51 protein-coding genes (2 of these 51 only partly in view) are annotated in these 57,671 nt (G+C 68.1%); 30 read left to right on the top strand and 21 right to left on the bottom strand.

Annotated elements, in window-relative coordinates:
- Together E0H75_RS20160 and E0H75_RS20155 are read left to right on the top strand one after the other, a co-directional pair.
- Nucleotides 1-1,490 carry the 3' portion of a LamG-like jellyroll fold domain-containing protein gene (locus E0H75_RS20160; protein ID WP_131515121.1) on the top strand. 475 nt of this gene lie to the left of the window's left edge, so the window shows 1,490 of its 1,965 coding nt (coding positions 476-1,965); its start codon lies off the left edge, out of view; the stop codon is at nt 1,488-1,490.
- A 51-nt stretch (nt 1,491-1,541) separates the two neighbouring features.
- Nucleotides 1,542-1,685: a hypothetical protein gene (locus E0H75_RS20155; RefSeq protein WP_165553868.1), complete on the top strand. Its 144-nt coding sequence runs from the start codon at nt 1,542-1,544 to the stop codon at nt 1,683-1,685.
- On the opposite strand, the gene E0H75_RS20150 is transcribed toward E0H75_RS20155, so the two are convergent.
- Nucleotides 1,675-3,732, bottom strand: coding sequence for a HelD family protein (locus E0H75_RS20150; protein ID WP_131515119.1), 2,058 nt, complete (start codon nt 3,730-3,732; stop codon nt 1,675-1,677). The two genes, E0H75_RS20155 and E0H75_RS20150, sit on opposite strands and share 11 nt — an antisense overlap.
- Before the next feature lie 311 nt (nt 3,733-4,043).
- Here E0H75_RS20150 and E0H75_RS20145 point away from each other — a divergent pair, with 311 nt between their 5' ends.
- From E0H75_RS20145 to E0H75_RS20125, 6 genes are all read left to right on the top strand, one after another.
- Nucleotides 4,044-4,976, top strand: a complete 933-nt coding sequence (locus E0H75_RS20145; RefSeq protein ID WP_131515118.1) for an ABC transporter ATP-binding protein — start codon at nt 4,044-4,046, stop codon at nt 4,974-4,976.
- Nucleotides 4,973-6,328 carry an ABC transporter permease gene (locus tag E0H75_RS20140; protein ID WP_131515117.1) on the top strand — a complete coding sequence of 452 codons (1,356 nt, stop codon included), beginning with the start codon at nt 4,973-4,975 and terminating at the stop codon, nt 6,326-6,328. The genes E0H75_RS20145 and E0H75_RS20140 overlap by 4 nt, the downstream gene beginning before the upstream one ends.
- Before the next feature lie 6 nt (nt 6,329-6,334).
- A complete protein-coding gene (locus E0H75_RS20135) occupies nt 6,335-9,100 on the top strand; it encodes a bifunctional YncE family protein/alkaline phosphatase family protein (RefSeq protein WP_131515116.1) in 2,766 nt (921 codons plus the stop codon).
- Nucleotides 9,101-9,304: 204 nt separating this feature from the next.
- Nucleotides 9,305-9,496 carry a hypothetical protein gene (locus tag E0H75_RS43620; protein WP_202873066.1) on the top strand — a complete coding sequence of 64 codons (192 nt, stop codon included), beginning with the start codon at nt 9,305-9,307 and terminating at the stop codon, nt 9,494-9,496.
- Nucleotides 9,493-10,413 (top strand): ABC transporter ATP-binding protein, encoded by a 921-nt coding sequence (locus E0H75_RS20130; protein ID WP_202873065.1) that lies wholly within the window; start codon nt 9,493-9,495, stop codon nt 10,411-10,413. The genes E0H75_RS43620 and E0H75_RS20130 overlap by 4 nt, the downstream gene beginning before the upstream one ends.
- A gap of 88 nt (nt 10,414-10,501) precedes the next feature.
- Nucleotides 10,502-11,197: an ABC transporter permease gene (locus tag E0H75_RS20125; RefSeq protein ID WP_165553866.1), complete on the top strand. Its 696-nt coding sequence runs from the start codon at nt 10,502-10,504 to the stop codon at nt 11,195-11,197.
- Here the strand turns inward: E0H75_RS20125 and E0H75_RS20120 are convergent.
- The 4 genes from E0H75_RS20120 to E0H75_RS20105 form a co-directional block, all read right to left on the bottom strand.
- Nucleotides 11,191-11,844: a response regulator gene (locus E0H75_RS20120; protein ID WP_131515113.1), complete on the bottom strand. Its 654-nt coding sequence runs from the start codon at nt 11,842-11,844 to the stop codon at nt 11,191-11,193. The two genes, E0H75_RS20125 and E0H75_RS20120, sit on opposite strands and share 7 nt — an antisense overlap.
- Entirely contained in the window at nt 11,841-13,010 is a 1,170-nt protein-coding gene (locus E0H75_RS20115) for a sensor histidine kinase (RefSeq protein ID WP_131515112.1), read from the bottom strand. The genes E0H75_RS20120 and E0H75_RS20115 overlap by 4 nt, the downstream gene beginning before the upstream one ends.
- Nucleotides 13,011-13,099: 89 nt before the next feature.
- Nucleotides 13,100-13,519, bottom strand: coding sequence for a hypothetical protein (locus E0H75_RS20110; RefSeq protein WP_131515111.1), 420 nt, complete (start codon nt 13,517-13,519; stop codon nt 13,100-13,102).
- A 26-nt stretch (nt 13,520-13,545) separates the two neighbouring features.
- Entirely contained in the window at nt 13,546-14,748 is a 1,203-nt protein-coding gene (locus E0H75_RS20105; protein ID WP_131515110.1) for an ROK family transcriptional regulator, read from the bottom strand.
- Between the two features lie 118 nt (nt 14,749-14,866).
- Between E0H75_RS20105 and E0H75_RS20100 the strand changes: the two genes are divergently transcribed.
- The 8 genes from E0H75_RS20100 (at nt 14,867) to E0H75_RS20065 (ending at nt 25,640) form a co-directional block, all read left to right on the top strand.
- Nucleotides 14,867-15,799: an ROK family protein gene (locus tag E0H75_RS20100; protein WP_131515109.1), complete on the top strand. Its 933-nt coding sequence runs from the start codon at nt 14,867-14,869 to the stop codon at nt 15,797-15,799.
- A gap of 31 nt (nt 15,800-15,830) precedes the next feature.
- On the top strand, nt 15,831-17,543 hold the full coding sequence (locus E0H75_RS20095) for an ABC transporter substrate-binding protein (RefSeq protein ID WP_202873064.1): 1,713 nt from the start codon (nt 15,831-15,833) through the stop codon (nt 17,541-17,543).
- Between the two features lie 61 nt (nt 17,544-17,604).
- A complete protein-coding gene (locus tag E0H75_RS20090) occupies nt 17,605-18,603 on the top strand; it encodes an ABC transporter permease (RefSeq protein ID WP_131515430.1) in 999 nt (332 codons plus the stop codon).
- Nucleotides 18,604-18,606: 3 nt separating this feature from the next.
- Entirely contained in the window at nt 18,607-19,545 is a 939-nt protein-coding gene (locus E0H75_RS20085) for an ABC transporter permease (RefSeq protein WP_131515108.1), read from the top strand.
- Nucleotides 19,520-20,518: an ABC transporter ATP-binding protein gene (locus tag E0H75_RS20080; RefSeq protein WP_238163149.1), complete on the top strand. Its 999-nt coding sequence runs from the start codon at nt 19,520-19,522 to the stop codon at nt 20,516-20,518. Before E0H75_RS20085 ends, E0H75_RS20080 begins: the two co-directional genes overlap by 26 nt.
- Nucleotides 20,515-21,549 (top strand): ABC transporter ATP-binding protein, encoded by a 1,035-nt coding sequence (locus E0H75_RS20075; protein WP_131515106.1) that lies wholly within the window; start codon nt 20,515-20,517, stop codon nt 21,547-21,549. Before E0H75_RS20080 ends, E0H75_RS20075 begins: the two co-directional genes overlap by 4 nt.
- A gap of 21 nt (nt 21,550-21,570) precedes the next feature.
- Nucleotides 21,571-25,122 (top strand): CHAT domain-containing protein, encoded by a 3,552-nt coding sequence (locus E0H75_RS20070; RefSeq protein WP_131515105.1) that lies wholly within the window; start codon nt 21,571-21,573, stop codon nt 25,120-25,122.
- On the top strand, nt 25,119-25,640 hold the full coding sequence (locus tag E0H75_RS20065) for a hypothetical protein (protein WP_131515104.1): 522 nt from the start codon (nt 25,119-25,121) through the stop codon (nt 25,638-25,640). The genes E0H75_RS20070 and E0H75_RS20065 overlap by 4 nt, the downstream gene beginning before the upstream one ends.
- Here the strand turns inward: E0H75_RS20065 and E0H75_RS20060 are convergent.
- Both E0H75_RS20060 and E0H75_RS20055 read right to left on the bottom strand, forming a co-directional pair.
- Nucleotides 25,631-27,412: an ABC transporter ATP-binding protein gene (locus E0H75_RS20060; protein ID WP_131515103.1), complete on the bottom strand. Its 1,782-nt coding sequence runs from the start codon at nt 27,410-27,412 to the stop codon at nt 25,631-25,633. The two genes, E0H75_RS20065 and E0H75_RS20060, sit on opposite strands and share 10 nt — an antisense overlap.
- Entirely contained in the window at nt 27,405-29,228 is a 1,824-nt protein-coding gene (locus E0H75_RS20055; RefSeq protein ID WP_238163148.1) for an ABC transporter ATP-binding protein, read from the bottom strand. The genes E0H75_RS20060 and E0H75_RS20055 overlap by 8 nt, the downstream gene beginning before the upstream one ends.
- Nucleotides 29,229-29,323: 95 nt before the next feature.
- On the opposite strand from E0H75_RS20055, the gene E0H75_RS20050 reads away from it, so the two are divergent.
- The 4 genes from E0H75_RS20050 to E0H75_RS20035 all read left to right on the top strand — a co-directional run bounded on the left by E0H75_RS20050 (nt 29,324) and on the right by E0H75_RS20035 (nt 33,918).
- Complete coding sequence (locus E0H75_RS20050) at nt 29,324-31,960, top strand: winged helix-turn-helix domain-containing protein (protein ID WP_131515101.1); 2,637 nt, start codon at nt 29,324-29,326, stop codon at nt 31,958-31,960.
- A 52-nt stretch (nt 31,961-32,012) separates the two neighbouring features.
- Nucleotides 32,013-32,264 (top strand): hypothetical protein, encoded by a 252-nt coding sequence (locus E0H75_RS20045; protein ID WP_131515100.1) that lies wholly within the window; start codon nt 32,013-32,015, stop codon nt 32,262-32,264.
- A complete protein-coding gene (locus E0H75_RS20040; RefSeq protein ID WP_131515099.1) occupies nt 32,261-32,959 on the top strand; it encodes a DUF4386 domain-containing protein in 699 nt (232 codons plus the stop codon). Before E0H75_RS20045 ends, E0H75_RS20040 begins: the two co-directional genes overlap by 4 nt.
- A gap of 95 nt (nt 32,960-33,054) precedes the next feature.
- The gene (locus E0H75_RS20035; RefSeq protein ID WP_202873063.1) at nt 33,055-33,918 is read left to right on the top strand and encodes an EamA family transporter; all 864 of its coding nucleotides are present in this window, start codon (nt 33,055-33,057) and stop codon (nt 33,916-33,918) included.
- Here E0H75_RS20035 and E0H75_RS20030 read toward each other — a convergent pair whose 3' ends face one another.
- From E0H75_RS20030 to E0H75_RS20020, 3 genes are all read right to left on the bottom strand, one after another.
- Entirely contained in the window at nt 33,919-34,287 is a 369-nt protein-coding gene (locus E0H75_RS20030) for an STAS domain-containing protein (RefSeq protein WP_131515098.1), read from the bottom strand. It lies immediately after the preceding gene.
- A 162-nt stretch (nt 34,288-34,449) separates the two neighbouring features.
- On the bottom strand, nt 34,450-35,148 hold the full coding sequence (locus tag E0H75_RS20025) for an NADPH-dependent F420 reductase (RefSeq protein WP_131515097.1): 699 nt from the start codon (nt 35,146-35,148) through the stop codon (nt 34,450-34,452).
- Between the two features lie 4 nt (nt 35,149-35,152).
- Complete coding sequence (locus E0H75_RS20020; protein ID WP_131515096.1) at nt 35,153-36,184, bottom strand: LLM class flavin-dependent oxidoreductase; 1,032 nt, start codon at nt 36,182-36,184, stop codon at nt 35,153-35,155.
- Between the two features lie 156 nt (nt 36,185-36,340).
- Between E0H75_RS20020 and E0H75_RS20015 the strand changes: the two genes are divergently transcribed.
- Nucleotides 36,341-37,531, top strand: a complete 1,191-nt coding sequence (locus E0H75_RS20015) for a mandelate racemase/muconate lactonizing enzyme family protein (RefSeq protein WP_131515095.1) — start codon at nt 36,341-36,343, stop codon at nt 37,529-37,531.
- Between the two features lie 3 nt (nt 37,532-37,534).
- On the opposite strand, the gene E0H75_RS20010 is transcribed toward E0H75_RS20015, so the two are convergent.
- Nucleotides 37,535-39,340, bottom strand: coding sequence for a sigma-54-dependent Fis family transcriptional regulator (locus tag E0H75_RS20010; RefSeq protein ID WP_165553864.1), 1,806 nt, complete (start codon nt 39,338-39,340; stop codon nt 37,535-37,537).
- Nucleotides 39,341-39,502: 162 nt separating this feature from the next.
- Here E0H75_RS20010 and E0H75_RS20005 point away from each other — a divergent pair, with 162 nt between their 5' ends.
- The 9 genes from E0H75_RS20005 (at nt 39,503) to groL (E0H75_RS19965) (ending at nt 48,778) form a co-directional block, all read left to right on the top strand.
- The gene (locus E0H75_RS20005; protein WP_131354052.1) at nt 39,503-39,748 is read left to right on the top strand and encodes a hypothetical protein; all 246 of its coding nucleotides are present in this window, start codon (nt 39,503-39,505) and stop codon (nt 39,746-39,748) included.
- Nucleotides 39,749-39,843: 95 nt separating this feature from the next.
- Nucleotides 39,844-41,493 (top strand): ferritin family protein, encoded by a 1,650-nt coding sequence (locus tag E0H75_RS20000; protein ID WP_131354050.1) that lies wholly within the window; start codon nt 39,844-39,846, stop codon nt 41,491-41,493.
- Between the two features lie 91 nt (nt 41,494-41,584).
- The gene (locus tag E0H75_RS19995; RefSeq protein ID WP_202873062.1) at nt 41,585-42,640 is read left to right on the top strand and encodes an FAD-binding oxidoreductase; all 1,056 of its coding nucleotides are present in this window, start codon (nt 41,585-41,587) and stop codon (nt 42,638-42,640) included.
- A gap of 54 nt (nt 42,641-42,694) precedes the next feature.
- The gene (locus tag E0H75_RS19990) at nt 42,695-43,882 is read left to right on the top strand and encodes a ferritin family protein (protein WP_131515092.1); all 1,188 of its coding nucleotides are present in this window, start codon (nt 42,695-42,697) and stop codon (nt 43,880-43,882) included.
- On the top strand, nt 43,879-44,253 hold the full coding sequence (gene mimD / locus E0H75_RS19985; protein ID WP_131515091.1) for a propane 2-monooxygenase effector subunit MimD: 375 nt from the start codon (nt 43,879-43,881) through the stop codon (nt 44,251-44,253). Before E0H75_RS19990 ends, mimD (E0H75_RS19985) begins: the two co-directional genes overlap by 4 nt.
- Before the next feature lie 14 nt (nt 44,254-44,267).
- Nucleotides 44,268-45,311 (top strand): amidohydrolase family protein, encoded by a 1,044-nt coding sequence (locus E0H75_RS19980; protein WP_131515090.1) that lies wholly within the window; start codon nt 44,268-44,270, stop codon nt 45,309-45,311.
- Entirely contained in the window at nt 45,311-46,018 is a 708-nt protein-coding gene (locus E0H75_RS19975; protein ID WP_131515089.1) for an iron-sulfur cluster assembly protein, read from the top strand. The genes E0H75_RS19980 and E0H75_RS19975 overlap by 1 nt, the downstream gene beginning before the upstream one ends.
- Nucleotides 46,019-46,020: 2 nt before the next feature.
- On the top strand, nt 46,021-47,046 hold the full coding sequence (locus tag E0H75_RS19970) for an NAD(P)-dependent alcohol dehydrogenase (RefSeq protein WP_131515088.1): 1,026 nt from the start codon (nt 46,021-46,023) through the stop codon (nt 47,044-47,046).
- Between the two features lie 37 nt (nt 47,047-47,083).
- Nucleotides 47,084-48,778, top strand: a complete 1,695-nt coding sequence (groL, locus tag E0H75_RS19965) for a chaperonin GroEL (RefSeq protein ID WP_238163183.1) — start codon at nt 47,084-47,086, stop codon at nt 48,776-48,778.
- 51 nt (nt 48,779-48,829) lie between these two features.
- On the opposite strand, the gene E0H75_RS19960 is transcribed toward groL (E0H75_RS19965), so the two are convergent.
- The 10 genes from E0H75_RS19960 to E0H75_RS19915 form a co-directional block, all read right to left on the bottom strand.
- On the bottom strand, nt 48,830-49,246 hold the full coding sequence (locus E0H75_RS19960) for an ester cyclase (RefSeq protein ID WP_131515086.1): 417 nt from the start codon (nt 49,244-49,246) through the stop codon (nt 48,830-48,832).
- Between the two features lie 98 nt (nt 49,247-49,344).
- The gene (locus tag E0H75_RS19955) at nt 49,345-49,677 is read right to left on the bottom strand and encodes an ArsR/SmtB family transcription factor (protein ID WP_131515085.1); all 333 of its coding nucleotides are present in this window, start codon (nt 49,675-49,677) and stop codon (nt 49,345-49,347) included.
- A 3-nt stretch (nt 49,678-49,680) separates the two neighbouring features.
- The gene (gene groL / locus E0H75_RS19950) at nt 49,681-51,330 is read right to left on the bottom strand and encodes a chaperonin GroEL (protein ID WP_131515084.1); all 1,650 of its coding nucleotides are present in this window, start codon (nt 51,328-51,330) and stop codon (nt 49,681-49,683) included.
- A 19-nt stretch (nt 51,331-51,349) separates the two neighbouring features.
- Nucleotides 51,350-52,375 carry an NAD(P)-dependent alcohol dehydrogenase gene (locus E0H75_RS19945; RefSeq protein ID WP_131515083.1) on the bottom strand — a complete coding sequence of 342 codons (1,026 nt, stop codon included), beginning with the start codon at nt 52,373-52,375 and terminating at the stop codon, nt 51,350-51,352.
- The gene (locus tag E0H75_RS19940; RefSeq protein WP_131515082.1) at nt 52,372-53,109 is read right to left on the bottom strand and encodes an iron-sulfur cluster assembly protein; all 738 of its coding nucleotides are present in this window, start codon (nt 53,107-53,109) and stop codon (nt 52,372-52,374) included. The genes E0H75_RS19945 and E0H75_RS19940 overlap by 4 nt, the downstream gene beginning before the upstream one ends.
- Entirely contained in the window at nt 53,106-54,137 is a 1,032-nt protein-coding gene (locus E0H75_RS19935) for an amidohydrolase family protein (protein WP_131515081.1), read from the bottom strand. The genes E0H75_RS19940 and E0H75_RS19935 overlap by 4 nt, the downstream gene beginning before the upstream one ends.
- A gap of 83 nt (nt 54,138-54,220) precedes the next feature.
- The gene (gene mimD, locus E0H75_RS19930; RefSeq protein WP_131515428.1) at nt 54,221-54,556 is read right to left on the bottom strand and encodes a propane 2-monooxygenase effector subunit MimD; all 336 of its coding nucleotides are present in this window, start codon (nt 54,554-54,556) and stop codon (nt 54,221-54,223) included.
- A gap of 2 nt (nt 54,557-54,558) precedes the next feature.
- Nucleotides 54,559-55,656, bottom strand: coding sequence for an aromatic/alkene monooxygenase hydroxylase subunit beta (locus E0H75_RS19925; RefSeq protein WP_131515080.1), 1,098 nt, complete (start codon nt 55,654-55,656; stop codon nt 54,559-54,561).
- Between the two features lies 1 nt (nt 55,657).
- Nucleotides 55,658-56,698 carry a 2Fe-2S iron-sulfur cluster-binding protein gene (locus E0H75_RS19920; RefSeq protein WP_131515079.1) on the bottom strand — a complete coding sequence of 347 codons (1,041 nt, stop codon included), beginning with the start codon at nt 56,696-56,698 and terminating at the stop codon, nt 55,658-55,660.
- A 79-nt stretch (nt 56,699-56,777) separates the two neighbouring features.
- On the bottom strand, nt 56,778-57,671 hold the 3' portion of the coding sequence (locus tag E0H75_RS19915) for a ferritin family protein (protein WP_131515078.1). Its footprint extends 744 nt past the window's final position; only the last 894 of its 1,638 coding nucleotides appear in the window; its start codon lies beyond the right edge, outside the window; the stop codon is at nt 56,778-56,780.

Raw genomic sequence — 57,671 nt, 5'->3', positions numbered from 1 at the left:
AGGTCCTGTCGGTCAACGCCACGGCCGCCTTCACCTACTCCGCGACCGAGGTCGTCATGGAGGCCGGGCGGAACACCCTCACCGGCACTGAGGCACTGAACGGGATCATCGACGATCTGCGCTGGTGGAACGACCCGGTCGAGGAGACGTACTGGCCGACGCTGATCGCCGCCGAGCAGGTCGACCACCAGTTGGCGATCTACCCGTTCGACCACGACACCGCCGACGACTTCGGCAGGTTCGGCCGGGATCTCACGGTCGCTCCATCGGCGAGTTTCACCACCGGCCTGTACGGACGGGCTCTGGTCTCGGCGGCGGCAGCAGCCGGTGCGACAGGGGCGATCAACTTCCCCGATTGCGACCGGCTCGCCCTCTCCGGCTGGCTGCGACTCGACACCGCACCGACCGGCACGGCTGCCCCGGTCCTGGCCATCAACGATGCCCTGGGCAACGGACGCGTCCGCGTCGTGGTGAACACCGCGCGCACCGTCACCGCCACCTGGACCACCATCGACGACGGCACCGTCTCGGTGACCAGTACGGCGACGTTGACGGTCGGCCAATGGACCCGGTTCCTGTTCGCGATCAACCCGACGTACGTGCAGGTCCGGCTCGAGGACGCCCAGGAGACCGTCAACATCGGCGACGGTGTCCCGCACGTGACGCCGGCGATCGACGGACTGGACACGCTGTACATCGGTGGCGACGCGACCGCCGGTGGTCAGGTGTCGTACGACTACCTGACCTTCACCAAGAACTTCCTCGCCGAAGTGACCTCGGGGTACTGGAGTGGCGCACCGGTCGCCACGCCGTACCGGCCGGAGAATGTTGCCCGCGGCATCTACCACTTCAACGAGAACGCCGGGACGCTGGTGGACGACAAGTCGCCGTCCGGCAACGATCTCACGCTCACCGGGGCCGGGTCCTGGATCACCGGCGTCCAGGGGTCCGCCCTCGGCTCGAACGGCACCGGTCCGGGTGCGTCGAGGACCACGCTCACCTGGCCGGCATCGCCGCCAGGCTGGGCGTTCTCGGCGTGGGTGAAGTGTCGTGCCAGCAGCAGCGGCGCCCGCTTCCTCGTCCTGCGGAACAGCAGTTCCGAAGTCGCGCACGCGGGCATCCTGGACGGGGTGTTCTGGGTGCGCCTGTTCGGCGCGAGCGGCACCACCGGGATCCTCAGTTCGGCGCGAGGACCGATCGCCGCCGAGACCTGGACGCAGGTGGCGGCATCGTGCGACCAGAAGGCGATCCGGTTCTTCCTGGATGGCAAGCCGTTCACGATCGAGCCCTACTCGGTGGGTGCGCTGCTGCAACCGACCGAACTGAATGTCGGCGGCGACAACCCGGACTCGTCCGTGGCCGACGTGGACGACCTCCGCCTGTTCGACTCCCCGATCAGCGCGGCCAACGTCCGATGGCTCCACCAGAACCCCGGCCAGTACTACGACGCGGCTCCCGCCACCTTCGCTGCCTGGGGCGTGCCGCTCTAGGGGTGGTTGCCCAACCAGGTCGAGCGCAAGCTGGCTAAGCGGCTGCTCCGCATGACCGCCACCCCGGCGCCCGCAGAAGCCATGCGCCGCGAGGCTCTGACGATCCGCGCCGCGGTCAGCACGCCCGACGCCAAGGAAGGAATCGAAGCCTTCCTCGACAAGCGCGGCCCGGCCTTCCCCAGCGCTACTGACTGAGAGCGGCCGGCAGAGGCTCGGTGTGAATGATGTGGAGACGGCTGACGGCTCGGGTCAGGACGACGTACAGGCGGTGAAGGCCGCGCGGTTCGGCCGCGACGATCCGGGCCGGCTCGGCGACCACGACCGCGTCGAACTCGAGCCCCTTCGCCAGGGAGGCCGGCACGCAGACCAGGCGCGTCGCGTCCATCTCCTCCTCCCCTGCGCCGAGAAGTGCAGGCTCGAGACCGGCAGCGACCAGCGCGTCCATCAGCTCCGAGACCTGGTCGTCGGCCGCGATCAGAGCGACCGAACCTTCGCCGCCGAGGTCGGTCTTGCAGGCGTCGACGAGCTTGTCCACGAAGGAGCGTTCGTCGGCCTCGATGACGCTCAGCGCAGCCTCGACAGTCCGGACACCGGTCGGTACGCCGAGCGTGGGCGCGATGTCCGGCAGCAACTTCGCGGCGAAGTCGATGATCTGCGCCGGGACCCGGAAGCCCCGGTCGAGCTCGGCCACCACGGCGTCGGACTTCTCCAGGTGACCGAGGACGCGATCCCAGGAGCCCGCGGCCCAGGCGGTTGTCGCCTGGGCGAGATCGCCGAGGACGGTGGCCGAGCCGGTGCGGCAGCGCCGGCCGAGCGCGCGCAGCTGCATGGCCGACAGGTCCTGCGCCTCATCCAGGACGAGGTGGCCGAGTGAGCCGCTGCTGCGTTCGATCGAGTCCTCGAGTTCGTCGAGCAACACGGTGTCGGCGGCCGACCACTTCGCGGACTTCCAGGACCGCGCAGGCTTGGTCCACAGCAGCGCGGCGCGTTCGTCCTCAGTGAGCTCGTCGCCGGCGGCCTGCGCGAGGAAGTCGGCATCGGAGAACAGTCGGTGCAGAACCTGCTGCGGAAACACTCGCGGCCAGACCGCATCCTGCACTTCGCGCACCGGCTTCGAGCGGGCCACGGCATTCTGCACGCGGTCGTCCGGCGACTCGGCGCGCTCCTCCATCCGGACCAGGACGACGTGCGCGATCCGCTGGGCGAGAGCGTTGCGGCCCGGCGCGTACCGCGTCGACTCGCGCAGCGACGACACGATCTCCCTGACCTCGTCCTCGTGCACGCGGTAGCGCCGGGATCCCTTGCTGTACAGGACTCCGGCGGTCGGCGTACCGACGTACGACCACAAGGCCCGGTGCAGCACGGTGGCCATCCGGGCATCGCCCTTGACCCGCGCGGCCTCCGGCTCGTCGGCCGCCACGGCGGCCTGGCTGATCCACTCGTCGATGGTGGTCTGCCGTACGTCGACCTCGCCGAGCGCGGGCAGGACCTTGCGGATGTAGGACAGGAACGAGCGGTTCGGCCCGACGATCACGACACCGCCGCGGCTGAGCCGTTCCCGCTCGGTGTAGAGAAGATAGGCCACGCGGTGCAGGCCGACGGCGGTCTTCCCGGTGCCGGGTGCGCCTTGCACGCAGACCGACGGATGCAGCGGTGCCCGGACCAGGTCGTCCTGTTCCGGCTGGATCGTGGCCACGATGTCGCGCATCGGCCCGGTGCGTGGGCGCTCGATCTCGGCGCGCAGGAACGCGTCGGCCTGGTCGGCCACGACTGTCCCGATCAGCGGCTCGTCCTCGAAGCCGGTCAGCTCGGCATGGTCGGAGAAGCCGTACCGGCGCCGCAGCAGGACTTGCTGCCGATCGCTGCGGGTGGCGCGGTAGAACGGCACCGACACGGGCGCGCGCCAGTCGATGACCAGTGGCGCCCCGGTGCCGTCGTGCACATGCCGGCGGCCGATGTAGATCCGGTCGAGTTCCTCGATCGCGCCGGCCTCATAGTCGAGCCGCCCGAAGAACAGCGGTACGTCGGGCAGGTCGATCAGCGCCCGGGTGCGCTGCTCGTACGCGCGCTGGTTGGCCTCGTTGGTGAAGCGCTCGTCGTTGTCCTCGCCCCCGATCACCGGGATCTCGCGCCCGAAGACGTCGCCGTACATGCGGGCCAGCGCGGCGCGCGCCTCGGTCAGGAAGGCCCGTTCGGCCTCGAGTTCATCGGTGCCGGCAAGGGTGTGTGCGGAATCGACCATCGAAAGAGCCTCGACTCTGTTGGCAGATGTACGAACAACGGACTGGCGGCGATCAACAGGGTCCCGCCCCGGAGAGCCATCCGGTTCGATTCGATCCTTCACGCAGTGCAGAGAAGCCACCCGAAAAGACAGGCCGAGGACGTTACCAGCGGGCCCGACGCGCCGCTACCCAATTACCTGGCCCCCGTCAGCCACTACATTTGACACCGATGGATATCGGTCGCCGCCCGTTCTTTGGCCGTTAACCTCAGAACCCCCGTGGGCGTCGTCTGCATTTCCTAAGTTCCTTGAGGTTATGAAGGAAGGGATGCATGGACGCACTCATCGCGGTCCGGTCGCGCGGGATCACCAAGGCATTCGGTGAGGTCGTCGCCCTCGACGGCATCGACCTGGATGTCGCGCAGGGACAGATCCACGGACTCGTCGGACCGAACGGCGCCGGCAAAACGACACTGCTCGGTCTCCTGCTCGGTCTGGCCGTCGCCGACAGCGGCAGCCTCGAGATCCTGGGTACGCCGGTCGGGCGCGCACTGGCCGCGCCCGAAGGAGTGGCCGGCTTCGTCGACGGACCCGGGCTCTACCCATCACTGACCGCCCGGCAGAACCTCGCCGCCTTGGCCGATCTCCGCGGCGGTACCGAGACGGCCGGAATCGACGCCGTCCTCGCCGAGGTCGGCCTCACCGATGTCGCCGACGACCGGACCCGTGGCTTCTCTCTCGGCATGCGGCAGCGACTCGGCCTCGCCGCCGCTCTGCTGACCAAGCCCCGGCTGATCGTGCTCGACGAGCCGTCCAACGGCCTCGACCCGGCAGGGAAGAGGCATGTCCATGGTGTCCTCAACCGGCTGGCGGCCGAGGGAACGACCGTCGTGCTCTCGAGTCACCGCATGGACGACGTCGAGGCCCTGTGTTCCGAGGTCACCATTCTCAACACCGGACGCATCGTCTTCACCGGACCGCTGAGCAAACTCGCGGCCGAGAACGGTGAACTCGACTACCGCCTGGTCACTTCCGATGCAGAAGCAGCCCGCAAGGTGGCTGCCGACACGGCCGGGATCACGGTCGACCAGGCCGTGTCCCCGAACGACGACCTCTTCGTTGTCCGTGGACTGGTGCCCGCGCTCGACGATCTCGTCGTACGGCTCGTGCAGGCCGGCATCGCGGTACGTGAGTTCGCGCCGGTGGTGTCGCCCCTCGAGGCAGCGTTCCTCGCCCTCACCGAGCAGCAGGAGGTCGGTCAGTGACCGCGACCGTCGCCGACGCCCGCCCGGCCGTCGCCCATCCCGTCTCGGTGGCCCGCGGCTACCGGTTCGAGTTGGTCAAGCTGACCTCGCAATGGCGGATCCGCCTGATCGTCGTCGCCTGCTGGATCGCACCCGCGCTCTTCGTCGCCGCCGTCAGCCAGCAGACCTCGCTTCCGGTCGACACCCTCTTCGGCCGCTGGATGCACGCGACCGGGTGGGCCGGACCGCTGGTGATCCTGGGCTTCTCCGGGAACTGGGCGCTCCCGCTGCTGACCTCGCTGGTCGCCGGAGACGTGTTCGCCTCCGAGGACCGGCTCGGGACCTGGCGCCACCTGCTGGTGGCGGTCCGTTCGCCGCAACGGATCTTCGTAGCGAAGGCGCTGGCCAGTCTGACGGTCATCATGCTGCTGATGGCTGGGCTGGCCGTGTCCAGCGCGGTCGGCGGACTCATCGCGGTCGGCAACCAGCCGCTCGTCGGCCTCGACGGCCACCTGTTGCCGGCCGGCAATGCCGCCGGGAACGTCCTGCTCGCCTGGGTCTGCGCGATCGCCCCGACCCTGGCGCTGGCCGCGATCGGCCTGCTCGGGTCCGTCGCACTGGGCCGGTCTCCGATGGGCCTGCTGCTTCCGGCGCTCGTGGCACTCGCGATGCAGTTGGCGCAGATGCTGCCGCTGCCGGTCGCCGTACGGCTGGCTCTGCCCGGATACGCGTTCACGGCCTGGAAGGGCCTGTTCACCAGTCCGGGCCAGCTCGCTCCGTTGCTGATCGGAGTGGTCGTCAGCCTGGTCTGGGCGGTCACCGCGACCGTGCTCGCGTACCTGCTCTTCCTGCGGCGCGACTTCACCAACCTGACCTCGGACGGTTCGGGCCGGCGGGCGATCACCGTCGGGCTGGTGCCGCTGGCCGGCCTGCTCGCCGTCACCATCGCGATCCTCGCCGCGGTGACGGCCTCGGCGACGGCCGGCATCCAGCAGACCAAGGTCGAGGCCGGCGTGTCGACCGCGTTCGCCCACCTCTACCGGGTGCAGACCAAGCAGCTCAACCGTCCCGACGTCACCGAAGCCCAACTGCAGGCTTCGACGGCGTGCACCAAGGGCGACGGCAAGGTCGACCCGGTAGGCCCCGGCAACGACTGGCGTTGCGTCGTCTCGTGGCACCTGCCCGGCGTCGCAGCGACCGGGCAAGCCATCTACCAACTGGACATCACCGCCGACGGGCGCTTCATGGCCGACGGCGACGGACCGAAGGAAGTCAACGGCTTCTTCCTGGTCCGTACGCCGATCGGTGACGCGCCCAACCCCCTGTGGCAGTTCGACGGCAACGTCGATCTGCTACCCACCCCGAAGGGATAACCCAAGATGCAAGTAACACGCCTCCGCCGGCGTGTCGAGAAGAAGCCTTCGGGCCTTCTCGGTCGACGCATCGGCCGCCGGGTACCACTCGTCACGGCAGGCGCCACCGTTGTCGCCGTCCTCGCCGCCGGTACCGGTTCGGCCCAGACCACGCAGTTCGGTACCTCGCACGTCGGTGACACCACCGACAAGGGTCTGGTCATCTCCAGCGACCAGTACCTGAAGCCGATCGGCGATCGTCTGCTCCTTCAACCCGGCAAGATCATGTCCTCTTCGGTCAGCCCCGACGGCACCCACGTCGCCGCCTCGATCACCGACGGCGGCATGGCGCTGGCGATCGTGAACCTGAAGGACTGGAAGGTGCAGCAGCTGATCGGCAACAACGCCGCGGCGAATCTGCGCATCCCGGGCAACGACATCGGCCAGGAAGGCCCGACGTACTCCCCGGACGGATCGCAGCTGTGGCTCGGGCAGACCGACGGCTACCGCAGGTTCGCGGTGAACCCGGACGGCAGCCTTGCCAACCCGACGTTCGTGTCGATCCCGGCCGACGGACCCAAGCACGCGCTGGTCGGCGAGGCCGTGTTCTCGTCCGACGGCTCGATCGTGTACTCCGCCGTCAACGGCCAGAACCGCGTGGTCGCGATCAACGCGGGCACCGGCGACATCATCCAGAGCTGGCCGGTGGGCATCGCCCCGCGTGACCTGATCATGGTCGGCGACAAGCTGTACGTCAGCAACGAGGGCGGCCGGACGGCGCGGCCGGGCGAGACCACGATCAACTCGTACAACACCCCGGTGCCGGCCAACCCGGTCACCGCGGCGACGACGACCGGCACCGTCAGCGTCATCAACCTGGCGAAGCCGGCCGCCGCCCCGACGAGCATCACCGTCGGTCTGCACCCGACCGCCCTGTACGCCAAGGGCAAGGCGCTGTTCGTCACCAACACCCAGACGAACGACGTGTCGATCATCGACACCGGCAAGAACAAGATCGTCCAGACCGTCGCCACCCAGCCATGGCCGGAGGCCTCGGTGGGCTACGAGCCCGACGGAGTGACGCTCACCGACGACGGTCACCTGCTGGTGACGCTCGGCCGCGCCAACGCGGTCGCCGTCTACAAGTACACGACTCCGCTGGAGCCGGTCAGCTACGTCGGCCTGCTGCCGACGGACTACTTCCCGGCTGAGATCACCACGGTCGGCGACGACGTACTGGTCTCCAACACCCGCGGCATCGACGCCCGGCGTACGACGACCGCCGCCGGTCGCGGCACTCACGACACCACGTCGAGCCTGCAGCGGTTCAAGCTGCCGACCGACAACGTGATCCGCGCCGACACGGCCAAGGTCTTCCAGCAGAACGGCTGGACCAAGGGCTCGGTCCAGGTGGCCAACGGCAAGGGCGAGGCGGCGAAGAAGAAGCCGGTGCCGGTCCCGCAGCGGCTCGGCGAGCCGTCGACGATCAAGCACGTCTTCCTGCTGGTCAAGGAGAACCGGACCTACGACCAGGTCTACGGCGACATACCCGAGGGCGACGGCGACCCGGCGCTGGCGCAGTTCGGTGAGAACGTGACGCCGAACCAGCACGCGCTGGCCCAGCAGTTCGGGCTCTACGACAACACCTACGACATCGGCACGAACTCGGCCGAGGGTCACAACTGGCTGATGCAGGCCGACAACCCGGAGTACACCGAGTCCTCGGCCGGCGAGTACCTGCGCAGCTACGACACCGAGGACGACGCGCTCGGCCACCAGCAGACCGGCTTCATCTGGAGCGGTGCGCAGGCGGCGGACAAGACCGTGCGCGACTTCGGTGAGTTCCAGCAGTTCCTGACCAAGCCGGCCGGCGCCAGCTGGCAGAACCTGTACTGCGACACCAAGAACATGATCGCCACCGGGGAGGACACGAAGTACCCGCTGGTCTCGTCCTCGCCGATCCCGTCGCTGAACGACGTGTCGGTGCACGGCTTCCCGAAGTTCGACACCAGTGTCCCGGACATCTACCGGGAGCAGATCTGGAAGCAGGACTTCGACAAGAACGGTCCGGCGAACCTGAACATGTTCTGGCTGTCCAGTGACCACACCGGTGGTCCGGCGAACGCGGCCGCCCAGGTCGCGGACAACGACCTCGCGGTCGGCAAGATCGTCGAGACGATCTCGCACAGCAAGTACTGGAAGGACTCGGCGATCTTCGTCGTCGAGGACGACTCGCAGGCCGGCCTGGACCACATCGACGGCCACCGGGCGCCGATCCAGATCATCAGCCCGTGGGCCCAGCGCGGCAAGGTCGACAACCACTACTACTCGCAGATCACGATGATCCGCACCATCGAGCAGATCCTCGGGATCCACCCGATGAACCAGAAGGACAGTGCGGCCACCCCGATGCGGGACGTGTTCACCCAGCGCCCCGACAACACGCCGTTCACCGCTCTGCCGAACCGGACCTCGCTGACCGGCGGTCTGAGCACCCCGCCGTCCTGCGGCCTGGACGTCCCGGCGGCGCAGAACCCGCTCGCGGCGCCCGCGCCGAAGGCGACGGTACCGGCGGACATGCAGGCCATGGCGGCCACGTGGAACGACTGGAAGTCGCAGCAGCGGCTCACCGGTCCGGACGCCAAGGCCGACTTCGCGAACCCGGCGCAGATGGACCACTTCACGTGGTACCAGGCGCACGACTGGGCCACGCCGTACCCCGGTGAGGACAGGATCGTCGCACCGCAGGACGTGCCAGGCTCGTACATCCCGGCCCCGGACTCCGACGGCTGAGGTAACACGTAAGTACGTAGCACCCGAGGCCCCTGGCCGGCATCACGCCGGTCAGGGGCTGCCGCGTTTCCTACCAGGGATGGATTCGCTTCCACCCTCCGACCGAGGCATGTCCTGCCCGGACTTCAACAGTCACGCCGATGACCGGGCCCCGTCGGTTCGCCGACGCTGGTTGCGGCAAGCAATCAAGGCAAGGGACTGGACATGCTTCGACTCCTGGGATTCAACCCGTACCTGCGCGCGCTGATCGGCATCGGCCTGCTGGTGTTCGGGATCGTCACGCACCGGCCGCTGCTGATCGCCGTCGGTGCCGCTGTCGGCATCTGGAGTGCGGCGAACGTCGTCATGGATGCCAAGGGCAACGGTCAGCGCGACCGTCCCGGGCGGGACCGGTGACCGGCGTCGTCTCCGTCCGCGACCTGACCAAGCGGTACGGCGACTTCGCCGCCGTCGACGGCGTCAGCTTCGATATCGACGAGGGCCAACTGGTCGCCGTACTGGGACCGAACGGTGCCGGCAAGACCACGACGCTCGAGATCCTGGAGGGGTTCGCCGAGCCGACCTCTGGTCAGGTGCGGGTCCTCGGTGAGGACCCGCCGCGCGGCGGCCGTGCGTGGCGCGCGCAGGTTGGCCTCGTCCTCCAGTCGACCAGCCTCGAGACCGAGCCGACTGTCGCGGATCTGCTGCGCGTGTTCGGACGGCTCTACCCGAACCCGCGGCCGGTCGCCGAAGTACTGGAACTGATCGACCTCGCCGACGACGCGAGAACGCGGGTGGGCGCGTTGTCCGGTGGACAGCAGCGCCGGGTCGATCTCGGGCTCGCGATCATCGGGAACCCCGACGTACTGTTCCTCGACGAGCCCACCACCGGCCTCGACCCGGAGGCGCGACGGCGTTGCTGGGCCAGCGTGGAGCGGCTGAACGACGCGGGTACGACGATCCTGCTGACCACGCACTACCTCGACGAGGCGGACCACCTCGCGGATCGGGTGATGGTGCTCTCCGCTGGGCGGCTGGTGGCCGACACCACGCCCGCAGCGATGCGAGCCAGCGGTGGTCTGAGTGTTGTCCGCTTCCCGTTGCCGGTCGGGGCTCCCGATCTCCCGCCGTCTCTGGCCGCCCACGTCACCGAACGCATGCTGAGCCTCCACACGGACCGAATCGAGCCCGTCCTCGCGGACCTCCTCGCGTGGGCCGATCACCACCGGCTCGAACTGACGACCCTCGAAGTCGGTCCACCGAGCCTCGAAGAGGCCTACCTGTCCATCACCCACTCGGAGCCTCACGATGCCCTCTTCGCAAGCCATGTCTGATCCGGGAACGCGACTGCCACCGGTCCTGCCACTCCTGCTGGGCCAGATCGCCCACCAGGTCCGCTTGCTCCTTCGCACTCCCAGAGCGATGAGCACCGGCCTCGTTCTCCCGATCCTGCTGCTCCTGCTGAACTCCTCGGACGGTCAGATCGCGCCGTCCCGGCTGGCGGGCTGCGCGGTTCTCGGTACGACGATGATCGCCTGGACGACCCATGGGATCGGGCTGGTCGCAGCCCGGGAGTCCGGGGTGATGAAGCGCTGGCGTGCGACACCGCTGCCCGCGTGGTGCTATCTCAGTGGTCAGATCGTCGCGTCGGTGCTCGTCGCGGTGCTCGCCGGTGCGGTCGCCGTACTCGCCGGTGTGGCCTTCTTCGGTACGGACCTGGACGTCTGGCATGCGATCGGCATGCTTGCCGCCGTCTTCCTCGGGGCGCTCGCCTGTGCGTCCGCGGCGACGGCCGTCACGGGTTTCATCTCGACCGTGGCCAGTGCGTTCCCGATTCTGGGCCTGACCTACCTGCCGGTGGTGTTGTTCTCCGGCACGGTGGGCGATCCGGTGAAGGCGTCGTGGGTTTCCACGATCGCGTCGTACCTGCCGGTGCGTCCGATCATCGACGCCGCGGGTCACGCGCTCGCCGGCACCGGGCTCCCGGTGCGAGACGTCCTCGTGCTGTGCGGCTGGTCTGTCGCCGGCTTGCTGGTGTCGCTGCCCGTCTTCCGCTGGGAGCCGACCCGGACCCGCCAGGGCCGGCCCATGCGTTCTTCAAGCGCCTCGAGCTACTGATGCCTGAGGAGACCGTGTTGGTAGGCGTAGCTGACGGCACGGGCACGATCCCGGGCGCCGATCTTGGCGAGGAGGTGGTTGACGTGACTCTTCACGGTCGCCTCGGTCACCACCAGCCGGGCCGCGATCTCGGCGTTCGACAGGCCTTCGGCGATGAGCGTCAGCACCTCGGTCTCGCGCCGGGTCAGCACGTCGTCGGACACCGCCGTGGGCTTCGGCGTACCGGGATCCGCCGCGATCGCCGCGACCAGGTGATGCTGCACGGCCGGGTCGATCGCGGCCTGGTCGTCCAGCACCCGATGCAGCGCCTCGTGGATCTGGGCCGACCTCGCGTCCTTCGTCAGGTAACCGCGCGCACCCGCTCGGAGGGCGGCGAGCACCGACTCGTCATCGGCGTACGTCGTCAGCGCGATCACCTTCACCTCCGGGTGCAGGTCACGCAACCGCCGGGTCGCCTCGACCCCGTCGCAGCGCGGCATCCGCAGATCCATCAGTACGACGTCAGGCTTCAACTCACCGACCATGCGCACCGCCTCCTCGCCCCCGGAGGCGGTGCCGACGACCTCGACATCGGGCAGCAGCCCGAGCACCAGTGCCAGTCCCTCCCGGACCACGCGCTGGTCGTCGACGCTCAGCACGCGGATCATGCCGGCACCTCCAGTTCCACCCGGAAACCTGTCGGCGTCGGGCCTGCATCAAGGCGCCCGCCGAGCAGCTCGGCGCGTTCACGCATACCGGTCAGGCCATAGCCGGAACAACCCGAGGTTGTTGCCGGATCGCCGTAATCCTCGACGATGAGCCTTGCCAGCCCCGGTTCGTAGGTGAGCTTCACGGTGACGCACCGTTGTCGCGTGGCGTGCTTCGCGATGTTCGTCAGGGACTCCTGGACAACCCGATAGACGGCCAGCCGGGCGTCTGCGTCGAGCGCGTGCTCGTTGCCGACGACGGTCAGTTCGCACCGGATGCCGGTGTCGTGCCCGAACCGAGCGGTCAACGCCGGCAGCTCCCCCGGCCCGGGCAGCGCCTGGTCGTCGCGGAGCATGCCGATGGCGTGCCTGGCCTCGTCGAGTCCTGAGCCGGCCAGATGCCGCGCGCGGTCGATGACTCCGGAGAGACGGTCGTCGCCGGCGGCCAGCACAGTCGCACCTTCGAGCTGGAGCACCAACCCTGACAGCGAGTGCGCGAGTACGTCGTGCATCTCGCGGGCCAGTCGCTGGCGCTCCGCGAGCGCGGCGGCACGAGCCTGCGCGTCGCGGGTCCGTTCCAGCTCGAGCAGCAGCCGTTCCGCCTCTTCGTTGGTCTCGCTCAGTCGCTCGGCCAGACGCATCACGGCGTAGAAACTTGCCATCGCGATGCTGGTCAACAGCGCCGGCAACGGCGACCGATCACCCCCGACGAGCAGAAGCGCCAGCCCCGCCCCGACAACCGCAGTGCCCGGGATCGGCGGAAGCCTGCGCCCGATCAGAGCCACGGCGACGAACACCCCGAGCACTCCCGGCCCGGACGGCTGCAGCCGCAGCAGTACGACGCTTGCCACGAACAGGACCGCGATCGAGAGCCATCGCACCCAGGTCGGCCCGCTCCGAGCGGCGAAGGTTCCGAACGCCCCGGCGGCGAACGCCGCAATCGCGACCGAGATCACCAGTCCCTCGCCGTGCCGACCTGGACCAGGCGCCGACTGGCTCAGCACGATGATCTGCAGCCCTATGATGAGCGGACCCACCAGCCGCAGCCACCGCCACGTCGTCTCGTGATGGGCCCGGGCGTGACGCAGCGCCACCAACGCGGGCACACTTCTGGCTCCGGCGATCACCGAACGACCATAGGCTCCGACCCCGCACAGATCACTGTCGTCAACGGAAGATCAACCCACAGATCAACCCAGGGTTGGAGAAACGCGGGTCAGTCGCTCTCGTCCAGCCGGAGCTGGAGAAGCTGCGCGAGCGGCATGGACTCACCGTCGCGAGCGCCCAGGCCGACCGTGATCGGTGGATCGGAGGGCAGGATGCGTACGCCGAAGAGCCGGGCGCTGAGGCTGGCCGGCGTACCGAGGATGTAGAAGTTGCCCTCGGCGTCGGTACCGAGAGAGCGGTTGCGGCGCAGGTACCAGCCGGTGATGCCGGTGCGGTAGCTGGCTCCCGATCCGGTGACCTGTGCCCGCAGCGGCTGTGGCTCGACGCCTCGTTCCTTCATCGTCCGGACGAAGTCGGTCAGCAGTGCGCGGGCCTGCGCGGTCTCGGCGGCCCTGCGACGTTCGAGCGCGGCGGCATGGACGGCGGCTGCCTCCCGCCGTTCCTCGCGCCAACTCGGCTGACTGTCCACCCCGCCAGCCTAGTTCGCCCCCTTCGTCAGGCTGTGGCCGGCTGAGCTATCCGGCCCAGCAGGTGTTGCCACGCACGGTCGAGCCCGGCGGCAACGCAGCCGGCCACGACCGTGTCGGCCGCGAGCACGCTCATCTTCACTTCCGGCATCACTGGCGAAAGCAGGCGCAACTGCTCGACGACCGCATCGAGGAAGCCCGGTGCCTGGCCGATGCCACCGCCCAGCACGATCAGCTCGGGGTCGACGACCGCGATGACGCTGCACACTGCCTTGGCCACGAGGAGTGCCTCTTCGGTCACCACCGCGGCTGCGATCACATCACCACGCGCCGCTGCCGCGAACACCTTCGCCGCCGACGTCGCACCTCGCACACCCGCACGCCGAGCAGCTCTGACCACGGCCGCGGCCGACGCCGACGCGTCGAAGCTCCCCCGCTTGCGTGCGTCCCGCGCATCGCTGCCGCTGCCTTCGGTGAACGGCAGGTAACTGATCTCGCCCGCCACACCGTGGAAGCCGTGCCGGAGCTTGCCGTCGAGCACCAAGCCCATACCGATACCCGTACCGACTGACACGAACGCGAAGCTGTCGACATCGCGACCATGACCGTGGACCCGCTCGGCCAGGGCGGCCGCGTCCACGTCGTTCTCGATCATCAACGTCGGACCGAACCGCTCGCGCAGCGCCGGCAACACCGCGGGCGAATCCCAACCCGACAGGCGCCCGGTCAACGTCAGAGTGTCGCGCTTCGGATCGTAGACACCCGGACTTCCGATCACCGTCTGGGTGAGCTGCGACGCGGTGATGCCTGCTTCGTCCAGCAGCGTCGCCGCGAGATCGGCAAGCTCCTGGACCCGAGCCATCTCGCGCACTGCTTTCGTACGCACGCTGAGTCGGCAACGCACAGTGCCCCGCAGATCCGCGATCGCTCCACGCAGGAACTCGCGTCCGACATCGAGACCAAGAACGAACCCTGCCTCCGGGCGTACGTCGTACAGCCGCGCGGCCGGACCGGGGACGCCGGTCCGCTGGCCGGACGCATGCACCAACCCGCCACGTTCTATGGTGGCCAGGGCCGCAGAGACCGTCGGCTTCGACAGACCGGTCAGCGTGGCCAGCTCCGTCCGGGACACCGGACCAGACCGCCGGATGTGCTCCAGCAGCACCTGCTCGTTGATCGCGCGAATCAGCTGCGGGCGGGCTGCGGCGGCACCTCCGGCGACAACCGTCACGTCGGTCTCCTTTGGGTCGCGAATTGGTCAAGCTGCAAAGTTGGGCCTTGTGCCCGCCAGGATTGTTAAGTTAGTTTCCTAACGATTCTATTGGACGGCACGGTGGAGTTGCCAGCCCATGATTCGTACCCCGGTTGTGCTCGGTCTCGACTTCGGCGGGACGAAGATCGCCGTCGCGGTCGGCGACCTGTCCGGCCGGCGTCTCGGCACGACCACCATCGACAGTCTGGCCGAGGCAGGAGCCGAGGCGGCAATGCGACGCGGTCTGACCGCGGCCCAGGAACTGTTGGCGGAGGTCGCTGCGGACGGGGAACTCGCGGCGGTCGGCGCGGCGACGCTCGGGATTCCGTACGACGACCACGTCGAGCTCGCGCCGACGTTTCCCGGCTGGGGTGAACTCCCCTTCGGCCGGATGGTGCGGGAGGCGTTCCCCGACGTACCTGTCCTGCTCGGGACCGATGTGAAGGCCGCGGCTGCCGCCGAGGTGCGGTGGGGTGCGTTGGCCGGTTGCGATCCGGGCATCTACCTCAACCTCGGCACCGGCCTCGCGGTAGCGATCGTTGCCGGAGGCACGGTCATCTCCGGTGCGCACCGCGCGTCCGGAGAGATCGCCTACAACCTGCGGACCGCCGCGGATGTTTGGATCGAGCCGGCGCAGCGCACGATCCTCGAGGATGTCGTCAGCGGCCAAGCACTCGAGGCAACCGGCAGCACCCGGCTCGGACAGCGGGTATCGGCGGCGGACGTCTTCACCCGGTCGGCGACCCAGCCGGATGCCGCCGTCCTCACCGACGAGTTCAACCGCGAGCTGGCGATGCACGTCGTCAACCTCGCCATCGCCCTCGACCCGGCCCGCATCGTTGTCGGTGGCGGCCTGGTCGGTTCCTGGGACCGGATCGGTCCCGAACTGCGCCGGGCACTCGACGCGGCCGTCCCGTTCCCACCGGAACTGGAGCTGGCCCGATTCCCTTCGGACGCGCCGCTGGTGGGCGCACTCGCCCTCGGAGTCGAGGCCGCGGGCGCGGTCCTCGGTGCGGAGGCATTCGCATGACCATGAGATCGAGGAGTGAAAGGCAGAGACGATGAGGGGCATCAAACGGATCGCCGTCGCCACCATGGCGGTCGGCATACTGGCCGCCGCGGGCTGTGGCGGCGGCGACAAGCCGATCGGGAGTGCGTCCAGCAACCCGTCGTCCTCGACGAGCAGCGGCGGCAGCACCGGGCAGTTCAAGAAGGGTGGCGTCGTCACGATCGCCAACGTCGGCGGTCAGACCTGGCCTTGCCAGTTCAACCCGTTCAACCCGTCGGTCAACGGCGTGGCGGGCGGCTTCGTCTACGAGCCCCTGGTCTTCGTCAACGTGCTCAAGAGCGGGGCCACCACGCCCATGCTGGCCTCGGCCTTCACCTGGTCGCCGACGAAGGACTCGATCGACTTCACCATCCGCGACGGCGTGAAGTGGAGTGACGGACAGCCGTTCAGCGCCGACGATGTGGTCTACACCTTCAACCTGATGAAGCAGCAGCCGGCTCTCGACCTGTACGCGCTGTGGACCGGCGCCGGACTGACCAGCGTCACCGCGGCCGGCAACAAGGTCACGATGAAGTTCAAGGCACCGGCGGAGCCGTACTTCTTCAACTTCGCCAACCAGGTCAACATCGTGCCCAAGCACATCTGGTCCACCGGTGAAGCGGCGTCCAAGCCGGCCACCTGGGCGGATCCGAAGCCGGTCGGCACCGGGCCGTTCACGGTCGAGTCCTGCTCCAGCAACAACATCACCTACGCCGCCAACGGCAGCTACTGGCAGCCGGGCAAGCCGTACCTGTCGAAGGTGCAGTACCCGGCCTACCTGGACAACAACCCGGCCAACCTCGACCTGGCCAGCGGCAAGGCGCAGTGGGGTGGCCAGTACATCCCGAACATCGACAAGTTCTACAAGTCGAAGTCGCCGGAGAACAACTACTGGTTCCCGCCGACCGCGAACGTCGCACTCGTCCCGAACCTCGATCCGTCGCACAAGGTGACCAGCAACCTGGCTGTCCGGCAGGCGATCGCCTACGCGCTCGACCGCGAGCAGATCTCGAAGATCGGTGAGAGCGGCTACCAGCCGGCCGCCAACCAGACCGGCGTCGTCACCCCGACCTTCGACAAGTACTTCGACAAGGACGCACTGACGGCGGCCGGCTACGACAAGCCGAACCCGGAGAAGGCCAAGCAGTTGCTGGCCAGCGCCGGCTACAGCTCGTCGAACCCGCTCAAGCTGAACGTCATCAGCGTCACCGGCTACACCGACTGGGACGCGTCCCTGGCGGTCGTCAAGCAGCAGCTCGCCGCCGTCGGGATCGAGCTGACCACCCAGGACCTGCAGCAGCAGTCGTACAACCAGAAGCTCTACACCGGTGACTACGACCTCGCGTACTCCAGCCTGTCCGGCGGACCCTCGCCGTACTACGAGCTGCGGCAGCTGCTGTACTCGAAGAACACCGCCCCGATCGGCAAGCAGGCCAACAGCAACTACTCGCGCTACATCAACCCCGACGTCGACAAGCTGTTCGACCAGTACGCGAGCGCCGACCCCGACACCCAGGTCAAGCTGATCAAGCAGATCTCCGGGTACATGATCAAGGACGTGCCGCTCATCCCGACCACCGAGTCGGTCGACTGGTACCAGTACAACACCAAGGACATCGAGGGCTGGCCGACGCAGGACAACCCGTACGCCCAGCCGGCGCCGTACAACATCCCGGACGCCGGGCAGGTGCTGGCGAACCTGTACTCGAAGTCGGCCCAGAACTAAGCAGGCCCAGAAGTAAGCAGGAAGGAAACGTGGCAAGAGTGAGCACGAGGAGCTGGTGGCTGTGCGATACCTGATCCGTCGTATCGGGTTCTTCGTGCTCACTCTCTGGGCGGCGATGACGCTGAACTTCTTCATCCCGCGGATGATGCCCGGCAGTCCCGAGGAGGCATTGCGGGAGCGGCTCAGCAAGGGGGGCTCGGTCGTCACGCCGGAGCAGTTGCGGACGGTGCTGGCCGAGTTCGGCTTCGATCCGGACAAGAACATCGTGTTGCAGTACGGCGAGTACCTGAAATCGATGGTCACCGGGCACTGGGGCGTGTCGGTCGGCAGCAGCCTCGGTGTCCCGGTGACGACCCTGATCGGCGACGCGCTGCCATGGACCCTCGGTCTGGTCGGCATCACCACCGTGCTGGCGTTCGCGATCGGCACCCTGATCGGCACGATCGCCGGCTGGCGGCGCGGTGGGCTCATCGACGGGGTCGTGCCGCCGGTCTTCATCGTCACCTCGGCGCTGCCGTACTTCTGGGTGGCGCTGCTACTGATCTCGATCTTTGCGATCGGCGACAACCCGATCCTGCCCAACGACTTCAACTACGACCAGGGGCTGACACCAGGCTTCAACGCGGAGTTCGCCGGCAGCGTGATCAAGCACGGCATCCTGCCGGCCGCCACGATCCTGATCACCGCGGTCGGCGGCTGGATCCTGACCATGCGCAACAACATGGTCACCACGCTGGCCGAGGACTACGTCCGGATGGCCCGCGCCAAGGGCATCCCGAGCCGGAAGATCATGTTCGGCTACGCCGGCCGGAACGCATTCCTGCCCAACCTGTCCGGTTTCGCGATGTCACTCGGTTTCGTCATCTCCGGCACGATCCTGGTCGAGTACGTCTTCAACTACCCCGGACTGGGTTACATGTTCTACAACGCCACGGTGAGCACGGACTACCCACTGCTGCAGGCCTTGTTCCTGCTGGTGACGCTCGCCGTCTTGATCTGTGTCCTGCTCTGCGACTTCGCGGTGTTCCTGCTCGACCCACGAGCCCGGACGAAGGGGTAACCGATGAGCGCGATCGTCGCCGGCACCGCTGCACCGGCACCCAGTGCGACCCGCCGCCCGCGGGGCGGCATCTTCCGGGCGATCCTGCACAACCGCAAGGCCATGCTGGGGGCGGCCTTGCTGGTGCTGTTCGTCCTGCTGGCCGCCGTCCCGAAGCTGTTCGTCCCGTGGCTCAAGGGCGACCCACAGGCGATCGGTGACCTGCCGTTGCAGGGACCTTCGTCCGCACACTGGCTCGGCACCACCGGCCTCGGCCAGGACGTGTACGCCGAGCTGATCTACAGCACCCGCGAGTCGCTGGTCATCGCGGTCATCGCCGGCCTCGGCGCCACGATCCTGTCCGTGATCATCGGGGTCTCGGCCGCCTACCTGGGCGGCGCCGCGGACAACGTGCTGTCGATGATGACCGACATCTTCCTGGTGCTGCCGACGTTCCCGCTGATCATCGTGCTGGCGACGTACGCCGGCAAGGGCAACCTGACCGTGATCATCATCGTGCTGATCCTCACCGGCTGGTCGTACGGCGCCAGACAGATGCGCGCGCAGGCGTTGTCGCTGCGCAACCGGGACTTCCTCGAGTCGGCCCGGGTCCGCGGCGAGCGCCGGTCGTACATCATCGTGGTCGAGGTGTTGCCGACGATGATCTCGCTGATCGTGGCGAACTTCCTCGGTGCCGCCTTGTACGCCGTACTGACCGCGGCCGGCCTGCAGTTCCTCGGGCTCGGCGATCCCAACTCACTCAGCTGGGGCACGATGCTCTACTGGGCGCAGAACCAGGGCGCCCTGGTGAACGGACTGCCGGCGTGGGCGCTGTCGCCAGGTCTGGCGGTCGCGCTGCTCGGTGTTTCCTTTGCCCTGCTCAACTATGCGTTCGACGAGATCAGCAACCCCGCACTGCGGCCGGTTCGGAGGCGACGTGCCAAGTCAGCAGCCAATTCTTGAGGTCCGCGATCTCACCGTCGAGTACGACACCGGCAGCAGCCCGGTCGTCGCGGTCGACTCGGTGGATCTCGACGTCCACGCCGGTGAGTTCGTCGGGGTGGTCGGCGAGTCGGGCTGCGGCAAGTCGACGCTGCTGTTCGCCATCGCCCAGTTGCTGAGCCCACCGGCCGCCATCACCGGCGGCAGCGTGCACTTCCAGGGCCAGGACCTCGTCGCGATGAACGAGAAGAAGCTGGCCGCGTTGCGCTGGCGGGACTACTCCGTGGTGATGCAGAGCGCGATGAACGCGCTCAACCCGGTGAAGAGCATCGGCAGCCAGTTCCGCGACGCGATCATGTCGCACGACGAGCGGGTCGACGACGACCGCCCGGCCGAGGTGATGCGGATGGTCGGCATCGACCCGATCCACCTCAGGAGCTATCCACACCAGCTCAGCGGTGGGATGCGGCAGCGGGCCATGATCGCGATGGCGCTGCTGTTCACCCCCGACATGATCATCATGGACGAGCCGACCTCGGCCCTCGACGTGGTCGCGCAACGATCCCTGATGGTGCAGATCAAGGAACTGCAGCAGCAACTCGGCTTCGCGGTCGTCTTCGTCACCCACGACATGTCGCTGGTCAGCCACTTCTCCGACCAGCTGATGGTGATGTACGCCGGTCAGGTCGTCGAGTTCGGCGCCACCCGCGCGGTCTTCGACCACCCGGCGCACCCGTACAGCAAGGGCCTGCTCGACGCGTTCCCGTCGATCCGGGGCCCGAAGCAACCACTGACCGGGATTCCCGGCACCCCGCCGAACCTGGCCCACCCACCGAGCGGCTGCCGGTTCCATCCGCGCTGCCCAGTGGCGTTCGAGGACTGTCCGAAGATCGAGCCTGAGCTCTACCAGGTCGGTCCGATCCAGGCGCGCTGCCTGCTGCACGCCCCGGGCCAGACCCAGCCGGCCGAGCCCGTCCAGGAGGTGACGTCATGACCGATGTCAGCGTGGACTCCAAGTCGTCGACCGGCCAGGACTCGGGCGCGTCGACGGCGCCGCTGCTCGAGACCAAGAAGCTCACCCGGCACTTCCGCGTCGGCCGTGGGCTGTCCCGCCAGATGCTGCACGCGGTCGACGACGTCGACCTCACCATCGACCGGCAGGAGATCGTCGCACTCGCTGGAGAGAGCGGCAGCGGCAAGAGCACCATCGCCCGGCTGCTCGCGGGGGTGTACCAACCGACGAGCGGCGAGATCTACTACCAGGGCCGGCCGACGTCGAGCATGCGGTCGCGCAAGGACCAGCTCGCGTACCGCGGCGACGTACCGATGGTGTTCCAGGATCCGTTCAGCTCGCTCAACCCCGCCTTCCGCGTGTCGCACGGCATCCTGCGCAGCCTGAAGCTGCACCGCCCGGAGCTCACCCGGGCACAGCGGCTCGAGGAAGCCGAACGCGTCGTCGAGGCTGTCGGCCTGTCCCCTGCCGGCGACATCATGCACCGCTACCCGTATGAGCTCAGCGGCGGTCAGCGGCAACGCGTCGGCTTCGCCCAAGCGCTGGCGCACAAACCCAAGCTGATCCTCGCCGACGAGCCGGTGTCGATGCTCGACGTGTCGATCCGCATCGGCCTGCTCAACCTGATGAGCGAGCTGCGCGAAACCGAGGGTGTGTCGTTCCTCTACATCACCCACGACATCGCGAGCGCGCGGTACGTCGCCGACCGTCTCGCCATCATGTACGCCGGGCACATCGTCGAGTCCGGTCCGGCCGAGTCCGTGCTGGCCAACCCCAAGCACCCGTACACCGACCTGTTGCTCGGCGCGGTCCCCGACCCGAGGGCCCCACTGACTGCCGCCGTCGAAGGCGACACCGGAGAGCCGCCGAAGGTCATCGACCCGACCCCGGGCTGCCGCTTCCGCTGGCGCTGCCCGCTCGTCGTCGACGAGTGCCACCAGACCACCCCGACCCTCCGCATCCTCGGCACCAACCACGAAGCCGCCTGCCACGTGGCCGAACCCGACGCCTGACGGCTTTCCAACGGCGCAGGGATGCCGTATCAAGAGGACGTGACACACCTGTGCCCGAACTGTGGCGCGCCGAGTGCTGCCTTCGAAGCCGGCGGCCTCGTCGAGGTCGTCCACGACGCGGGGATCGATGGGCTGCGCAAGCTCTTCAGCGGCGAACTGCTGGTGGCACGGTGTGAGGTCTGCGACGATCCGTTGGACGCCGAGGTCAGCGTGGTCTGCGTCTCGGATGAGCCGCGAGCGATAGACCTGCTCTGCGGCCGGATGGCCCAGGACTGGGACCCCGAAGCGGTGATCGCCCGCGGTGACTTGGCGGTCGACCGGCCGTACGTCGTCCACCCGTCGGCGGACAGCCTGACCCGAAGCGTTGCTGCCCGGATGAAGGGGCGTCTGGCCGCTGTCAACGCTGCCGGGACGGCCATCGCCGACCATCGCCTGATGGAGTACCTCGAGGATCACTGGCGGCAGTTTCCCGCCGAGACGTTCGCTGCGGCGATCGTGCCCGCGATCGCGCCGGTGCCGGGCACCACAGTCGCCGCGGTCCGTGACCCGAACGCCGGCCAGGCGGACCCCCCGATGTTCGAAGCGCTGTTGCGGTACTACGGGTCGATGCAGGCCCAGGTCTGGCTGGCACTGTGCTACTCGTGGATGCAGGACCAGGCGGGAGGTGAATCCCTCCAGCTCGACCTGGAGCGCTACGTCCTGCGCGGCTACGTTCTGCCGGGCGCGCTCGACGCCTTCGACGACTACGCCGACAGCCTGGAGACCGACGATCTCCCGTTCCACGGCCGCTACGTGCTCGAGGCAACCAGAGCCGCGGCGCATCTGCGCGCCGAGGTCCCGGTCGGTGATGGACGCGAATGGGCCATGGCTTTGGCGACGCTCGAGTTCGCGTGCCGGCGGGACAGCGACAAGGTTCCGGCCGGATTCGGCCCGCTGCGCGTGGCAGAACAGTTCGCCCGAGCCACGGTGACGAGACAGGACGCCTGGTGGGCAGCGCAGCTCCTCCTCGCCACTGTGATGGAGGACCGGGTCGCACAGGGCAGCGATGCCGGCGCTGGGCCAGGCCGGATCACGGGGCAGGAGATTCTCACGGTGCAGCAGGTGGTCGAGTTCCTGGGCTTCTCCGATCTGGACAGCGTCGTGAACGACGTCCTCGCCGGCTACGACGCTGAGCCCGGCTTCGAGCGACTCCTCGAAGCCGTGGACGCCTTCCACGAGCGCGGCGACGAGGTCGACTCGGCGCTGTCCTTCCTCAAGGACATGGACGCGCCGCTGCTCCGGGCCGGGCAGGCGGACGAACTCGAGCGTCTCGCCGATCGTCTGATCGAGCTCTATCCGTCCGCCGACGCACGTGCCGCGGTCGAGATCTGGCTGGGTTCGCGGCTCAAGCTGCTCCGGCAGCCGAAACGCTTCCTGGCGAGAGTTGGTTCGGAGCCTCGGCCCTGGGAGGCCGAGTTGGGCGACATGCGCCGAGCGGCGCTCCTGACCGAGCGATCGAACGCACTGCGGCTGGCCGGACAGCCGGACGCAGCACTGGAGGTCGCCAGGCAAGCTCGAGCCGCGCTGCCAGCTGACGCCGGCGATGCGAACAAGGCGGTCGGGGACCGCAACATCGGAATCCTCCTGCGCGAGACAGGCGCACCGGATGCCGCGCTCGCCATCTTCACCGAGTTGACCACCCGGGGCACCGCCGCGGAACGCCTGGAGGCGTTCCATTCGGTCGCTGTCACGCTCGCGATGCTGCACCGGGTGCCAGAGGCGATCAAGGCGCTCGAACGCGCACTCGCCCTCGCCGGCGGTCCACAGGCACACCGTGCTCTTTCGCTGCGGGCTGCGCTCGCCAACCTCCTGTCGCCCGTCGAGCCGGCCAGAGCGGCCGAGCTGGTGCGCGAGATCCTCGATCCGGCCAAGGTGGTCATCGATCCGGACGTCGTGCTGCCGACGGCCGCGGCACTGTTCATCCTGGCCGGGAAGGCGCCGGAGCTTGTCGATCGGGATCAGACCGATGCGATCGACCGCAGCCTGGCCGAGGTGCGCGATCGTGCGATCGCCGCCGGCGACGTACCGGTCGCCTGCACCGCCGCGAACGCGACGGCCGTCCTGCACGACGTCCTCGGTCTGGCCGACAACCAGGACCGATGGCTGGCCGCCGATCGACTCGCCGTCGAGCTCGGGCAGACTCCCGACGCCATCGTCTTGCTGCGGCTGGCCGCGTTCGCCTTCGAGTACGACGACTCCGACGGTGCCGGCGAACTCCTCGGCAAGGTGCCGACGGCCCTGCGCCGGATGTATCGCGATGTCCGGGACCTGGCTGCCGTGTCAACCGGCAGTGAGCCGCTCCGCTATGCGGCCGAACGGTTGGCGGCGGCAGCCCTGGACAGCGTGCTCGATCGCCAGAGCGCGCCCTGGAGTGCTCTTCGTCAGGTGGCAGACCTGGGCCGCAACGCGATCGGCCGTACGGTCGCCCGGAACAGCCGATCGTGGAGTAGCGACGCGCCTGTGCCGGACGACGATCGACTCGCGGCGCTCGCCGAACCGGACCGGACCATCGGTGTCGTGGAGTGGATCGAGACGGTCGACGTGTACGTGTGCGTGCTCACTGTGATCCTGCCGGATGGGCAGGTGCGGTCACGATTCCTCGAGGCGCCCGACGAAGACCCGGTCGCCCTCGCGCCAGTTCTGCCCAACCTCATCCGCGGCTGGCGGCGCGGACGCTCCGGTGACCCACTGGAGCACAAGCGGTGGCAGGCCCTTGTCGCCTGGTGGACGCGGGAACTGTCCGAGGAGCTGACCGATGGCGACCATGTGGTCGTCATCGAGCACCCTGACCTCGTCGGTCTGCCCTGGCATGCTGCCTGCGGTGGCGTCTGGACGTGTTCGTACGCAGCCGGATGGTTCGCACTCCTGCAACACACGCAGTCGAGACCCGTCCGACGGCTCGGGGTGGTGCGGGTGCCGAAGTACGGGGACGCGGAAGAGGTCCGTGACGCTCTTGTGACCTCGACAGCCCGGACCGAGGCGTTCGCGAACTCGTCCGGGCTGGAGTTCGAGGCCGCCGAGGACGCGCCGGCCGACGCCGCGGCCGTGATGTCGCTGTTGAGCACAGTCGACGTCGCCAAGCTTCTCTGCCACGGCTATCAGGATCCGCAGACGAACGAAGTCGGCATCGTCGTCGCCGACGCGGGAGCCCTGCCGTTGCGGAACTCGATCGCTGCTGCCACCGAGCACGGCCGGCGCCATCGGCTCGACTGGTCGGCGCTGCAGGCCCTGGCGCAGGCACCGATGGTGATCTTCTCGCTGGCCTGTTTGAGTGGCGTCGTCCATTGGTCGGGCCTGGGCGAACGTCTCGGCCTGTTCACCGCGTTCGGTCCGGCCGGCAGCCGCGCGCTGATCGCCCCGCGGTGGGAGGTGCCTCCCGCCGAGGTTGCCCCTATTCTCGACGCAACGCTCGAGATCTGGCTGTCAGGCGACCTGGATCTGGCCCGTGCGCTACACCAGGCCTGCACAGCCGCCGCGGAAACTCTTCCGCCGCGCTATGCCTGGGCCTTGATGCTGGAGGGGGACTGGAAATGAGCCAAACGTTCGAGGAACTGCTGGCCGAGTTGCGGCCCGATGCCGACGCGGTCGAGCAGGCCACGCGGTACTACGTCGCCGAGAAGACCGGAGACCTCGACCCGGCGAGGATGATCGAGGAGATGCGGCAGGCCGCCGGCGATCGCGGTCCTGAGCTCGACGCGGCACTGACCATGGTCGAGCAGGACAGTGCACAGATCGAGTCCGCCTGCCTGACGGTCCTGGCCGGTGCCTGGGAGGACCCGGCCGAGCGCGACGCCGTCCGCGGGGCTCTGCAGGACGCCAAGGCGCAACTGCCCGTCATCGAGGTAGCTCTCATCGCCATCACCGTTGCCTACGGCATGTACCTGAGAAAAACGGGCGGGGTCAAGCGCCAACTGAAGGCCAAGCGGCACAACCCGGACGGCTCCATCGACGAGGTCGAGGAGATCGAGTACCAGTCGCCGGACGCGCCGCTGCGGGCCATCACCAAACTCTTCTCCGGCGGACAGTCGTCGGACACCGGGGATCAGCGGTAGGCGCGGGCCTGGAGTTCGAAGAGTTCGGCGTAGCGGTGGCCCGCGTCGAGGAGGTCCTCGTGTGTGCCGACCTCCTCGACGCGGCCGTTGTGCATGACCACGATGAGGTCGGCCATGCGGACGGTCGAGAAGCGGTGCGAGACGAGCACGGTGATGCCGCCGGTCTCGGTGGCCGCGATCTTCGCGGCGGCGGCGTACTGCTCGTAGAGGCGGTGCTCGGCCTCCGGGTCGAGGGCTGCGGTCGGCTCGTCGAGGAGCAACAGCAGCGGGCGATCGCGCATGAACGCCCGGGCCAGCGCGAGTCGTTGCCATTGGCCACCGGACAGCTCGACGCCGTCGGTGAACTTCTTGCCCAGCTGCGTATCGAGACCGCGCGGCAGCCCACCGATGACGGACTCCGCATCGCCTCGCGCGACCGCGGCACGGATGGCCGCCTCGTCCGACGCACGGTCGACGTCGCCCAACCCCACGACGTCGCGGGCCACCAGCTCGAACTTGACGAAGTCCTGGAACCCCGCCGAGAGCTGCGACCGCCAGGCATCCGGTGAGATCGTCGACAGGTCCACGCCGTCGACCAGGACGCGCCCGGTCGTCGGGTCGTACATCCGCGCCAGCAGCTTGACCAAGGTCGTCTTGCCGGCGCCGTTCTCCCCCACCAACGCGACCGCCGACCCTGCGGGCAGACTGAGACTGACATCGGTGAGTACGGCGGAATCCGTGCCAGGGTAGGAGAATCCGACGTTCCGCAGCTCGATGCCGGACACGAGCCGGGCTGGCGCCGGGGTCGTGCTCGACGTCCAGGAGTTCTCCTTCGCGTACGTGCGCAGCCAGTCGTACCGGCTGAAGCTCCGCACGACCTCGCCCACCCAATACACGTTCCGCGCGATCCCGCCGGTCATCTGATCGACCTGCGGCGCCAGCAGCAGCACGAGTACGACGTCGCCGGCCGTCTGTTGCCCGTTGCGCGCTCGCGCGATGATCCACACCACGGCCGCGGCGTACGCGAGACCGAACACGAGCCGCACCGACCCGTCGACCTTCCCGCCCCACCGCGCCGCCGCGACCCGGCGCCGGAACCGCTCCGTCTGCAACGCGAAGATCCGATCCAGCAGCACCTGCCCGAGCCCGAACACCCGCACCTCGAGGCCCGTCCGCGGATCCTTCGCCACCTCGATCAGCCGGTCGATCAGGCGCTCCTGAGGCATCGAGTCCTCCCACGCCTTGTGCTGCCGCGTGCTGCTCAGGTACGCCGACCAGATCCGCGACGCGCCGAGCAGCGGAAGAATCAGCAGTAGCGGATTCACCGACCCCAGCAATCCGAGCACGGTCACCGTGTTGGCGATCGTCGCGAAGGCCCACAGCAGCACCTCGGCACCGACGCCCATCCGCCACGCACGCTCGCGCACCAGCTCCAGCCGGTCGGCGACGTCCGGCCGCTCGTGATGCGTCAGCCCTGGAATGCCCGTGGTCACGTCCAGCAGGTCGGCGTGCACGCGACCTGCCATCCGCTCCTGCGCGGTGTCCTGCAACGGCCAGCCCACGACGTCGGCAACGAACGAGACCGCCAGCGCACCGACGATGATGCCGATGCCGAGCGCGATCGTGCTCGACTCGTCCTGCGTGATCCCGTCGACGAGCCGGCTGACGCCGTACGTCTGCAGCGGGGCGGTGATCGCTCTGGCCGCGACCAGCACGGTCGAGATCGTCATCAGCAACGGCGCGGCCCGGAACGACGTGGACAGCCACAGCCAGCAGATCCGGAGGCTACGCATCGAGGACCTCGCTACCGGCCTTGTCCGAGGACGTCACGTAGCGCTCGGCCTGCAGGCGGAACATGGCCGCGTACGTCCCAGCTTTGTCGAGCAACTGGTCGTGCGTCCCGTCCTCGACGATGTGCCCATCGGCCAGCACGCAGATGCGGTCCGCGTTCCGGACGACCGAGAAGCGGTGCGAGATGATCAGCGACGCCACACCGGACGTCAGCTCCAGGTATCGCTCGACCAGCTCGGCCTCGGCGCGTACGTCGAGGGCCGCCGCCGGCTCGTCGAGCACCAGCACACCGGCGCCCGCGTGGACGGCGAACAGCGCCCGCGCCAGCGCGATCCGCTGCCACTCACCGCCGGACAGGTCGACACCGCCGTCGAACGTCTTGTCGAGCACGGTGTCCCAGCCGTCCGGCAACCGGCGTACGACGTTGTCGATGCCCGACTCGCGGGCGACCTTGGCCAGCCCGACCTCGTCGTCGACGCGCTCGACCGCGCCGAACGTGACGTTGTCGGTCACCGACAGGGGAAAGCGCAGGAAGTCCTGAACGATCGCGGCGATGCGCCGCTGCCAAGCGGTCAAGTCGATGTCCGCGAGGTCCACGCCGTCGACCAGGATCCGTCCGGTCGTCGGCCGGTAGGCGCCGCCCAGCAGCTTCACCAGCGTGGACTTGCCGGCGCCGTTGACACCCACGAGCGCGAGCGCCTCGTGCGAACGGATCGTGAGGTTGAGGTCGCGGAGTACGTCGACGTCGGAGCCTGGGTACCGGAAACTCACGTTCTCGAACCGGACCTCGCGGGCCGGCATCGTCTCGACGCGGTGCTTGGTGGCCGCGCGCGGCTCGGGATGACGCTCGGCGATCGTCCCCGGCAGCCCCTTCATCGCCCGGTACGCCGACAGCCCGCGCCGCACCTGCACGACGCCGTACCCGTTGCTCGACACCCCGATGGCCAGGATCGCCGGAATGGTGGTCGCGACCTCGGTCAACGGCAGATCGCCGTTCAGCGCGGCGCGGCCGGCCAGCAGGATCGCCAGGCCGTTCGCCGCCAGGTGCAGGCCGCCGGTCAGGATCGACCACTTCACGTTCCTGCGGCGGCGCTCCCAGACCGGGCGGAAACCAGCGGTCCACTCGCGGACATACCGCTGCACAAGCCAGTTGTGGAGGCCGAAGACGCGCAGTTCCTTCGGCGCGTCCCGCATGCCGAGGTCGAACAGATAGTTGGCCCGCCGCTGCTCCTCGGTGTTGCCCCACCACACGTCGATCTCGCGCTCGATCAGGCGGCCGCCGTACCACTCCAGCAGGAACGTCACCGCGACCAGCATCGCCGCGACCGGCCACGAGAACATCACGCCGACGATGACCGCCGAGCCGATCAGGGTGACCCGGCTCGCGAAAAGCCACGGCAGGTTCCCCAGGCCCTGGGCGAGATGGAAGCCGCCCTTGCCCTTGGCCCGCTCCTGCACATCCAGCACCTCGGTGTCCTCGAGATGCGCGATCCGGCGCGGACGAAGCAGCGGCTCGGTGATGCCGGTGCCGATCGCGCGGGTGAGCGCCGCGTCCATGATCAGCGTCGCCACCTGGTGGATCGCGGGCGTCAGACTCTCCAGGACGAACACCACCAGCAGTCCGCCGAGCAGCCAGCTGAACTCGGTCATCGACATCGCTCCGGGCGCATCGTCGATCACCCCGGGAACGGCGCCGACCACGCGGCCGGTGAGCAGCACGACGGCCATGCCCAGCAAGGAGCCGAGCACCGCCAGGCTCATCGTCAAGGCGGTGCTCCACGGTGCAACACGCAACGCGTACCGCAACAGAGTCAGCACTTGACCGACCGTAACGGGGACCACCGACAAAAACATCCGAGTTTCACAGGCCTGCCCTACGCTCGTTCCAACGACGCCGTCGAGGGGAGCTGGTGATGCACAGCCCTCTCCTCGAATCAAAGCTCTATCTGCCCCGGAACCGGCAGGCTCTCGTGCCACGGGCGCGGCTCGCCGAGCGCCTACGGCGCAGGGACGGCATCAGGCTGACGCTCGTGTCGGCACCGGCCGGTTTCGGAAAGACCACCCTCCTGTCGGCGTTGGTAACCGAGCGCCCGGGCCGGACCGCATGGGTCTCCCTGGAGGAGAGCGATCGTCACGCCACCACGTTCTGGACCTATCTGCTGACGGCGTTGGAGCGGGCCGCTCCGGGTGTGGGCGAGGGCGGGCTCGGGTTGCTCCAGTCGGGTCAGGCGCCGATCGAGTCGGTGCTGGCCGTCGTACTCAACGAGCTCAGCGTCCTTCCGGACGACGTGGATCTGGTGCTGGACGACTACCACCTCGCCGACGGTCCGGAGATCCAGCCGGGGATGGCGTTCCTGGTCGAGCATCTGCCGCCACAGGTGCAGCTGCTGATCAGCACCCGGGCCGACCCCGCGCTCCCGCTTGCGCGCTTGCGGGCGCGTGGCGAGCTGGTCGAGATCCGCGCCGCCGATCTCCGCTTCACCGCCGACGAGGCGACGGCGTACCTGAACGATCTGACCGGGCTGGACCTTGATGCGGCGGACATCGCGACGCTCGAAGGGCGGACCGAAGGGTGGATCGCCGCTCTTCGGCTGGCCGCACTCTCGCTACAAGGGCGTGACGACGCGACCGCGTTCATCGAAGGATTCGCCGGCGATGACAGGTACGTCGTGGACTATCTGCTCGACGAGGTCCTGGATCGGCAGGCGGACGACGTACGCCGGTTCCTGCTCGAGACGTCGATCGCGGACAGGCTGACTGGTCCGTTGTGTGATGCCGTGACCGGACGGTCGGGCGGCAAGGCGATGCTCGAGACGCTCGAGCGGCAGAACCTGTTCCTGGTCCCGCTCGACGACCATCGCCGGTGGTACCGCTATCACCACCTCTTCGGCGACGTACTGCGGACGCATCTGCGTGAGGAACGTGGTGACCTCGGGGAACTGCACCGACGGGCCAGTCGGTGGTACGAGGAGGCCGGAGAGACCGTCGCGGCCGTGCGGCACGCCCTTGCGGCCGGCGACGCGGATCATGCTGCGGACCTGGTCGAGCTGGCCGTGCCGGCCTTGCAGCGTGAGCGGCTGGAACCCACGCTGCGACGTTGGCTGGACGACATACCGAACGATGTCGTGCAGAAACGGCCGGTGCTCGCAGTCGGATTCATCGGGGCACTGATGTCCTGCAACGAGTTCGACGGTGTCGGGCAGCGGATCGACGACGTCGAGCGCGTGCTCGCCGGACCAGCAGATGTGCTGGCGGTCGTCGACCGTGGCGAACTCGCCAAGCTGCCCGGCGCGATCGAGACGTACCGTGCGGCTCTCGCGCTCGCCGGCGGCGATCCGGCGGCCACGATCGAGCATGCCGGCCGCGCGATCGATCGCGCTGTCGACGGCGACCACCTCACCAGCGCCGCTGCCTCGGCGCTGGCGGGTCTCGCAAACTGGGCCGCCGGGGACCTCGAAGCCGCGCACGCGGGCTACACCACGGCCGCACGGGATCTCCAACGGATCGGATACATCGCCGACGTCCTCGGCTGCTCGATCACGCTGGCCGACATCGAGACCACGCAAGGTCGCCTCCGGCAGGCACAGACCACCTTCGAACGAGCCCTCGACCTCGGCGAAGGTCTCCGCGGAACCGCGGACATGTACGTCGGGTTGAGCCGGCTCGCGCTGGAGCGCAACGATCTCGATGCCGCCAGCAACTATCTACGACGCGCCGAGGACCTCGGGCCGGCCGCCGGACTCCCGCAGAACCCCTATCGATGGCGGGTGGCGATGGCCCGCCTCCGGGAGGCCGAAGGCGATCTCGTCGGAGCCCGAGATCAGCTCGATGCGGCCGAACGCGTGTACGTCGGTGACTTCGCCCCGAACGTTCGCCCGATCGCAGCCCACCGGGCCCGCGTCATGGTTGCCCAGGGCCACTTGTCCGCCGCGCGCGACTGGGTTCGTCAGCAGGGACTGTCGGCGAACGACGGGCTGTCGTATCTGCGCGAGTTCGAGCACATGACGCTGGCCCGCATCCTCCTCGCCGAGCGAGCACGCGGTGAAGCCATCCGGCTGCTCGAACGGCTCCAAGCGGCGGCCTGGGCAGGCGGCCGCATCGGGACCGTCATCGAGATCCTCGTACTGCGTGCCCTCGCCCAGGATGACGTCGCTCCGCTGGAACGATCGCTGACGCTGGCCGAGCCCGAAGGCTACGTCCGGGTCTTCATCGCCGAAGGCCCACCGATGACGTCCATGCTGGCCTCCCTGGCGCAGCGTCGGCCCGACTGGCCCTACCCACGCAGGCTGCTGGACGCGGTACGCCGACCCACCTCCCAGGCTCCGAAGCCGACCGGAGAGCAGGTCCTGGTCGAACCGCTGAGCGACCGGGAGCTCGACGTACTGCGGTTGCTGGCCGGCGAACTCGACGGCCCCTCGATCGCACGCCAACTCGTCGTGTCGCTCAACACGGTCCGCACGCACACCAAGCACATCTACGCCAAGCTCGGCGTCACCAACCGGCGCAGCGCGGTCCGGCGAGCGCATCAGCTCAACCTGCTCACACGCTGAATCACCACATGATGTGATGCCCGGTCACCACAACCGCTCGTAGCTTCCAGGCATGTCGCACGATTCAGCCTGGTACGAGATCCGCTTGCAAGGGCAACTCCACCCGCGGTGGGCGTCCTGGTTCGACGGCCTGACTGTCACCAGCGCCGCCGACGGCACCACGGTCATCCATGGCCGCGTCGCCGACCAGGCCGCGCTGCACGGCGTACTGCAGAAGCTGCGCGACCTCGGCCTCCCACTGCTGTCGGTCGCCCGGATCGACTCCGATCCGGCGAAGCACTCAACACCTGGAGAACTGTCATGACCATCACCGCATCCACCGCATCCGCCGACCGTCGTACCGCGGACCCGACCAGGAACAACGCCCGGGCCGGCGGGATCTTCTACCTGATCACGTTCGCCGCCTCGCTGCCCGCGCTGCTCCTGATCGGGCCGGTGCTGAACGACGCCGGCTACATCACCAGCGCCGGCCAGGACACCCGCGTGCTGTGGGGCTGCCTCCTCGACTTCGTCAACGCCGTCACCTGTATCGGCAGCGCGGTCGCGGTGTATCCGGTGGTGAAGCGACGCAACGAGTCCATGGCGCTCGGCTTCGTCACCTCACGCATGCTCGAGGCGGCCGTCATCATGATCGGCGTCGTCAGCCTCCTCGCCGTCGTCACCCTGCGGCAGAACCAGGCCGGCGACGTCGCCACCGGTCAGGCGCTGGTCGCCGTCCGCGACTGGACGTTCCTGTTCGGCCCCGGCTTCATGGCCACCATCAACGCCGTACTCTTCGGCACCTTGCTCTATCGGTCCCGCCTGGTGCCCCGCATCATCCCCACGCTGGGCCTGATCGGTGCCCCACTCCTGCTCACCGCCGACATGTTCGTCTTCTTCGGCCACATCAGCCAGACGTCCGTTTGGTCCATGCTCGCTACGCTGCCCGTCGCCGCCTGGGAACTGTCCGTCGGCGTCTACATGACCACCAAGGGTTTCCGGCGGGTCCAAACCGGCTGAACACCCGCCGAACTTGCCGAATCGAAGGTATCGGGCACCATTCGCTGACCGGAACGCCATGGTCGGCGAAGGTGCCCGATACCTACGGTTGGGTGGTGCGAAGGACCAAGGACGCCGCGATCGTTGACGTCGTACCTGCGCAGACGTACTTCGTCGTCAGCGCGATCTTCCACTATCTAGGGCCGGCCCTGGCCGTGCTGCTCTTCGCGCGGATCGAGCCGCTCGGCGTCGCGTGGTTGCGAATCGCGGCCGCAGGCACGATTTTCTGGCTCTGGCGCCGCCCGCTCCGGGCCTGGCGAACGCTGGACCCGGCGACCCGCAAACTGCTGGCCGGATGGGGCGCCGTTCTCGCGGTGATGAACTGCAGCTTCTACCTGGCGATCGACCGGGTGCCGCTGGGAACGGTCGCCGCGGCCGAGTTCGCACCGGTCATCGTGCTGGCCGCGATCGCCGTACGGAGTCTGCGGAACCTGCTGGCGCTCGTCCTCGCGGTCGCCGGGGTCTACATCCTCACCGACATCAGACTGTCCCAGGACTGGATCGGCCTGCTCTGCACCGCGCTCAACGCACTCCTCTTCGCGGCGTACGTCGTACTCGGACACCGGGTGTCGCGCGTCGACGGACTGCGCAGGATCGACGGGCTGGCACTCGCGATGGGCATCGCGACTGTGATCGCGCTGCCGGTCGGGGTCGCCCAGGCCAAGCCGGCGTTCAGCGACCTCAAGTTGCTGGCGGCGGCGATCGGCGTCGGGGTCTGCTCGTCGGTGATCCCGTATGTCAGCGATCAACTCGCGATGGCCCGGCTCAAACGATCAACATTCGCCCTGATGCTGGCCCTGCTGCCCGCCACGGCGACGGCGATCGGAGCCGTCGTACTGCGTCAGATCCCGACCCTCCCCGAGATCGCGGCCGTCGCGATCATCGTTGCGGCGGTCGCACTGCACCACGAGAAGACGTGATCACGTGGACGGAGCCGGGCGGTACGACGGGAGTGCGTCGGCCAGGCTCGGATACTGACGGATCCGCTCGCCGAGGTCCGACAACAGCTCGGCCAACCAGCTTGCCGCGCCGGCGATCCGGAGCCATCCGTCGTGCTGGATCGCCAGCTCACCAGCGGTCCTCAGCACCTCGATACCAGCACGATCCATGTGACTCACCCGGCGCAGATCGACCACGAGCGTCGGCCGCTTGGTGGTGATCACGTGGTGTAACTCGGTCTCGAACGTCGGCGCGCTCACGTCGTCGATCCTGCCCGCGACGCGAACGACCGCGCAGTCTCCGACCGCCGACCAACCGCAGACGAACGGTCCACTCACGTCCGTCGGCATGTTGGCAGATCGGACCACGCGCGGTGTACTCACATGCCCGGCCCCCGAACACCTCACTGCTTTCACTGCGAACTCCTCGAACGTACTGCGGGCCGTCCCTTCGACATGCCACGTGCATACGTCCCGTACCCACCCGTATGCACCGCGACACCGAGGCGTGGGTCACGCCGAGAGTCGGGAGTCTTCCGGCCTGGCCTGAATGACCGCCCGGCCGCGCGGGGTGTCCGGAAAGCGGGTGAGCATGGCGTGAATCTCGTCAGCCGCGACGTTCGCACCGAAGAGCTCGGTCCCGGGTTCGAGTCGCATGCCTTCGGCGAGCGGGCCGGCGATCACCGGGTCGAAGCCGAGCGCGTCGACGATCTCCGCGACCGCGCTCGTGTCCGCGGGTTCGCCCGCGATCGCGATCGCCCTTCGGTCCGGGGATCCGTGCGCGCGGGCACCCTCGTCGAGATCGTGGTAGCCCATGTGGTTGAAGGCCTTCACCACGCGGGACTCAGGCAGGAAGTCCTGCACGAGCTCGCTGGACGACGTGCGCGGATCGGTCAGGTCGTCGCGAATGCCGTCGACCTCCCACCAGTAGTTCATCGCGTCGATCACGAGCTTGCCGCGCAGCGCGTCGACCGGAATAGTCCGGTACTTGCCCAGCGGCAACGCGAGGATGACGACATCGGCCTGCGCCGCCGCCTCCGCCGCCGTCGTCGCGACGGCGCCCGGCGTGACGACCTCGACGATCAGCGCGATCTTCGAGACGTCACCCGAGCCGGCGATCAGGACCCGGTAACCGGCCGCGACCGCGAGCCGGGCGAGCACGGTGCCGACCTTGCCGGCACCGAGGATGGCGATCGTGGTTTTGCCGTTCATGACGTCAGCCCGCCAGGATGTCGCGGACCATCGGAATGACCTTGGTGCCGTACAGCTCGACCGCCTTCATCCGGGCGCTGGCCGGCACCGGTCCGGCGCTGTAGATCAGGTCGAACCGGCCGACGGCCAGCTTCTGGACCGCACCGGCGATCCGGCGAGCGACAGTCTCCGGCGACCCGACGTACATCGAGCCGGTGGCGACCTCGGCGTCGAACTCCTCACGCTTGATCGGCGGCCAGCCACGCAGTGCGCCGATGCGGTCGCGCATGACCTTGTACCGCGGGTAGAACACTTCCTTGGCTTCCTCGTCGGTGTCGGCGACGAAGCCCGGCGAGTGCATCCCGACCGGGTGCGCGACGGTGCCGAACTGCTCGGCCGCCTTCTTGTAGAGATCGAGGTACGGCGCGAACCGGTCCGGGGCTCCACCGATGATCGCGAGCATCAGCGGCAGGCCGTAGTACGCCGTACGCACAACGGACTGCGGCGATCCACCGACGCCGACCCACGTGTTCAAGTGGCCGGACTCGGTCTTCGGGTAGACCTCGGCGTTGTCCAGCGCGGCCCGGGTGGTGCCTTCCCAGCTGACCGGCTTCTCGTCGAGCAGCCGCACGAACAGCTGCAGCTTCTCCTCGAACAGAACGTCGTAGTCCTTCAGGTCGTAACCGAACAGCGGGAAGGACTCGGTGAACGAACCGCGGCCCAGGATCACCTCGGCGCGTCCGTTCGACAGCGCGTCCACGGTCGAGAACCGCTGGAACACCCGGACCGGGTCGTCCGAGCTCAGCACGGTCACGCCGGATCCGAGCTTGATCCGCTCGGTCTTCGACGCGATCCCGGCCAGCACCGTCTCCGGTGTCGAGATCGAGTACTCCGGCCGGTGGTGCTCCCCCAGCGCGATCGCATCAACGCCGAGCTGGTCGGCCAGCACGGCCTCCTCGACCACCTGCCGGATCGCCGCCGCGGCCGGCACGAGCTCGCCGTTGTCACCCTCCGGGATGTCCCCGAAGGTGTCGAGCCCGAACAAGAGGTCGCTCATCCGTCCACTTCCCATCTGCTGTCCACGTCAGCCTGAACAATTCTAGGTTGACGTGTCAACACCCGTCGCGCCACGTTCATTCCGGACCGCCGCCAGGATGGTCCGGACAATCCCCGAAGCCTGAGGCAGGTGCGAGCCGCTGTGAGAATCACCGCCGTGGAGACGATCCGACCCCGGATCCAGCCGAATCTGATGTTCCTGCGCCTGCACACCGACGACGGGCGGATCGGGCTCGGGGAGTCGTTCTTCGGCGCCCGGGCCGTGGAGGCGTACATCCACGAGTCCGCCGCCGAGGTGGTGCTGCAGGCCGAGGACCCCACCCCGGAAGCGATGGCGCTGGCGCTCACGCCGTACCTCGGTTTCCAGGGTGCCGGCGCGGAGGTGCGCGGCAACGCTGCCGTCGACCTCGCGTTGTGGGATCTGCTCGGGCAGTACGCCGGTCTGCCGCTGGCCGCACTCCTCGGCGGGCCGGTGCGGACGTCGGTGCCGATCTACAACACCTGCGCCGGGCCTGGGTACATCGGCTCGAGCACGCGGCAGCGGTCGGACAACTGGGGTATCCCGGATGCGGCTGACGAGCAACGTCCGTACGAGGATCTCGAGGCGTTCATGACCAGGCCCGCGGCTCTCGCGCGGGAACTGTTCGACGAGGGCATCGGTGGTCTCAAGGTCTGGCCGTTCGACCAGGCCGCGGAGGCGACCGGTGGGCTGACCATCGGCCCTGACGACCTGCAGCGAGGTCTTGCGGTCATCGAGGCCATCCGGTCCGAGGTCGGGATGGACATGAACCTGATGGTCGAGTTGCACGGCCTGTGGAGCCGCCGCGCCGCGACCACGATCATGGAGGCCCTCACGCCGTACCGCCCGTACTGGGTCGAGGATCCGATGCGCTCCGACGCGGTCGACGCCCTCCAGGTGCTGGCGTCCTCCGTCGACGTACCGATCGCCTGTGGCGAGACGGCGGTCGGACGGCGCGGGTTCGCCACTCTCGTGCAGTCCGGCGCGATCGACGTAGCCACCCTCGACGTCCAATGGACCGGCGGCCTCACCGAAGCCCGCAAGGTCGCCTCACTCGCCGACACCTACGGCATCCCCATAGCCCCTCACGACTGCACCGGCCCCGCCTCCCTGGCCGCCTGCACCCACCTGACCCTCGCCTCCCCCAACGGCCTCATCCAGGAAACAGTCCGAGCCTTCCTCCGCACCTGGTACACCGACCTGGTCGAAGGCCTCCCCGAGATCGCCGACGGCCGAATCACCATCTCCGACGCGCCCGGCCACGGCGTGCGGCTGCGGCCCGGTCTGGCCGAAAGCGACACGGTGGAACGGATCATCACCAGGCGGTGAGCCTTACGGCGGTTGGATGCCGTAGTCGTGGATTTTTCGGTAGATGGTGGCTCGGGACATGCCGAGGGACTTGGCGGCTCGGCCTTTGTGGCCGTCGTTGGCTACGAGGCTGCGGATGATGGCGTCACGTTCGAGGGCCTCGAGTTGGCTGAGGCTGCGGCGGCTGATGGCTTGGACGCGGGCCGGGAGGTCGGCCGGCATGATCACGCCGGTACGCCGGCGTCGTAGGACGACCTGCTTCAGGACCTGGCACAGCTCCCCGGTGTTGCCGGGCCACGAGGAGCGCATCAGCTGGTGCATCGCCTCCGGTGAGCAGGTCAGGTCGCCGTGGCTCACCTGGTTGAGGACGTACGGGACGAGTTCGCGGACATCCTCGATGTGGTGCCGCAACGGTGGCACCTCGACGGTCAGCGGGAACAGCGCCAGCAACTCCCCCAGATCGGGCAGGTCTGTGCCGTCGGACGTCATCGTGAGCGCGATCCACGGCGGCTCGGACGGCCGGCGCTCGAGTACGTCGTACAGAGCCTCGATCGTCGCCTCGACATCGCGCGGGCCGAGGCGGTCGGCGTGCCGGATCACCAGCGCCTGAACCATGTCGTCGGCCAGCTCGGCCTCCAGCTCCGCGCCGAATCCGCCGTTCGAGCCGACGGCGTCGACGATGTGGAACAGACCGGCCGGGTTGTTCTGGTGGTGCGCGGCGCGGGCGAGTGCGACCTTGCCGACGCCACGCTCGCCGGTCAGTACAACCCATTGCCCGGCGCGGCACGCGTTGTCGACCTCACGGCTGCTGCCCAACCACGGCGCACTGCGGCCGACCAGGCCTGGAAGGACCGGCCGCGGCGGGGGACGATGCGTGGCGGTCGGCATCCGGCTCTCCGTGCCCGAGTTGTGCGGGCTGACCTGGATGATGCCGGCCTCATCCCGCGCGCCGACTGCGATCGGGCGGCAGCTGATCCTGACCCAACCCCCAGTGGGAAGCTCGACAACGACCGGCTCCGTGCCACCGCGCGCCAGCAGCTCGCCGGCGTACCCGAGCACTGCTCGCTGGTCGGTGGCGTCGAGACACTGCCGGGCCTTGGCGTTCATCAGCAGCAGGTCGTCATCGACCGCGAGAATCATGTCGCCGAGCCGGCGTGCACTCTGCCGGTACGCCTGCAGCAGCGCGAGCTCGCGCGTCGAACTGTCGGTCAGCATCGCCGCTCTGATGTTGTCGGCCGTCGTCTTGGCGAGCGCGATCAGCAAGGTCCCGGCGTCCTTGCGCCAGCAGGTCAAGTCGATCGCGCCGACCGTCTTGCCGGTGACCGGATGCTTGATCGGTACGCCGGCGCACGCCAGGTCCTCGAGGTCCTCGGCGTAGTGCTCGTGCCCGAAGACATGCATCGGTCCGCCGCCTTCGAGGGCGGTCCCGATCCCGTTCGTCCCGGCGAACTCCTCGGCATAGCTGAAGCCGGGCGCCAGATGGACCTTGTCCAGGTGCCGGGCCAGCTCGGTGTCGGCGGTCAGACGCTGCAGCACCAGGCCGGTCCGGTCGGTCAGGATGACGCTGATCGGTTGACCGGCAAGGTGTTCGTGCAACTGCTGCAGGACTGGTCTCGCGCTCCTGGACAACGGAAGTTCGAGGTCGGGATCCGCGACGTAGGGCAGCGAGATCCGGTCGGCCGGCAGATTCCACCGCCGCGACCTGACCCAGGAGGCAAGGATCGACGGCCGGACGTCCTTCGGCCCGACCGGGTCGAGCGTGAGGAAGTTCAGCCGTGCCTTTGCGGCCCGCCCGCTGTCGTCTTCCGTCGGGAGCACGAGTTCTTCCACGGGGCCTCCTGACGCCCGGCGGGGACGGGTGCGGAAGTGCCACCGCCCCACCGGTCGCTCGCATGTCGAGCCTAATGCAGTCCGGCGCCGTCGGCGTCTCAGATTGAGACACCCATCGGAGCCCGGCGGGATTGTGATCGAAGCAGCGATCAGGAGGTTGCGATGGACAGCGCTGTCCCGAGCCGCGAGACCTACAACCCGTGGACTGTCGTGAACGTCGTCTTCGAGCACCTGGCCGACGCCGGGCTCCATCCGGTCCTCGGTACGACCGGGAACCCGGGTGAGCCGGCCGCCGCTCTCCTGCAGGCGTTCGGGATTCAGCCCGACCCGCAGGGTGACGAGCAGATCGCGCTGGCCAAGGATGCGCGGCTGGCGGAGCTCAGACAGGCGATGTTCGGCAACCCCTGAGCCGGTGACCGTCCGTCATCTCAATTTGAGACCTCCACGGCGGTCACAGCGGCGATGTACTGCAAGTGCAGTCGGCCACGAGTGTGAGGAGTGCCATGAGTCGCCAAAGTGTGGCGAAGGCCCACCAGAAGATCCAGGAATTGTCCTGGGAACCTGCGTATCACGAGCCGGTCTCGCACTACGGGACCGACTACACGTTCCAGAAGGCGCAGAAGAAGGACCCCCTCAAGCAGGTCCTGCGGTCGTACTTCCCGATGCAGGAGGAGAAGGACCACCGCGTGTACGGCGCCTCCGACGGAGCCATCCGCGGAAACATGTTCCGCCAGGTGCAGGAACGCTGGCTGGAATGGCAGAAGCTGTTCCTGAGCATCATCCCGCTGCCGGAGATCTCGGCCGCCCGGGCGATGCCGCTGCTGTTCCGGACGGTGCCGAACCCGGAACTGCACAACGGCCAGGCGATCCAGATGATCGACGAGGTACGGCACTCGACGATCCAGCAGAACCTCAAGCGCCTGTACATGAACAACTACATCGACCCCGCCGGCTTCAACTCCAGCCTGCGGAACTTCCAGAGCGACTACTGCGGCACCATCGGCCGTCAGTTCGCCGAGGGGTTCATCACCGGTGATGCCATCACGGCGGCCAGTATCTACCTGACCATCGTGGCGGAGACGGCATTCACCAACACGCTGTTCGTCGCCATGCCGGCCGAGGCGGCCGCGAACGGCGACTACCTGCTGCCGACCGTGTTCCACTCGGTCCAGTCCGACGAGTCCCGGCACATCAGCAACGGTTACGCGACGCTGCTGATGGCACTCGCCGACGAAGGCAACCACCAGCTGCTCGCCCGCGACCTGCGCTACGCGTGGTGGAACAACCACCGTGTCGTCGACGCCGCGATCGGCACCTTCATCGAGTACGGCACCAAGGACCGCCGCAAGGACCGCGAGAGCTACGCGGAGATGTGGCGGCGCTGGATCTACGACGACTACTACCGCAGCTACCTGGTGCCGCTGGAGAAGTACGGCCTCGAGATCCCGCACGACCTGATCGAGGAGTCCTGGAACCAGATCTGGAACAAGGGCTACGTGCACGAGGTGGCGCAGTTCTTCGCCACCGGCTGGCTGGCCAACTACTGGCGGATCGACCCGATGACCGACAAGGACTTCGAGTGGTTCGAGTACAAGTACCCCGGCTGGTACGACAAGTACGGCGCCTGGTGGGAGAACTACAACCGCCTGTCGATGCCGAACGGGCACAAGCCGATCGTCTTCGAGGACGTCGACTACGAGTACCCGCACCGGTGCTGGACCTGCATGGTCCCGTGCCTGGTCCGCGAGGACATGGTGATGGCCAAGGTCGACGGCCAGTGGCGGACCTACTGCCACGACATGTGCCGCTGGACCGATGAGGTCGCCTTCCGGCCGACGTACCAGGGCCGGCAGACGCCGAACATGGGCAAGCTGATCGGCCACCGCGAGTGGGAGACGCTGTACCACGGCTGGAACTGGGCCGACGTGGTCTCCGACATGGGCTTCGTCAGGGACGACGGCAAGACCATGGTCGCGCAGCCGCACCTCGACCTGAACCCGGACAAGATGTGGACGCTCGATCACCTGCGCAAGTGCCCGCCGCTGGCAAGCCCGAACGTGTTGCTGAACGAGATGAGCGACGACGAGCGGACCGCGTTCGCCGCCCGCTACGTGCGTGGTGGCCCCGCCGGCCGCGCACCCGCCGACGCGTGATCCCCTCCCCGGGGCGGGCGGGCACCCCCGTGTCCGCCCGCCCCGGTCCGTCCCCGCAGAGACGTCAGGAACCATGGGCGATAAGCATGTCGTGAGGTTCGAGCCGGTCGGCATCGAGATCGAGGTCGACGAGGATCAGACGATCCTGCGCGCCGCGGCCGAGCAGGGCGTGATGCTCATGCACGGCTGCAAGGAGGGCCAGTGCTCGTCCTGCAAGTCGTTCGTCCTGGACGGCGAGGACATCGAGCTGGACCGCTACTCGACGTTCGCGCTGCCCGAGTACGAACTGGACGAGGGCTACACGCTGCTGTGCCGGGCCCATCCGTACGAGGACCTGACCATCGAGCTGCTCAACTACGACGAGGACATGATCCGGTCCGGGCTGCCGATCCAGGATCGAGTCGCGGAAGTCGTCGCGATCACGCCCGTCACCCACGACCTGCGTCATCTCGTCCTACGCCTGACCGACCCCGGCGAGCTCAAGTTCTTCCCCGGCCAGTACGTCGACATCCTGGTCCCCGACAGCGAGGCGAGCCGATCGTTCTCGATGGCGAACACGACCAGCCGCGACAGCGGGCAACTGGAGTTCGTGATCAAGGTCTATCCCGGCGGAGTCTTCTCGGAGTTCCTCGACACCCGGCTCAACGTCGGCGACCGGCTGCAGCTCAGCGGGCCGTTCGGGGTCTTCACGCTGCGGGACAATCCGGGCGCCCGGATCGTCTTCGTCGGCGGTGGCGCCGGGATGGCACCGATCCTGTCGCTGCTGCGGTCGATGGCCGAGCGCGGGATCGACCGGCCGGCGACCTACTACTACGGAGCCCGGACCCACCTGGATCTGTGCTTCGACGAGGAGCTCCGGGCGCTGCAGGACGTGCTGCCGGGGTTCAAGTACGTACCGGCGCTGTCCGAGCCGGCCGAGGACGCCGAGTGGGACGGCGAGGTCGGTCTGATCACCGACGTCGTCCGCCGGCACGAACCGGATCTGGCCGGAGCCGACGCCTATGTCTGCGGTCCGCCACCGATGGTGGAGGCCGCGATCCCGTTGCTCGAAGGGCTGGGCGTCGTCACGAAGCACATCTACTACGACAAGTTCACCACGACCGGCGACGCCGGTGACTCGAAGGTGCTGGAGGCCCCGACGCGATGAGCTGTCACAAGATTGGCCCGACGCGATGAGCTGTCACAAAAATGGGGAGAGCCGATGACCACCACACAGGATGCACCCAAGTTCGAACGCAGTGTACCCAAGCCGGTCTTCACCGATGCCGAGGCGGGCGCCCGGGAGTTCCCGGACTCGAACTCGCGGCGGTACAACTACTACACGCCGCAGAAGCGCAAGCAGAGCCACTACGAGGACGTCACGGTCGACGTACAGCCCGATCCGCGGCACTACCTGACCCAGGGCTGGCTCTACGGGTTCGCCGACGGGCGTGGCGGCTACCCGCTGGACTGGACCGTGCTGAAGGCCTGGGGTTCGGACCAGCCCTCACCCGAGCGCGGCCCGGGCAGCGGCGGCATGATCGTCAAGGACTGGCCGGCCACCGGCTGGCACGAGTTCCGTGACCCGAACGAGGAGTGGGAGCTCACGCTCTACCGCTACAACTCCAACGTCGTCCGCCAGGTCACCCAGAACGTCGAGGCCGCCAAGGCGTCCAAGGCCTTCGAGCAGTGGAACGCCAACTGGGTCCGCTTCGTCGAGCAGCACATTGGCGCCTGGATGCACGTCGACCACGGCCTCGGTCTGTACCTGTACGCGAACGCGAACCGGCGCGCACCGACGAACATGCACAACAACGCGATCTCGGTGAACAGCATGCACCGGATCCGGGCCGCCCAGGACCTCGCGCTGTACAACCTCACGTTGTCCGAGGAGATCGAGGGGTTCGACGGCAGCGCCCACCTGGAGACGTGGAACAACGACCCGGCCTGGCAGGGTGTCCGCGACCTGGCCGAGCAGCTGACCGCGATCGACGACTGGTGCGAGGCGATCTTCGCCGCGAACATCGTGTTCGAGCCGCTGGTCGGCGAACTGTTCCGCAGCCAGCTGGTCCAGCAGGCGGCACCGCGCAACGGCGACTTCGTCACCCCGACGGTCATCGGCGCGGCGGAGTACGACTTCGCCGAGCGCGACCTGCGCTACACCACGGCGATGTTCGAGCTGCTCACCAACGACCGGGAGTTCGCCGGCCACAACAAGGCGATCATGTCCGACTGGGCGAGCACCTGGACCGCCAAGTCACTCGCCGCGGCCCGGGCGCTGCAGCCGCTGTGGTCGCAGCCGGACGCCAAACCGCCGCGGTTCGAGGACGGGCTCGACCGCGTGAAGAGCAGGTTCAGCGGCATCGTCGTCTCGCTGGGCCTCGAGGAACCGAAGGAGTTGGCACAGTGACCACGCTCAAGGCAGTCGTCGAGAGCCCGTTCAAGTCCGACAACACCGCGTCCAACCGGTGTGGCGTCACGCTGATGAACAACCAGGTCGGGGCGGTCGTCGCCGACGTGATGCGCGGCCTGGACAACGTCACGGTGACACCGCTGCCGTCGATGATCCGGGTCGACGCGGTCGGCCGGATGGACTTCGTCTACGACGACATCTCCGAGGCCCTGGGCGAGGAGCCCGGGTACTTCGACCAGGCCGAGTTCGAGGAGAACATGTCGACCCACTACGGCCGCATGGTCCACCTCGACGACCGGACCATCATGTTCGCCAACCCCGAGGACGCCGCCGAGTACATCGGCTTCGACCTGACCGCATCCAGCTGACAAGGGGGTCTTCCGTGTACGAGAAGAACGGTGAGAAGTACTTCGTGGTCGACAGCCACATGCACTTCTGGAAGGCAGGACCGGACAACTGGGTCCCGGGTGCGGAGCAGTACGCGAAGGGCTGGATCGAGTGCTTCCACGCGTACATGAGCCTGGCGCCGAAGGAGACCCACTGGCCGATCGAGAAGTTCATGAGCTACACCGAGGACGACCTGATGAAGGACGTCTTCGAGGACGGCTACGTGGACGTGGCGATCTTCCAGCCGACGTACCTGAAGGAGTGGTACACCGAGGGCTTCAACACGACCGAGCAGAACGCCAACCTGGGCGAGAAGCACCCGGGCATGTTCGTGCTCAACACCCGGTTCGACCCGCGCGACGGCGACGCCGGGATCGAGGAACTGAAGGCCAACGTCGAGCGGTACGGGTCGCGCGGCGTCAAGCTCTACACCGCCGAGTGGAACGCCGGCTCCCGGGGTTACAAGCTGACCGACCCCGCGGCGTACCGCTATCTGGAGAAGGCGCAGGAGTTCGGGATCAAGAACATCCATGTCCACAAGGGCCCCACGATCTGGCCGCTGGACAAGGACGCGTTCGACGTCTCCGACGTGGACCACGCCGCGACCGACTTCCCCGAGCTCAACTTCATCGTCGAGCACGTGGGACTGCCGCGGATCGAGGACTTCTGCTTCATGGCGACCCAGGAACCCAACGTGTACGCCGGCCTGTCGGTGGTCATCGGCGGCCTGATGCACGCACGGCCGCGGTTCTTCGCCAAGGTGATGGGCGAGCTGCTGTTCTGGGTCGGCGAGGACAAGATGACCTTCGGCAGCGACTACGGCATCTGGGAACCGAAGTGGCAGATCGAGGGTCTCGTCGACTGGGACTTCCCCGAAGGCGACGAGTTCGCCGACTACCCACGACTCGGAGTGGAGGGCAAGAAGAAGATCCTGGGCCTGAACGCTGCGAAGCTGTACGACCTCAAGGTCCCCGACGAGCTCCAGCTCAAGGAGGCGGAGCCGGCCGCGCAGGACGACGCCAAGCTGGTCACCCAGTAATGACGGCGGTGGCTGGGGAGAAGTCCCGGGTCCTGACCGCGCTGGACGCGGTCCGGGACCCGGAGCTGGACGAGCCGATCACGACGCTGGGTTTCGTGTCCACCTGCGTCGTGTCGGCCGCCGGTGACGTCGTGGTGCGGTTGCGGCTGCCGACGTACTTCTGTGCGCCCAACTTCGCGTTCCTGATGGTCGCCGACGCCTACGACGTGGTCGCCGCCCTGCCCGGCGTCCGCGGTGTCGACGTCGCGCTCGTGGACCATTTCGCGGCCGACCAGATCAACGCCGGCGTGGCTGCGCGGGCCGGATTCGCCGCCTCATTCACGGGCGAGGCGGCCGGCGAGCTGGACGAGCTGCGCCGGACCTTCGTGACCAAGGCGATGCTGGCCGGGACGGACCAGGTGTGCCGGCCGCTGCGGGCCGCCGGCGCCGATCCGGCCCGGCTCGCCACGATGACCCTCGGCGACGTCCCCGCGTCTGCCGAATTGGAGCGGCTGCTGCGGCGGCGGGCCGAACTCGGGCTGCGCACCGACCCGTCCGCTCCGCTCCTCGTCGACCCCGGCACCGGCTCCCCCATCACCGGTGCCGAGGCGACGAGGCATCTCGGGTTGGCCCGCGTCACCCGGACCGGGATCGAGGCCAACACCGGCATCTGCAGGGGAATGCTGCGCCACCGGTACGCCGAAGCCGGCGTCGGCGAGGAGGAGTAGGGATGAAGGCCGTTCGACTGCACGGATACCACCAGCAGCCGGTCATCGACGACGTACCGGAACCGGTCGTCAGGGGCCCGCTGGACGTCATCGTCAAGATCGGCGGCGCCGGGGTGTGCCGCACCGACCTGCACATCATCGAGGGCCAGTGGGCCGAAGCGATGCACCCGACCCTGCCGTACACGATCGGCCACGAGAACGCCGGCTGGGTGCACGAGATCGGCTCCGCGGTGACCAACGTCCAGGTCGGTGACACGGTCATCCTGCACCCGACCCCGACCTGCGGGCTCTGCGCCGCCTGCAGAGCGGGCAACGACATGCACTGCGCACAGAGCTCGTTCCCGGGACTCGACAGCGACGGCGGGATGGCAGAGTACCTGCTCACGTCGGCGCGCGCGTGCGTGAAGCTCGACCCGAGCACCCGGCCGCAGGACGTCGCGGCATTGGCCGATGCCGGCATCACGGCGTACCACGCGGTCCGCAAGGCCATCTCGCTGCTCCCGCCCGGCACGACCTGCGTCGTGATCGGTGCCGGCGGTCTCGGGCACATCGGCATCCAGTGCCTGGCCGCGCTGACCGCGACCAGGATCATCGTCGTCGACCGCAACCCCGACGCCCTGAAGCTGGCAGAGCAGCTCGGTGCCGACCAGACAGTGGTTGCCGACGGCAAACAGGTGGAAGCGGTCCTCGACCTGACCGGCGGCGTCGGCGCGCACGTCGTCCTCGACTTCGTCGCCGAGCAGGGCGCGGAGCAGGACGGCTTCGCGATGACCGCACCGGCCGGTTCGTACTTCGTCATCGGGTACGGCGGCCAGGTCCAGATCCCGACCCTCGACATCATCTCGACCGAGCGCAACATCATCGGCAACATCGTCGGCACCTTCAACGAACTGGCCGAGCTGATGGCGCTCACCCAGGCCGGGAAGGTCACCCTGCACACCCGGACCTACCCGCTGGACGCGGCCGTCGATGCGGTCGCCGATCTCGACGCCGGCCGGGTCCGCGGCCGCGCGATCCTCGTTCCGTAAGTGCACATTAGTCACGGCACGACCGACCGGGAGGGCTCTGATGGCCAAGGAACTGCGATTCGGTGAGCAGGCCCGCGACCTGCTGCTGTCCGGAGTGGACCAGCTGGCGGACGCGGTGAAATCGACCCTGGGCCCGAAGGGCCGCAACGTGATCCTGGAGAAGATCACCGGCTCGCCGGTGGTCACCAACGACGGCGTGACCATCGCCCGGGAGATCCATCTGAAGAATCAGTTCGAGAACATGGGCGCCCAGCTGGTCAAGGAAGCCGCGATCAAGACCAACGACATCGTCGGCGACGGCACCACCACGGCGACCGTGATCGCCCAGGCGATCATCCGTGAGGGCATGGCCGCGATCAGCTCGGGTGGCAACCCGGTACTGGTGAAGCGCGGCATCGACCTGGCCGTGGCCCGCTTGGTGGAGCGGCTCCGTGAGGTGGCGCACCCGGTCGCCACCGAGCACGACTTCGCCCGGGTCGCGGCCATCTCGGCCAACGACGACGACATGGTCGGCGCCGTGATCGCGAACGCCCTGCACACCGTCGGCGACGGCGGCATCGTCACCGTCGAGGAGTCGGCCGCGCACGGCATGCGGGTCGACTTCGTCGAGGGGTTCGAGTTCGACAACGGCTACCTGTCGCCGTACATGGTGACCGATCCCGGCAGCCTGCAGGCGGTGCTGGACGATCCGTACATCCTGTTGTGCAGCGAGAAGATCACCAAGGTGCAGGAGGTCATGCCGCTGCTCGACAAGATCATGCGGGAGCCCAAGCCGCTGGTCATCATCGCGGAGAACCTCGAGGGCACCGCGCTCAGCATGCTGGTGCACAACCACGTGAACGGTCTCTTCCAGTGCGTCGCGGTCAAGGCGCCGGGCTTCGGTGACCGGCGGCTGCACAAGCTGGAGGACATCGCGGCGATCACCGGCGGCGCGGTCTACAGCCGGCACTCCGGTTTCACCCTCGAGACGATGCGGCTCGAGCAGCTCGGCCGGGCGGACCAGGTCCGGGTGAACGCGGACCGGACCGCGATCGTGGCCGAGACCGGGCACGAGAAGGACATCGAGTTCCGGCTCACGCAGTTGCGCGCCGAGTTGGAGCGGGCGACGTTCGGGGTCGACGAGGACGTGCTCACCGAGCGGATCGGTGCGCTGTCCGGCAAGGTCGCGGTGATCCGGGTCGGCGCACCGACGCCGGCAGAGTTGAAGGAACTGCAACACCGGGTCGAGGACGCGTTGTCCGCGACCCGCGCCGCGATGGCCGAGGGCATCGTCGCCGGTGGTGGCATGGCCTTGCTGCACGCCGAGTCGGCGCTCGACAGTCTCGACGTCAAGGACGACTACGCCACGGGTGTGAAGATCGTCCGGCGGGCGTTGCGCGAACCGGCGTACCTGATCGCCGCGAACGCCGGCTACAACGGCGCGGAGGTGCTGGAACGGACCTCGCAGCTCGGAGTCGACGAAGGCTTCGACGCACTCGAAGGCAAGTACGGCAACATGCTCGACATGGGGATCGTCGATCCCCTGCGCGTTGCCCGCTCGGCACTGCAGAACGGCGCCTCGGTCGCCGGTCTCCTGCTCACCACCAACACCCTGATCGCCGAGGAACAGACACCGTGGGGCGGCAGCCCCGCCCTGATGACCGAGTACGGCGCTCTGGACGAAGGGCTGCACCAGCCCTCCCCCGACTCCAGCACACCTCAGTCCCTGGGTCTCGGCCCGTCGGTCGGCTGACCCTCCACCGCCCGCCGGCTCGAGCGTTCTGCTCGAGCCGGCGGTGCCATCTCAGCTTCCAGGTGGCGTGACGTGACCGAGTTGGACCAGCACGGTCATGGTGTCGTAGTAGAACGCGCCCTCCACCGACTTGCCGTCCTGCCAGCGGATCAGCTCGCAGCACGGAAAGTCGACCTCTCGTCCCGTCGCGGGCAGACCCGCGAACTCTCCGTCGTTGTGCCCCCTGGCCTGGAACCGCGCGATTGTCCAGTCCCCCGCGTCCAGGTAGGTACCCTCCGTGACGGCCGCGTCCGAGAACGCCGTCTTCCACACGGCCAGCCAGCCGGTGGTCTCCTCCTTGCCCTTCATCGTCACGCCCTGCGCGTGGTCGGTGAAGACGATGTCCGGCGCGAAGAACGTCGCGGTCTGCTCGGCCCCCTCCTCGGTCATCGCCCTGTGTGCCTGCTTGTGCAGCTCCACGTTCGACATGATCTTTTCCCCCTTCCTGGTCGCCACGCTCCTCCCGAGCGCAGGCGCTGGCAAGGCGCGCCGACCCGCTTTGACGCTGCGGAACCGGGTCACTGCGGTCAGGCGCGGAGACGCGCCGGTGGGTCGGGGGCGAGGGTGCCGTCGGGGGCTATGTGGGCGAGGATCTGGTCGACCAGGGCCACGATGTGGGGGTCGTCGACGGTGTAGATGTGGCGGCGGCCGTCCCGACGCAGCGAGATGAGACCGGCGAGGCGGAGTTTGGCGAGGTGCTGGCTGGCCGTGGTGATGCTGACGCCGGCGCGATCGGCCAGCGTGCCCACGTCGTACTCGCCGTTGGTGGCGAGCCAGACCAGGTGCAGCCGCACGGGCGCGACGAGCAGCCCGAGGGTGCGGACCGCGGCGTGCAGCTGCAGACTGGTCGGCTCGGTCATGACTCAGTAGATGTTGGACGGACGGACCATGCCTTCGGCCAGATCGCCGAAACCGGGGGCCATGATCGCACCGGGGTTGCCGAGGATCTCCTCGACGACCGCGGTCTCGGTGGTGATCAGCAGCGCCGCGATCGACGCCGCGCTCTCCAGGGCTGCCCTGGTCACCTTCAGCGGGTCCATCACGCCTTCGTCGAACATGTCGGCGTACTGGCCGGTGAGCGCGTTGAAGCCGGTGCCGAGCGGCTGGCTGGCGACCTTGGCGACGACCTCGTCACCGTCGTACCCCGCGTTGATCGCGATCCACCGCAGCGGCTCGGGCAACGCCCGACGGACGACCTCGCGGCCGACCGCGGCGTCTCCGGTCAGCTCGACCCGTGACACCGCCTCCTGTGCCTGGACGAGCGCCGTACCGCCGCCGGCCACCACGCCCTCCTCGACCGCGGCGCGGGTCGCGGCCAGCGAGTCCTCGACGCGCAGCATCCGCTCCTTGCGCTCGACGCTGGTCGCGCCGCCCACCTGGATGACGGCCACCCGGCCGGACAGCCGGGCCATCCGCAGCTGCAGGTTGTCCCGGTCGGCGTCGATCCTGGCCCGCTCGAACTGCGTGTCCAGCTGGGTCAGGCGAGCGTCCACCAGGTTCGCGTCGCCGTGACCGCCGACGATCGTCGTCCGGTCCTCGGTGATGGTGATCCGGTCACACGACCCGAGGTGGTTCAGCGCGACCTCGGCCAGGTCCAGCCCGGTGTCGGTCGCGATGACCTGACCGCCCAGTGCCACCGCGAGGTCCTCGAGCTCGGCCACGCGGCGGTGCCCGAAGCCGGGAGCCCGGACGACGACCGACTGCATGGTGTTGTGCATGTTGCCGCCGACAAGCAGTTGCAACGCGGGACCGTCGACATCCTCGGCAAGTACGACGAGCGGCCGGTCCGCGCGCTTGGCCGCCTCGACGGTCGGCATGATGTCCTGGACCTGGGAGATCTTCTTGTTGGTGAGCAGGATGACCGGGTTCTCGTAGACGGCCTCCATCCGCTCCTTGTCGGTGACCATGTACAGCGACACGTAGCCGTGGTCGAACTCGATCCCGTCCACGACCTCGACCGACAGACCGCCGGCATCGGACTCTTCCGTGGTGACGACGCCGTTGCGGCCGACCCGGGTGACCGCCTCCGCGATCACCTCGCCGATCGTCTCGTCGTCACTGGCCGCCAGCGTCGCGATGTGCCGCAGGTCGTCCGGGCCGCCGACGTCGGCCGCCCACGAGCGCAGCGTCTCCACCACGACCGGCACCGTCTGCTCGATGCCACGACGTACCCGCATCGGGTTCGCGCCGGCGTCGACCGCGCGCAGCCCCTCGCGGACCATCGCCTGAGCCAGCACGGTCGCCGTCGTGGTGCCGTCGCCGACGGCACCGTTGGTGTTCATCGCGACCTCCTTCACCAACTGGGCGCCCATGTTCGCGAACGGCTCGCGCAGCTGGATCTCCTTCGCGATCGTCACGCCGTCGTTGGTGATGGTCGGCGGGCCGGTCAGCTTCTCCAGGACGGCGTTGCGTCCCTTCGGGCCGAGCGTCACCTTGATCGCGTCGGCGAGCGAGTTCACGCCGGACTCGAGCAGCCGGCGCGCCTCCTCGTTGAACCGCAGTTCCTTTGCCATGGTCAGACCACCTTTCGGGTCACGGGATGAGAATCGCCCGGCCGCGGACCTTGCCCGCGTCGAGGTCATCGAGAGCCTGCTGGAAGTCGGCGAGTGGGTATTTCGTGGTGTGCAGGGCGACCTTGCCCTGCGCCGCCAGCACCATCAGTTCCTGCAGATCGGTGTAGGAGCCGACCAGGTTGCCGACGAAGTTGATCTCGGTCGAGATGATGTCGATCGTCGGTACGACGAGGTCCTCGCCGTACCCGACGACGTAGTAGTTGCCGGCCCGGCGGAGCATCCGGACGCCCTCGGAGGTGGCGCCGCCTTCGCCGACGAAGTCGACGACCGCCTCCGCGCCCTTCCCGCCGGTCAGTTCGAGCACGTCGTCCACCTGGGTGCCGTTGGCAACGATGCCGTGGTCGGCGCCGATCGCGACGGCCAGTTTCACCGCCGCCGGGTTGCGGTCGACCACGACCAGGGTCGCGGCCGAGATCGCCTTCAGCACCTGGATGCCGATGTGGCCGAGGCCGCCGGCACCGATCAGCACGCAGACGTCGCCGGGCCGAGTCGCCCGGGCCACCTTGGCCGCCGCGTGGTACGCCGTGAGTCCGGCGTCCGCCAGTGCTGCGACGTCGGCCGGCTCGAGGCTGTCGTCGATCCGGACCACGCTGCGGGCAGTGGTTCGCAGGTAGTCGGCGTACCCGCCGTCGGTGTCGATCCCCGGGAACCGGCTGTTCTCGCAGTGCACGTCGTCGCCGAACCGGCAGGCACGGCACAGGCCACACGTCATCAGTGGATGCAGGATCACCTTGTCGCCCGGCTGGACGTTGGTGACCGCGTCGCCGACGGCGTGCACCCAGCCCGCGTTCTCGTGGCCGATCGTGTACGGCAGCGCGACGCCGCTCTTCTCGGCCCACTGCCCCTCGAGGATGTGCAGGTCGGTCCGGCACACCCCAGCGCCGCCGATCCTGACGATGACGTCGAGCGGTCCCTGGATCTCGGGTTCGGGTATGTCGGTGAGCTGCAACTTGGTGTGGTAGCCGACTACCTGGACCGCCCTCATGACGTGCTCCTTGCGTTCGTGACTCGGATGGAACTTCCGTCGGGCTCCACGTCGGCGTACCGGGTCGCGAGCAGGCCGCGGCAGAAGTGGGAGTTCCCCTCGATCGAGATCCGCACGGCCTTGGCGAACCGGAGCCGCAGCGGGACCGCGTCGGCGGCGAGTGGCGCGCCGTCCTCGTCCACCAGCACCGGATCGTCGGGATGTACGCCGAGACCGATGGCGACCCGTCGGCGCAGCAACGCCTCCTTGTGCGGACCTTCCCGCAGATCGGCGAGGGTGACCTGGTGGAGATCGTCGACGGTCATCGCGCTGTCCTTCAGGAGGGCCTCGGCGCACCGCTCCATCGCGGCCGTGTGCGCCTTGTGCCGGAAGATCCGCCGCAGTTCGTCCAGGCTCGTCTCCGCCTCGACACCGAACGTGCCGACGTACCCGGCGTCGGCGGCCAGGCCGGCGTTGATCTTGTCCGAGTCGTGGTGATCGTCGAGCAGCACCACGACCCGTCCCAGGCCGCCGACCCTCCGGAGCGCATCGACGGAGTCGGACGCCATCAGGTAGGCGAAGTTCGGCGAGCAGAACGACGTCGGCAGCCGCAGGTGGACCACGACCTTGGTGTCGTCGACCCGGATCGACCGGACGAACCCCAGTGTCGTGATGGGTTCGTCCAGTTCCGGATCCGTCACCGTCGACAGTGCGGCGACGATCTCGTCGACCACCGAGGTCGCGACGGCCGTCATGCGCGTGCGCCGGCCGCCACCTCGACAGAGGTGTCACCGGCGTCGGTCGGCAGCCGCAGCTCCTGCGGTACGTCGAGGTCGTACAGGGCGGCCGCGTTCAGGCCGAGGATCTTCTTCTTCTGCGCGGTCGTGATCGGCGCGTACTCCGGCAGGTCCGCGGGGATCTGGAAGTCGACGAACTTCTCCACCAGCCACTGCGGCGTCCAGAGCGCGTAGTCACTGGCGAACAGGATCTTGTCCTCGCCGAGCCAGTAGAGCAGTTCGCCGATGATCTGGGCGAAGTACTTCGGCCGGGCGTGTACGAACGGCATCGCGACCGCGAGACCGCCGTACACGTTGGACTCCTGGGTGGCGATCCAGCAGAAGTCCTCCAGCCGGGGCAGGCCGACGTGCTCGACGACGAAGTTCAGGTCCAGGTAGTCGGTCGCGACCTTGTCGATGTCGGCGACGTCGAACGCGTCCCGGTCGAGCGGGCGGATGGTGGGGCCCTTGTGCACATGGATGTTCTTGATGCCGAGCTTCAGGCACTCCTCCAGGTACCGGCGCGACCACGGCTCGTCGAGCTTGTAGCCGCGCGAGTCGCCGTGCCATTCGGCGGTGTAGAGCTTCACGCCCTTCAGGTTCATCCGCTCGGCGTCCCGCCGGAGCTGCTCCAGACCCTCCTCGCCGTTGCGCGGGTCGTAGGCGTGGTTGTAGGTCAGCTTGTCCGGGTGCTTCGAGGCCAGCCCGAACGCCTCCTCGGTCTGGCCGAACCCGGTCTTGTAGAAGTCGCTGAGCAGGGTGGCCTGGAAGATCGCGTGGTCGGCGTACCCGTCGTCGAAGACGTCTTTCATCAACCGGTCGGCGCCGTAGTACGTGTAGGTGTCGTAGTCCCACACCTCGTCTTCGGGGCTCAGGTTGCGGTGGTAGTCGTAGAAGCAGTCGATGAACTGCTTGCCGTGCACGTTCTTCAGGTTCGACTCACGGCCGTCCCACAGGTGTACGTGCGCGTCGACCACGTAGTACTTCTCGCCGTTCTTCTCGTACATGACGTCCTCGCTTCATCGGGCTGATCTCGGGATGAGCTCCGGTCCGGGCGCGGGCCAGGCCCCGGACCGGAGCGGCACAGCGTTTAGTGCGCGGTGAGGTCGAAGCCGATGTATTCGGCGGCGTCCTCGGGGCTGGCGAACAGGAGGGTCTTGTCGTCGAGGTGGACCATCCGGCCGTAGTGGGTCGAGCTGATCTCCTTGAACACCGACCCGTCGAACTCCGAGCCGAGCGCGTCGGTCAGTTCGGCGTAGTCGAAGTCGAGTACGCCGGTGCCGTCGACCCGGATCATCGACGGGTACTCGGTCAGCTCGACGCCGTCCTTGGCGCCCATCACCTGGGCGACGACCCGGCCGACCGGGGTGTTCATCAGGGTCACACCGGTCTTGTCGGAGAACTCGGCGGAAGATCCGAACTGCATGCTCACTTGTCCAGCTCCTTCGGAATGTCCAGCCCGAGGTCCTCGAGCAGGGAACGGAACTTCTGCTTGGCCGCGTCCAGGCTGTCCGCGAACGTGACAGACTTGTCGGCCGGCTGCGACCAGATCGGCTGCAGGGCCTGCGCGGCGGCGAGGCAGCGCGGCACCCAGGTCGTCAGCCACTCGCCGAACAGCACCTTGTTGGTCTCGCCGTGCTGCTCGTCGCGGGTCAGGAGGCGGAACAGGTTGCGGGTGTAGGCCAGGTCGCGGTCGTAGTCGTGTTCGCCAGTGCCGACGATGGTCGGCGTCAGGTAGTCGCCGTTGCGGGCTGCGATCTGCATCACGAGCTCGGTCCGGAACAGCGATCCGACCAGCTGCTCGAACACGATGTTGGTGGCGAAGAGCAGCTCGCACCAGTCGCCGACGGCGGTCAGACGCTCGACCACCTCACGCGTCGGCTGCCACTCCGGCGCGCTCTGCCAGACCTCCTTGTGGGCGGAGCCGTCGAACTCGACCTCGGCCTCGGCCAGGTCGAGGTTGAACAGAGCCAGGTCCTGGGCGAAGCGCATCTTGTGAGCGGCGTTGACAGCCACAGCGGTGTTGATCATGTTCGTCGGGCCGGACCGCTGGATGCTGGTGAAGACGTGCAGCGCGAGGCCGTTCTCGGCGTGCATCCAGGCGCCGAGGTTGCGCTCGACGAACTTCAGCCAGGCCGGGTTCCAGGCGTCGTACGCCCTGGCCCGCTTGGCGTTCTGCAGGCCGAGGTCGACCTGGCGGACGACCGCGGAGTTGTTCCGGTAGATCGTCTGGTTCCACTCCTCGTTCGGGTCGAGGAAGGCGTGCCAGTTCGACGACTTCGCGGCGGTCCACTCCTTCGGGTAGCCGCCGGGGCCGTCGCCGAAGCCGTAGATCCAGCCTTGCGTCAGGTGCCGCTCGGGGTCCGGCTGGACGTCGACCGTGACGTCCTCGTACATCGTCGCCCGCAGCTTGGCCGGCTTGTAGTAGTTGTACGACCGGCTCTTCGAGCTCGGGAACTCCAGCGCCCCCGCCTCGGAGTCGGTGAACTCGATCCTGGGGAAACTGCGTTGCTTGGTTTGCTCCATCTCAGACTCCATCGGTAGTCGCTGGGCTGGTGAACTTGTCGTAGAAGACCTGGTCCTTCGGCACCTTGGTTGCCTCCAGCAACGCCAGGGCGGCGTCGACCATCGGCGGCGGCCCACACAGGTAGACCTCGCTGCGGTGCAGCTCCGCCTCCCGCCGCTGGACGATGTCGGTGACGTTGCCTTCCTCGACCACGAGACCGTCGGCGTCCGCGGCCGACTCGGACAGGCAGGCCACGAACTCGAAGCCGGGCAGTTCCGCGCCGAGCTCCTGGATCGCGTCCAGGTAGAACAGGTCGCCCGCGGTCCGGGCGCCGTAGTAGAACCGGACCGGACGGGTGCTGCCGGTCTCCCGCAGATGCCGGAGGATGGACAGGATGGGCGCCATCCCGGCCCCGCCGGCCACGCAGACGACCGGCAGTACGTGGCCGTCCTTCAGCGTGGACGATCCGTACGGCCCGGTCAGCGACAGTTCGTCGCCGACCGCGAGCTCGCCGTCCAGCAGGGCCGAGAACCGGCCGCCCGGGTACTTCTTGATCAGGAACTCGAGTTCGTCCGGCGTCGACTGGGTGGTCGCCATCGAGAACGACCGGTGGTCGTCGGTGCCGGGGATGGTGATGTCGGCGTACTGGCCCGGCTTGAACTCGAACGGCCGCTCGGCCTTGAGTAGCAGCGAGACGATGTCCCGGGTGACCGGCTCGATCGCCTCCACCCGGGCGCTCAGCGTCTGGATCGGGACCCCGCCGAGCAGCTCCTCCTCGTCGAAGTTGAGCAACTCGATCGTGCAGTCGCTGAAGGCGTGTGCCCGGCACAGCAGCACGTAGCCCTCGGCAACTTCTGCGTCGTTGCAGGCGAAGGTCGAGTAGCGCTCCATCTGCAGGTCGCCCTCCAGCACGTACGACTTGCAGGCGGAGCACTGCCCCTCCCTGCAGCCGTGCATCAGGTGGATGCCCTGCCGGAACGCCGCGTCGAGGATCTTGTCGTCCTCGGTGACGTCCATCTCGATGTCGACCGGTTCGAAGCGGATCCGGTGGGTGTCGGCCACGTCCGGGCCTCCTCACGCTCGGGTGGAACGACTGGTGGCGACGCTCATCCCCGCGCCGCCACCAGCCGGTTCGGTGGGGTCAGGCGACGGCCTTGGTGCCGTTCGCCTTGTACGCCGCGATGTGTGCCTCGCGCTCGGCGTCGGTCATCTCGTTCAGCAGCACGTTCGGGCTGTTGAACGTGTTGCCGCGGACGTCGTCGAGGGTCCACATCTTCTTCGGGTCGTCCAGGTCCAGGTGCGGCTGCCCGATCAGGGTCTTGCCGTCGTCGCGGACGTAGCCGAGGTCGGAGACGATGTCGGCCAGGTCCTTGCCGTGGTGCAGCGTCTCCCATTCGCGGAAGCCGGTCAGGCGACCCATGTTCGGGGTCGGCCGGCCGTCGTACTCACCGCGGAACGCGACCGCGTCGGTCCAGTAGCACGTCTCGGAGCAGTAGGTGCGCCACTGGCCGTCGACCTTCTCGGTCACCATGTCCTCGTGGATCAGCGCCGGCACCATGCAGGTCCAGCAGCGGTGCGGGTACTGGTAGCCGACGTCCTCGAACGCGATCGGCTTGTTCCGGCCCGGGTAGGCCAGCCGGTTGTAGTTCTCCCACCACTTGCCGTACTTCGAGTACCAGCCCGGGTACTTGTCCTCGAACCACTCGAAGTCCTTGTCGGTCATGGCGTCGATCCGCCAGTAGTTGACCGGCCAGCCGGTGGCGAAGAACCGTGCGACCTCGTGCACGTAACCCTTGTCCACGATCCGCTTCCAGGCCTCTTCGACCAGGTCGTGCGGGATGGTGAGTCCGTACTTCTCCAGCGGCAGCAGGTAGCTGCGGTAGTAGTCGTCGTAGATCCACCGGCGCCACATCTCCGCATAGCTCTCACGGTCCTTGCGACGGTCCTTGGTGCCGTACTCGATGAACGTGCCGATCGCCGCGTCCACGACACAGTGGTTGTTCCACCACGCGTACCGCAGGTCGCGCTCGAGCAG

The sequence above is a fragment of the Kribbella capetownensis genome (genome assembly GCF_004331485.1).
GTDB classification, from domain to species: domain Bacteria; phylum Actinomycetota; class Actinomycetes; order Propionibacteriales; family Kribbellaceae; genus Kribbella; species Kribbella capetownensis.
Note: the sequence above shows the minus strand (reverse complement) of the source record. Positions and strands in the feature narration are given on the sequence as shown.

Bases quoted from the DNA above. Each gene is read 5' to 3' on its own strand.
- E0H75_RS20155 (WP_165553868.1), top strand. From the start codon at position 1,542: ATGACCGCCACCCCGGCGCCCGCAGAAGCCATGCGCCGCGAGGCTCTG.
- E0H75_RS20150 (WP_131515119.1), bottom strand. From the start codon at position 3,732: ATGGTCGATTCCGCACACACCCTTGCCGGCACCGATGAACTCGAGGCC.
- E0H75_RS20145 (WP_131515118.1), top strand. From the start codon at position 4,044: ATGGACGCACTCATCGCGGTCCGGTCGCGCGGGATCACCAAGGCATTC.
- E0H75_RS20135 (WP_131515116.1), top strand. From the start codon at position 6,335: ATGCAAGTAACACGCCTCCGCCGGCGTGTCGAGAAGAAGCCTTCGGGC.
- E0H75_RS43620 (WP_202873066.1), top strand. From the start codon at position 9,305: ATGCTTCGACTCCTGGGATTCAACCCGTACCTGCGCGCGCTGATCGGC.
- E0H75_RS20125 (WP_165553866.1), top strand. From the start codon at position 10,502: ATGAGCACCGGCCTCGTTCTCCCGATCCTGCTGCTCCTGCTGAACTCC.
- E0H75_RS20120 (WP_131515113.1), bottom strand. From the start codon at position 11,844: ATGATCCGCGTGCTGAGCGTCGACGACCAGCGCGTGGTCCGGGAGGGA.
- E0H75_RS20100 (WP_131515109.1), top strand. From the start codon at position 14,867: ATGATTCGTACCCCGGTTGTGCTCGGTCTCGACTTCGGCGGGACGAAG.
- E0H75_RS20095 (WP_202873064.1), top strand. From the start codon at position 15,831: ATGAGGGGCATCAAACGGATCGCCGTCGCCACCATGGCGGTCGGCATA.
- E0H75_RS20085 (WP_131515108.1), top strand. From the start codon at position 18,607: ATGAGCGCGATCGTCGCCGGCACCGCTGCACCGGCACCCAGTGCGACC.
- E0H75_RS20075 (WP_131515106.1), top strand. From the start codon at position 20,515: ATGACCGATGTCAGCGTGGACTCCAAGTCGTCGACCGGCCAGGACTCG.
- E0H75_RS20070 (WP_131515105.1), top strand. From the start codon at position 21,571: ATGCCGTATCAAGAGGACGTGACACACCTGTGCCCGAACTGTGGCGCG.
- E0H75_RS20065 (WP_131515104.1), top strand. From the start codon at position 25,119: ATGAGCCAAACGTTCGAGGAACTGCTGGCCGAGTTGCGGCCCGATGCC.
- E0H75_RS20060 (WP_131515103.1), bottom strand. From the start codon at position 27,412: ATGCGTAGCCTCCGGATCTGCTGGCTGTGGCTGTCCACGTCGTTCCGG.
- E0H75_RS20050 (WP_131515101.1), top strand. From the start codon at position 29,324: ATGCACAGCCCTCTCCTCGAATCAAAGCTCTATCTGCCCCGGAACCGG.
- E0H75_RS20045 (WP_131515100.1), top strand. From the start codon at position 32,013: ATGTCGCACGATTCAGCCTGGTACGAGATCCGCTTGCAAGGGCAACTC.
- E0H75_RS20040 (WP_131515099.1), top strand. From the start codon at position 32,261: ATGACCATCACCGCATCCACCGCATCCGCCGACCGTCGTACCGCGGAC.
- E0H75_RS20030 (WP_131515098.1), bottom strand. From the start codon at position 34,287: ATGCCGACGGACGTGAGTGGACCGTTCGTCTGCGGTTGGTCGGCGGTC.
- E0H75_RS20025 (WP_131515097.1), bottom strand. From the start codon at position 35,148: ATGAACGGCAAAACCACGATCGCCATCCTCGGTGCCGGCAAGGTCGGC.
- E0H75_RS20020 (WP_131515096.1), bottom strand. From the start codon at position 36,184: ATGAGCGACCTCTTGTTCGGGCTCGACACCTTCGGGGACATCCCGGAG.
- E0H75_RS20005 (WP_131354052.1), top strand. From the start codon at position 39,503: ATGGACAGCGCTGTCCCGAGCCGCGAGACCTACAACCCGTGGACTGTC.
- E0H75_RS20000 (WP_131354050.1), top strand. From the start codon at position 39,844: ATGAGTCGCCAAAGTGTGGCGAAGGCCCACCAGAAGATCCAGGAATTG.
- E0H75_RS19990 (WP_131515092.1), top strand. From the start codon at position 42,695: ATGACCACCACACAGGATGCACCCAAGTTCGAACGCAGTGTACCCAAG.
- E0H75_RS19975 (WP_131515089.1), top strand. From the start codon at position 45,311: ATGACGGCGGTGGCTGGGGAGAAGTCCCGGGTCCTGACCGCGCTGGAC.
- E0H75_RS19970 (WP_131515088.1), top strand. From the start codon at position 46,021: ATGAAGGCCGTTCGACTGCACGGATACCACCAGCAGCCGGTCATCGAC.
- E0H75_RS19960 (WP_131515086.1), bottom strand. From the start codon at position 49,246: ATGTCGAACGTGGAGCTGCACAAGCAGGCACACAGGGCGATGACCGAG.
- E0H75_RS19955 (WP_131515085.1), bottom strand. From the start codon at position 49,677: ATGACCGAGCCGACCAGTCTGCAGCTGCACGCCGCGGTCCGCACCCTC.
- groL (WP_131515084.1), bottom strand. From the start codon at position 51,330: ATGGCAAAGGAACTGCGGTTCAACGAGGAGGCGCGCCGGCTGCTCGAG.
- E0H75_RS19945 (WP_131515083.1), bottom strand. From the start codon at position 52,375: ATGAGGGCGGTCCAGGTAGTCGGCTACCACACCAAGTTGCAGCTCACC.
- E0H75_RS19940 (WP_131515082.1), bottom strand. From the start codon at position 53,109: ATGACGGCCGTCGCGACCTCGGTGGTCGACGAGATCGTCGCCGCACTG.
- E0H75_RS19935 (WP_131515081.1), bottom strand. From the start codon at position 54,137: ATGTACGAGAAGAACGGCGAGAAGTACTACGTGGTCGACGCGCACGTA.
- mimD (WP_131515428.1), bottom strand. From the start codon at position 54,556: ATGCAGTTCGGATCTTCCGCCGAGTTCTCCGACAAGACCGGTGTGACC.
- E0H75_RS19925 (WP_131515080.1), bottom strand. From the start codon at position 55,656: ATGGAGCAAACCAAGCAACGCAGTTTCCCCAGGATCGAGTTCACCGAC.